Here is a 57,671-nt window from a genome sequence, read left to right on the forward strand (position 1 = left end):
GTCGAGGCGCGGGGCATTGTCAGGCGTCTGAGCGCCTGGTTCCGAATCATTCATAGCGCTTCCCTGCCGACATGCCACTGGTAGGCAAATCTGATCATTTTGCTAAATAATGGCAACAAGCCATCCGTGACGCGCGTCACATTTTTTAAATTTAATGTACCCGGATTGAAACTATTCAGCTACGCACTCTAAAAATGTGTCTAAAGGCCTGGCGGTAAAAAGTCCTTGGCCGGGTCGTAGTCCTGCTTTAGATAGATCGACAGTGCTCTAAGGTCATCAGGGCTCAGCGTACCTGCTGCCTGTTTAAGCTTGAGGTTGTCGAGAATGTAGTCATACCGGGCATCGTTATAATCGCGCACGGCAGCGTACAACTGACGCTGGGCATTGAGTACGTCGGCGATGTTGCGCGACCCCACATCAACACCGACCTGATTGGCTTCCACCGACTTCTGACCGGAAACAATGCTTTGGCGTCTGGCTGAAATCTGCTCGATGCCCGCATTGATACCGCGAAACGCATTACGCGTATTCAGCACCACTTCGCGACGGCGGTCTTCCTGTTCGTCCTGGCTCTGATACAGACGCTCGGTGGACTCCTTGATTTGGGAGTGGGTCATTCCGCCCGAGTAAAGAGGGATATTGAGTTCAATGCCGATGCTGCTTTGCGCGACCTTGTCGCGATAGCCGTTACTGCCGAAGTCAGTCGGGTTGCTGTAGCCAAAGCTGTCGTTATCACCTTTGCGGTAAGAAGCAACAGCGTCAACCGTGGGGGCATGCCCGGCTTTACGCTGATTAAGCGTTTGCTCGGCAGCACTGACGGCACGCTCGCTGGCTTGCAGCCCAAGATTCTGCCGCACGGCAACGTCGACCCAGGCTCGGGCGTCATTGGGTAAGGGAGCCTCAACCGGCATCTGATGCTTCATGCCTGCAATTGACGTGTAGCTGTGCTTGGTCAGGCGCTCCAGCACTTCATAAGCATCATCTACTTTTCGCCGCACCAGTTGCCGGTTGGCTCGGGCATTGTCATAGGCGGCCTGGGCGTCATACACGTCAGTAATGCTTGAAGCACCATCCTCCAGACGCCCTTGAGCCTGGTCGCGCTGGCGCAACAGCGCAGCTTCTTCCGCCTGAGCGGCTGCGAAAGCGTCCAGTTGCCGCAGTGTTTCGAAGTAGGCTTGGGCAGCGGTCAGCAGCAGGTTTTGCTCTTTGGCGGACAGCTCAAGCTCGGCCTGATCCACGCTTGATTGCGCAGCCTTCAATTGAAACCAGCGATCAATGCGAAATAACGGCTGACTGAGATTCGCACGAAACGTTGTGCCACTTCGCTCACGTTTTAAGGAAGGCTCGTCCCGCTCCAGACGAGTGACCTCAGACGTTGCCCCGGCGGTCAGATTCGGCAGCAGGCCTGCCCGAGCCTGAGGCATGGCTTCACGTTGTGCATTGTACGCATGACGTGCGGCAGACAATTGCGCATCGTTAAGTGATGCTGCCTGATAAACACTCAGTAAGTCAGCATGCTGCTCAGCTTGCTCTCGGGCGCAAACATTTTCGCCGTACGCAAAAGCGCAGGCCAGGATGACCAAAACGAGCGGGAAAGAGGGATTCATTTACGTTCCATGCGAAAAGAACTCCTGAGTGCCATTAAATTGGCTTGTCATGAGTTCGGCGTAACAAACAAAAGCTTTAGCGTGCTGAAAGGTTTTTTCGCTCGCTCTGGAGCCCCTGGCAAAAATCTCCCGAAATCACATCAGACTTTATTTTTCACCTTCACATTTGAGCGGTAAGCTACAGCCCTATGGATGACTCAGACTACCTGCGCCTGTTGACGATCCAGGCCGAACAAGCCAACGCCTTTCTGTCCAATGCGCGGAAGTGGGAGCGTGAGCGTTGGGTTTGCCAGCGGCTGTTGCAGGGGCTGAACATTGCGCATCGCAACGAGGACTTCACCCCTGCCAGTCAGGAGCCGCCCGATGTGCTGTTTCGTGACGGGCGCTTTGAGGTGTTTTTCGTGCTGGACGAGGGGCGGCGTCTCAACGATGAGTGGCGCGAGGAGTTGCAGCGACGACGAAGCGCGTTCTCGCTGAGCCAACTCGTGCGCCGGGAAGCCAAGCCCAAGCGCATTCCCGCTTCCGAACTGCTGCATCGCCTCGCCCCTACCCTGCGCAAGAAATCCACCAGTTATCGTGAACGCGGCATTGATCTGGGCGAGCTGGACATCATTGCGTTCGCCAGCCTCAAGCGCGAAGTGCTCGATCTGAACAGCCACTTTCCGCCGCCCACCGAATACCTGCGGCAGGGCTGGCGCTCGCTGTCGCTGGTGGGGCCGACGTTTGCTCGGGTATTGTTCGCGCATCCGGGCGCTCCGGATTTTCTGCGTACCAATTTGGGCCGCAGTGTCGTGTTTGATGTTGGAATCAGCTTATGAGCCCTTTTCAGGAGTTGCTGGCCGATGTGCCTCAACAAGGCCGTGTGCGCTGGATTGGCGTGCGTCCGGAATCGCGCGCCGAGATGATTGAGCTGGACGCGGTGGAAGCACGTCGCGAGGCCGGCCTGACCGGTGATCACTCACGCCCCGGCCCGCGCAATGCACGGCAGGTCACACTGATTCAGTGGGAGCACCTGGCCGTGGTCGGTTCGCTGCTGAACCGGCCTGCCGAACACCCCATCGTGCCGCAGGATTTGCGCCGTAATCTGGTGATCAGCGGTATCAACCTGTTCAGCCTCAAGAACCGTCGTTTCCGCATCGGCCAGGCCATCTTTGAAACCACCGGCTGGTGCCAACCGTGCGCGAAGCTTGAACAGCGCCTGGGCCACGGGACTTTTCAGGCGGTGCGTGGGCATGGCGGAATTACCGCGCGGGTGTTACAAAGCGGCATCATCCGCCTGGACGACTCATTGCAGGTCGAGCCGCTGGAGATCACCGATCCCTGGCCCCCTGCCCGACAGCACGCTTGAGACGACGCATAAAGTGATCAGCCCGCTGAACCACGTACCGCAAAGGTGTGTCGAAGAGTACCTTCAGGCCACCTGGCATTCAGTCGAGCACACCGTGTTGCTCCTGATCCCGAGGCAGCCGTGATGAACCCTGTTATCGAGCCATCCGACGCTATGAGCTGCCTTGCGCTCGCGAAGATCGAGCTCCCTCCGAATTCCTTAAACCTTCCGAGTAATCCTTATGACGCATCGTATTGTTATCGTTGGCGGCGGCGCTGGCGGTCTGGAGCTGGCGACCAGTCTGGGTAAAAACCTGGGCAAAAAAGGCACGGCCAGCGTCACGTTGGTGGACGCCAACCTGACGCACATCTGGAAACCGCTGTTGCACGAGGTGGCTGCCGGCTCGCTCAACTCCTATGAGGACGAGCTGAACTACGTGGCCCAGGCCAAGTGGAACCACTTTCAGTTTCAGCTCGGCCGCATGACCGGGCTGGACCGCGCCAGCCGTCAGATTCATCTGGCGGCCACGCTGGATGAAACCGGAGCGGAACTGGTTCCGGCACGCAGCCTGGGGTATGACTCGCTGGTGATCGCGGTGGGCAGCACCACCAATGACTTCGGCACCAAAGGCGCGGCGGAGCACTGCCTGTTTCTCGACAGTCGCAAGCAGGCCGAACGCTTCCATCAGCAACTGCTCAACCACTACCTGCGCGCCCACGCCGGTCAGGCCGACAGCACGCAGGAAATCACCGTCGCCATCGTTGGTGCCGGAGCGACCGGCGTTGAGTTGGCAGCAGAACTGCACAACGCAGCGCATGAACTGGCGGCCTACGGGCTGGGTCAGATCAAACCGGAAAACCTGCGGATCACGGTGATTGAAGCAGGCCCACGGGTGCTGCCCGCGCTGCCCGAACGCATCGGCGCGCCGGTACACAAAACGCTGGAAAAACTGGGCGTTACAGTGCTGACCAATGCAGCGGTCAGTGAAGTGACGGCAGACGGTCTGATCACGGCCACCGGGCAGGTTATCCCTGCGAGTCTGAAGGTCTGGGCAGCGGGTATTCGCGCTCCGGCCTTTCTGCATGAGCTGGATGGCCTGGAGAGTAATCGCATCAATCAGCTGCAAGTGCTGCCAACACTGCAAACCACCCGCGACGAAAATATTTTCGCCTTCGGTGACTGCGCGGCCTGCCCGCAAAAAGGCACTGACCGCAATGTTCCACCACGCGCCCAGGCGGCGCATCAGCAGGCGTCATTGCTGGCCAAATCGCTGCGCCTGCGAATCGAAGGCAAGAGCCTGCCGGAATACACCTACAAGGATTACGGCTCACTGATATCGCTGTCGAGCTTCTCGGCGGTCGGCAATCTGATGGGTAACCTGATGGGCAGCGTGATGCTCGAAGGCTGGCTCGCACGGATGTTTTACGTGTCGCTGTACCGCATGCACCAGATGGCGCTGTACGGTGCTTTCCGCACCCTGATGCTGATGCTGGGCAGCAAGATCGGCAAAGGGACCGAGCCGCGGATGAAGTTGCACTAGGTCCACATCTGCCTGAACGGCATGCCGATGCGTTGGCATGCCGTTCAAGGCTCCTGCGTCCTTTTGCGACGCAGAACCTCTTCAAATGCATGCCCAAAATGTCTTTCCGCACCAGCGCGTGCGACATGAGATAACACGCTCGTGAATAGACTCACGGCTGCTCGCCTCCGTTTTCATGCTACTGATTCTGCGTCAGATTGACGCAGAATGTTACGAGATGCGTATCGTTGAACGGTGCGATAGATCACGCTCTGCAGGGCAAGGCCTTGACCTGCGACGCCGCGAACCATAAGGGCCACGCACGATTTCCGTGCTGACTTGCCATGTCCGGAATACCCGCTATTTTTAAGTTGATACGCCGTCTAAACATACAGAGTGGGCAAAAGGCGCCTGTGTGCCTGTCAAGTTTACGCCGGTCACGCAGATAACCTGTGAGTCACTTACAGAAGCCAATCTGTTCAAGGATCGAACCCATGATGTCGATTCAACGCGGTATTACTCACGTTCAACGTCATCCACGTTTCCTCTGGTTTCCGTTGATTCCTGTCGTCCCTGCCGTCGCCTGGATACTCACTCAGTCGGGCACGACCTCTGACAATCTTATCGCCAGTGCTGTATTGATCGTTGCAGGTCTGGGTGCCGGTATCTGGGCAGCCCGCTCGCAAAGCCGTCAGGTGGAACATGCCGTCGCCCAGGCGCTGGATCACCACCACACGCATAACGCTCACGCCAGTGCGATGGCCACCAATACACAGATTAATGAAGTCCTGCTTGGGGCGATGCCGATCTGGGTCAAACAGGTTGAAAGCTCACGTGAGCAGACCGAAACCGCCATTGTTGCGCTGACCACCCGCTTCATGGGGATCTCCGAACGTTTGCAGGACACTGTGCAGGCCTCGCAGCACGCTGCTGGCGAGCTGGACGGGCAGAATGCCGACGGCGCACTGAAAGTGCTGTCCCAAAGCGACAGTGAACTGAGCCAAGTGATCGACTCGCTCAAAGCCACGCAAGCCAGCCGCGACCAGACGCTTTCTCAGGTTCGCAGCCTCACCGCCTACACGGGCGAATTACGCACCATGGCCGCCGACGTTGCAGCCATCGCCGCGCAGACCAATCTGCTGGCCCTTAACGCGGCCATTGAAGCCGCCCGGGCAGGCGAAGCAGGCCGAGGGTTTGCAGTCGTGGCCGATGCCGTGCGCAGCCTGTCGAGCAAGTCCAGCGAAACCGGCCAGCAGATGTCGGCCAAGGTCGACATCATCAACAACGCCATCACTCAACTGGTGCAGGCCGCCTCCAGCGGTGCCGATCAGGACAGCCACTCGGTGGCCGCTTCCGAACAAGGCATTCAGAACGTGCTGGAGCGCTTCCAGAGCATCACCGGACGCCTGGCCGAATCCGCCGACCTGTTGAAACAGGAAAGCTACGGCATTCGCGACGAGATGACTGAAGTGCTGGTCAGCCTGCAGTTTCAGGACCGGGTCAGCCAGATTCTGGCCCATGTGCGCGACAACATCGACGCGCTCTACGCGCACCTGTTACAGGCCAGCCAGTCTCCCGACGAGGCGGTCGCCATCGACGCCCGACAGTGGCTGGCGCGCATGGAGTCCACCTACGCGACCGACGAGCAACGCCGTTCGCATCACGGTGAATCGGCTGCGCAGCAGAATTCGCAGGAAATAACGTTCTTCTAGGAGTAGATCATGGCTAAGAGTGTATTGGTGGTCGACGATTCAAGCAGTGTCCGGCAGGTTGTCGGCATCGCTCTGAAAAGTGCCGGATACGATGTCATCGAAGCCAGCGACGGTAAGGATGCACTGGGCAAGCTGACGGGTCAGAAGATTCACCTGATCATCAGCGATGTAAACATGCCAAACATGGATGGAATCACCTTTGTCAAAGAGGTGAAGAAGCTGGCCAGTTATAAGTTCACCCCCATCATCATGCTGACCACAGAGTCTCAGGAATCGAAAAAAGCCGAAGGTCAGGCAGCCGGGGCAAAAGCCTGGGTCGTTAAACCGTTCCAGCCCGCACAGATGCTGGCCGCGGTGTCCAAACTGATCCTTCCCTGAGGCGTGTGGCCCTGGAGGTCAGCATGACGATATCTGCAGAGACCCACCCTGACGCTGCCCGCGTGCAAATCGACGGCGAGCTGACGATCTACACCGTGACCGAGCTTGCCGCCCGGTTGCTGCCACAGATCGGCAGCGCAGCGAGGATGGAAGTCGACTTGTCGAACGTCACCGAGATGGACGGCGCCGGCCTGCAATTGCTGGCGGTCATTCAGCGCGAGGCCGAAAAGACCGGCACCGCGCTGCACCTGACCGGCCAGAGCAAGGCGGTGACGGAAACCTTCGAATTATGTAACCCGGGTGTCGTGCTGTAGCGCGTCTATTGGCAGCAATGCTGAGTAGTTGGACATAGGAAGTCATTGTGAGCATTAACCTAGACCAGGCTCAGCAGACGTTTATCGTCGAAGCGCGTGAGCTGTTGCAGGCAATGGAGGAATCCCTCCTGCAACTTGAAAGCGAACCGGGTGATGTGGATGCGATTGGCGCAGTCTTTCGTGCAGCACACACCATCAAGGGCTCGGCCGGGCTGTTCGGGCTGACACCCATCGTGAGCTTTACCCATATCGTTGAAGACGTGCTGGATCGTTTGCGCGAAGGCAGCGTTTCCGTGGACGCCGAGTTGATCGCGGTATTGCTCAAGTCCGGCGACCACATGCTCGAGTTGATCGACGTGGTGGCCAGCCGGGGTGAGCAGCTTCAGCCACCGGCTCTGGAGCGCGAAGCCGCGTTGCGTCAGGCGCTGCAGGTCTATCAGGCACCGAGCACCGCTCAGGCTGGCGACAACACACAGGTGACCAGCGTCACGGCTGACCAGGAAGCCGACGTGCTGTGGCATATCTCGCTACGCTTTGGTGTGGATGTGTTTCGCAATGGCATGGACCCCCTGTCCTTTCTGCGCTACCTGAACACGCTGGGGCAGATGGTTCAGGTCACGACCGTGACCGACAGCATTCCGCCCGTGGAATCGTGGGACCCGGAATCCTGTCATCTGGGTTTCGAGATTGATTTCCGCTCGTCCGCCGGCCATGCCGCGATCAACGAAGTGTTCGACTTCGTGCGTGAAGACTGCACCGTGGACATCACGCGGGTCGATGAAACGGACGAGGACGTCGAGCCTGCCGGGACAGAGCTGGTTTCGCAGGCCGAACGCAGCACTGCGGTGGCCAGCGGCGAGCTGCTGGGCGACCAGCGAGCGGTGCCGCGAGAGCCTGGCGTCGCCACGGCGGTGGATCGCCCTTCGGCAAGCGGCGATCAGAAAAACAAGGACGGACGCTATGTGCGCGTCAACGCTGACAAGCTCGACGAACTGATCAATCTGGTCGGCGAACTGGTGATCGCCAGCGCCGGGGCCAGCCTGCTGGCAAAGTCGTGCGACAACGACCCGCTCCAGGAAGCCAGCTCGACCGTGTCGGGGCTGGTTGAACAAATTCTCGACGGCGCGCTGCACTTGCGCATGATCCCCATCGGCGACACCTTCAACCGCTTCCGCCGGGTGGTGCGCGATGTCAGCCAGGAGTTGGGCAAAGACATCGACCTGATCATCAATGGCGCGGAAACCGAACTGGACAAAACAGTCGTTGAGAAAATCGGCGACCCGCTCATGCACCTGCTGCGCAACTCGATGGACCACGGCATCGAAAGTGCCGAAGCGCGGCGTGCGGCTGGCAAACCGGCCAAAGGTCATTTGAGCCTCAATGCCTACCACGACTCGGGCAGCATCGTCATCGAGATTGCCGACGACGGTGCAGGGCTCAACCGCGAGCGGATTCTCGACAAGGCCCAGCAACGCGGGCTGGTGGCCGCTGGCGCGAGCCTGACCGATCAGGAAATCTACAACCTGATCTTCGAACCTGGTTTTTCAACCGCTGAAGCGGTCACCAACCTGTCAGGCCGTGGCGTCGGCATGGACGTGGTCAAGCGCAACATCACCCTGCTGCGCGGCACTGTCGACCTGGACAGCCAGCCCGGTCAGGGCACCATCGTGCGCATTCGTCTGCCGCTGACGCTGGCGATCATCAACGGTTTTCTGGTCGGTATCGATCAGTCGACCTACGTGATTCCGCTGGACATGGTTCAGGAATGCATCGAGCTGGATGAGCGCGACCGCCAGTCCAATAGGGATAACGGCTACCTGGACCTGCGCGGTGAAGTGCTGCCGCTGGTCTACCTGCGCGACCACTTCGATCACGAAGGCCCTGCCGCACGACGCCAGAACGTGGTGGTCGTGCGCTACGCCGAGCACAAGGCCGGGCTGGTGGTGGATGACTTGCTCGGTGAATTCCAGACGGTCATCAAACCGCTGGGCAAGCTGTTCGGCGCACTGCGCGGAATCAGCGGCTCTACGATTCTGGGCAGCGGCGCGGTGGCGCTGATTCTCGACGTACCGGCACTGCTCAACCAGATCATACAAATGGACGCTCGCTCGACTCAGTCCCCTCATTCGCTCTCGCCCGCTTCTCGCTGACGGATTTGCAATTCCAAGGAGTAACCCGATGAAATGGTTTTACGATCTGAAGATTTCCACCAAGCTGATTACCTCGTTTCTGGTGGTTCTGGCGTTGACCGCAGCGATGGGGGTCTTTGCGATTATCCAGCTCGGCCAGGTCAACCAGGCCGCGCAGGACATCAAGGAAAACTGGATGCCGTCCATGCGGGCGGCGGCGGGCATGCGCTTCTATGCGGCCAACTACAGGCTCAAGGAAAACCGCCATATCGGCACCGAAGTGGCGCAAGAAAAAGCGCAGGCCGAGCTTGAGGCTGTGGACGCTCGCAAGCAGTTCGAAACGCGAATGGCGACTTACGAAAAATTGATCGTCAGCGATGCAGATCGCCAACTGTTCAACGCCATCAACGCGTCGTGGGCGGCCTACCTGAAAATCGGCAATGACCTGTTCGACCTGTCCCGGCAAAACCTGGAGGTACAGGCGCGTACCTTGCTCAGAGGCGAGTCCAAAGTACGCTTCGACGAGGTGACCAACGAACTGCAAAAGATGATCGAGCTGAACGATGCAGGCGCGACGGCGGCGGGCGAGAAAGGCACCAGCCTGTACCAGACCGCCCGTATCTCGATCATCGTGGTACTGATTGCGGCCTTGTTGATCGGTCTGGGCCTGGCGCTGTTCATTGCACGGATCATTTCCCGCCCGCTCAAGGAAGCCGCCTCTGCCGCCGAGCAATTGGCCGAAGGCAATCTCAACGCTCACATCGGGCACGGTTCCAAAGACGAGACCGGCATGGTGCTCAACGCCATGCGCAACATGGTCGGCAAGCTGTCGCATATCATCGGCGAAGTGCGTAACGCCGCCGACAACCTGGCCAGCGCATCGGAAGAAGTCAGCGCCACGGCGCAGTCGATGAGCCAGGCCACCAGCGAACAGGCGGCCAGTGTCGAAGAAACCAGCGCATCGGTTGAACAGATGAGCGCCAGCATCAACCAGAACACCGAGAACGCCAAGGTCACCGACGGCATGGCCAGCAAGGCTGCCAAGGAAGCCACCGACGGCGGCGAATCGGTCCAGCAGACGGTGGTTGCGATGAAGAAGATCGCCCAGCGCATCAGCATCATCGATGACATCGCCTACCAGACCAACCTTCTCGCGCTCAACGCCGCTATCGAAGCTGCCCGCGCGGGTGAGCATGGTAAAGGCTTCGCCGTGGTGGCTGCCGAGGTACGCAAGCTGGCAGAACGAAGCCAGATTGCCGCTCAGGAAATCGGCGAGCTGTCTTCCAGCAGCGTGGAAATGGCCGAGAAGGCTGGCAAGTTGCTGGACGAGATGGTGCCGTCGATCAACAAGACCTCCGACCTGGTGCAGGAAATCAGCGCGGCGTCCGAAGAGCAGGCCGCTGGCGTGGCACAGATCAACACGGCCATGACACAGCTCAATCAGGTGACTCAGCAGAACGCCTCGAGCAGCGAAGAACTCGCTGCCACGGCAGAAGAAATGAGCAGCCAGGCCGAGCAACTGCAGCAATCCATGAGTTTCTTCACCCTCGACGCCTCGCCCAGAACGGCCGCGCAAAGTCACGGTGTCGACAGCCACAACAGCTCACCCCGTCAGCCGCCACGCCCACCGCAACAGGCGCCACGCAGGGCTTTCGTCCAGAGCACGGCCGGCTCGCCGGACGAATCGGAATTCACGCGTTTCTGATTAACGGCTTCGATACCGCTTCACTGGGAGAACGACATGGGCTCATTGGTCACGACTCGACAGGCCGCAACAGCGGTCGAGGAAGAGGCGCAGTACCTGACTTTCATGCTCGGTGGCGAGATGTTCGCCATCGGCATTCTGGGCATCAAGGAAATCATCGAGTACGGCAGCCTGACCGTCGTGCCGATGATGCCGTCTTTCGTGCGCGGCGTGATCAACCTGCGCGGCGCCGTGGTGCCCGTGGTTGATCTGTCGGCGCGTTTCGGGCGGCAGAACTCGGACATCACCCGGCGCTCGTGCGTCATCATCATCGAAGCCAGTACCGAAGATGGTCAGCCGCAGGATATCGGCTTGCTGGTCGATAACGTCTCGGCAGTACTGGAAATCCCCGCCTCACAGATCGAGCCGCCGCCCAATTTCGGCGCGCGGATTCGTGCCGATTTCATCAGTGGCATGGCCAAGGTCGATGGCAAGTTCGTGATCGTGCTGGAGGTCGAAAGGGTGCTGTCCATCGATGAGATGTCCAGCCTGGCCGCAGCAGGTCAGGCGCCCGCTCCCGACCTTGACGCCCATTGAGGCCTGAGCATGGCTGACACGGCGTCGCTCAATGATCACGAATTCAGCCAGTTTCAGTCCTGGCTGTATCGCGCTGCGGGCATCAAACTGACCCCGGCCAAGAAAGCACTGGTTGCAGGCCGCCTGTTCAAACGCCTCAAGCATTACGAACTGGACAGCTATGGCGAGTACTTCAAGCTGATCATGACCGACCAGCGCAATGGCGAACTGCAAATTGCGCTGGATTTGCTGACCACCAACGAAACCTACTTTTTCCGCGAACCCAAGCACTTTGATTTTCTGCGCCAGCATGTACTGCCCAAGGTGTTGCCGGGCAAGGCATTCAGGGTCTGGAGCGCGGCAAGCTCGTCGGGTGAAGAACCCTACAGCCTGGCAATGACGCTGGCGGAAGAACTGGGCACCACGCCTTGGGAGGTCATCGGCTCGGACATCAGCACCCGCGTACTGAGCAAGGCACGCAGCGGCCATTACCCGATGGAACGCACCGAAACGCTTCCGCAACCTTTGCTGTTCAAATATTGTCTGAAGGGTATAGGTCGCCAGGAGGGCACCTTCCTGATCGACAAATCGCTGCGCAGCCGGGTCAGCTTTGTGCAAGTCAATCTCAATGAAACCCTCCCTGACCTGGGCGAGTTCGATGTGATTTTCTTGCGTAACGTGATGATTTACTTCGATCAGGAAACCAAAAGCAAAGTGGTGGCGCGGCTGATACCGCGTCTCAAACCCGGTGGCTATTTCATCATCAGCCACTCGGAAAGCCTGAACGGTGTGAACGACATGTTGAAAATGGTCTCCCCCTCGATTTACCGCAAACCATGAACAAGCCCGTCGGCGTAGCCGAGAGAGTACTGGCGCCCGGCGACGTGGTCTTTGAGACCCGGCCGACCCGATTGCGCACGCTGCTGGGGTCCTGTGTGGCGATCACCTTCTGGCACCCGCACAGGCACATTGGCGGCATGTGCCATTTCATGCTGCCCGGCCGCATCCGTGCGCATCAGCCACTGGACGGCAAATACGGCGATGAGGCGATGGAAATACTGATACGCCACGCACTGGCCAACGGCACCTTTCCGGAGGAGTATCAGGTCAAGCTGTTCGGCGGCGGCGAGATGTTCCCTGCACAACGCCTCGACAACAACATGCATAACGTTGCCTATCGAAACATCCATGCAGCGCTTGCACTGGCCGGGCAGCATCATCTGCAACTGGTGGCTCAGGACCTGGGCAGCACCGGTCATCGCAACATCATCTTCGACCTGTGGGACGGAAACGTATGGGTCAGGCACCAACCAATGGATGTAATTGAAAAAGATGCCAAACAAAAAAATCAGCGTATTGCTGGTCGATGATTCGGCTGTCGTTCGCCAGGTACTCGTGGCAATCCTCAACGACACACCCGACATTCACGTCATGGGCGCGGCGTCAGATCCGATATTTGCCATGAGCAAACTGGCCCAGGAGTGGCCGGACGTTATCGTGCTGGACGTTGAAATGCCGCGCATGGACGGCATCACGTTCCTGAAAAAAATCATGAGCGAGCGGCCCACGCCGGTGGTGATCTGCTCTTCGCTGACTCAGAAAGGCGCGGAAACGTCGCTGCAAGCGCTGTCTGCCGGGGCCGTGGAAGTCATCACGAAACCCACGACCGGCCTGAAAAGCTTTCTGATCGAGTCCGCTGCGTCGCTGGTCGGGGCGATTCGCGCAGCCGCGAATTCCAATGTCAAAAATCTTGGAAAACGCGCCGCCGCACCGGTATTGAACCCCGCCAGCAAATTCACTGCCGACGCCATTCTGCCGGCTGCCAGCGGCCACGCAATGGCCCAGACCACTGAACGCATCGTTGCCATCGGCACATCGACGGGGGGCACTCAGGCACTGGAGGCGGTACTGACCGCCCTGCCCCGCGTCTGCCCCGGCATGGTGATCGTCCAGCACATGCCGGAGAAATTCACCGCCTCGTTCGCCGAGCGTCTCAACGGCCTGTGTCAGATCGAAGTACGCGAAGCCCGCCACAACGACCGTATCCTGCCCGGCCTGGCGCTGATCGCCCCCGGCGGCAAACACATGATGGTGACCCGCAGCGGCGCCTACTACCACGTTCAGGTCATCGACGGCCCGCTGGTCAACCGGCACCGTCCTTCCGTGGACGTGCTGTTTCGCTCGGTCGCCAAGTTCGCCGGCAAAAACGCCACCGGCATCATCATGACCGGCATGGGCGACGACGGCGCACGCGGCCTCAAGGAAATGCTGGATGCCGGCAGCTCGACAGTGGCGCAGGACGAGGCCAGTTGCGTGGTGTTCGGCATGCCCAAGGAAGCGATCAAACTGAATGCTGCGCAGAGGATCATTCCGTTGCAGGAGATTCATCAGGTGATCTTGCACAGGTGATGCGATACGCGATGCCGCGCCAGATGACTGCACTTTAATATCGCGAGAAGACACCCGTACACGCGTACTGCCTGGTTTCAGCACACCTTGTGTTGAAGATCAGGGGCTGGCGCGATTAAACACGCCTCGGCCTGCGCTCGGTTCAAGGTGTATTCATCACTCGGCTTTCGCGAACCGCCAGCAGATTCAGCCGCAACTCCGAAGGCCGCAGCGGCTTGGAGAGTACGGACACTTCCGCCCCCTGCATCGACTCAAGCACCACGTCTATCTCGCGCCCGGTCACGATGAGCGCCGGTACGTCCCAGCCTCGGGCGGCTCTTATACTTTCGATGCAATCAAGGCCGTTGGCTGTGGTGCCCAGATCGTAATCGGCAACAATGATGTCGCAATCGGTGGTCAGCCCTTCTGCAGAACGGGCGGTCTGGACTTCGCACCCCCATCTTTCCAGCAGCGCAGCAGTGGCCATCAGCACATTGTTGTCGTCTTCCACCAGACAGATCCTGACGCCTTTGAGCAGGCTATCGCCCAATACCTTTTTGCGGGCGGGCCTCACCGGTGCGCTTGCCTCTTCAAGCCCATGAATGGTCACTGTCGTGCCCCGGTCGACCCGGGAATCGATGCTGATCTGCACACTCAGAATCTGGCTGAGCCGTTTGACGATGGATAACCCAAGCCCTACACCTTCCACGTCCTTGTCGCGGACATGCCGAATCCGATAGAACTCGTCACAGACTCTGGGCAGATGTTCAGCCGCGATACCGCGCCCCTGATCATGCACGCTGATGGACAAGCGTCCGTTGTGGCGACGCACACCGATCAGCACCGGATGTTCGGGGGCATATTTGAGCGCGTTGGACAGAATGTTCTGCACCATCGTGGCAAGCAATGTGGCATCGACTCTGACCCAGCGCCGACAAGGCCGGACTCTCAACTCCACGCCGGCCCAACGAGCAGCCGCCGTGTTTTGCTGAGCGATGTCATTGAGCATTTCGCCCAGATTGATCACGTCTGACTTGGCCGATACCTTGCCGCTGTCCAGCGTGTAGATATCCAGAATCGAGCGGAACAACTGCGAAACGTTGTGCAGGGAACGGTCGATGTTGTCGACCAGTTGACGTTCATACTCGCCAAGCGGACTTGAGCGCAGGCACGCGGTGAACATGCCGATAGAGTGAATGGGCTGGCGTAGATCGTGGCTTGCCTGAGCCAGAAAACGCTCTTTTTCACGGTTGGCGACGGTCGCCTGTTCCGAGGCCTGACGAGTTCTCACCAATAAGATATGGGCGTAGACAGGCACCAGAATGGTGACAGCGACCAGCATCAGCACCATGAACGGCTGCGCCTGCCAGTAGGGCGTCAGTTGATAGATGATCATTATGGCAATCAGCGCCAGCGATGCAGCAATGGCGAGGTAACGCGAGCCGAAGCGCATGCCGTTGCCCAGGGTGACCCAGACCATCACACTGAAAATCGGCAGCGTCGCCTCTCCTCCCACCACCAGGCCTACAGAAATGCCGGTGTAGTCATGGACCATCCCGAAAACGCGGCGGGCTGGAAACACCCCCGGGTAGCTGATGATGTGCTGGCGCAGGATCAAAGAAACCACCAGGAAGCCTGCGTAGTAAAGAATGATCGGCTCATACTTCGCTACGTCGAGCCCTGGCAGAAAGCCGACCAGTGATACATAAGTGATCGCAAACGTCGCGACGATCAGCCGGAGCGTGGCCTGATCCAGTTCAGCGTTTTTCCGGTCTTTCATCAACCCACCTCGTTTTATTGGGGGTTCAAGCCACTCAACGAGCGGCCACAGGTGACGATCGTTACTATGTTTAAGCGCATGTCCCGACAGGATCGAGTGCAGCACATGCCTCTACCTCGCCACGTTGCGCAAGCAACTTAGTCAAACTTTCAACAACGCCATTATATGGCTAGCATCCTGTAATCCAGCCTTTCCATATCCCCGTCATAGAGCACAAATAAATACGCTAAATGTGTATCGCACACGATACATATTGTTTGTATCGAGTATGATTACCCGTCTTGACATTCGGAAGCAGAGGCATGGCGTGCAGAATCATAGTGGCTGACGACCACCCCCTATTTCGCGAAGGCATGTTACGTACCCTCGAACGTCTACTGCCGGAAGCCATCATTGAACAGGCCGGAAACTTCAATGAGGTGCTGACCCTCGCACGCTCGGGTGACGAAGTCGACACACTGATTCTGGACCTGCGCTTTCCCGGACTGGACTCCATGCAAACCATTGCCGAACTGCGCAATGAATTCCGCCGCACGTCCATCATCGTAGTGTCGATGATCGATGACCCCGAAACCATCGCTCAGGTCATGTCGAACGGGGCCGATGGCTTTATCGGCAAGAACATTGACCCACAGGATATAACCGACTCCATCGTCGCCATCCGGCAGGGCGAAGTCGTCGTCAAATACAAGTCCGAAGGCTCGATTTTCAACGAGTCAGCGGTTAACGCTCTCAGCCCTCTTACTGCCCGTCAGAAACAAGTCCTGAGCCTGGTGGCCGCCGGCAAAACCAACAAGGAGATCGCCAAGGACCTGGGCATCTCGCCCTTCACGGTGCGGATACACGTTTCCAGCCTCCTCAAGGTGCTGGGCGTGTCCACCCGATCAGCGGCGGCGGCGCAATTCTCCAGCCTGGCGATCAAGTAAGCGCCTGTAAGAAACTCGCCAACCGCCGGGTTCAAAGGTTGAAAACACCCTCGTCTGTGCAAATCGCTGTACCATTTCCGACGCACTGAAAACCTGACTTGCCTCCCGGCCCTACTGGACTGACCAGGAAAACGCGATGTCGATTCTCTCCAGTTCCAGAGACCTGGAAATGATTCAGGCGCTGCTGCGCATGGCCGTTATTGCCACGTCTTCGCTCTATGCATTGATCATGTATGCACTGGGCGACATGTCCAGCAGCCGCATGTGGGTAATTCTTGGCTATTGCCTGGCCTTTGCTATCGTCGGTGTGGGTTTGATCTGGCGTATTGCAGCGCGCCCCGGAGTTTCAACGCGGCGCAGAATGTTCGCGCTGGTGGTCGACAACCTGGCCGGGATCGTCACCATTACCGTGGGGGGCGAACCCATGCTGCCCGTCTATTCGGTGATGCTCAGCATGACGGTCGGCTATGGCATGCGCTACGGGCGCAATTACCTGTTGCTCGCCACCGGTTTTGCCTTGGCATCGTTATGCCTGATCATTCAGCTCACGCCCTTCCTGCAGGAGCATCCTGCCGTGGCGGTCATGATGATCCTGACAATGTTGGTGCTGCCATTATTCGTTTATTTCCTGCTTTCGCGACTGCACATTGCCCTGAATGAAACCCAGGCGGCCAATGAGGCCAAATCACGTTTTCTGGCCCAGGCCAGCCATGACCTGCGCCAGCCGATCCACTCCATCAGCCTGTTTACTGCGTGCTTGCGCGACGCGTCATTGGGTACGGACGAGCGCCGCCTGGTGGATAACATTGATCGGGCCCTCAGCGCTGTAGAACAGCTTTTCCGCTCGCTGCTGGACATTTACACCCTTAATCAGGGAGAGGTGAATCCACGCCTCGAAACGGTTGATGTCAGCGCACTGTTAAGCGGTCTGGCCAGCCAGAACAGTGAGGCCGCCACTTGGGCGGGGGTCGAGATACGCGTGCGACCGTGTCGGCAATACATACACAGCGACCCGGCGCTGCTGCGCACACTGCTACAAAACCTGATCTCGAACGCCTTCAAGTACGCCCCTGGCAAACCCTTGCTCATTGCCTGCCGACCACGCGGGAAGACACTGGATATCGGCGTCTACGACATGGGCCGTGGTATCCCGCAGGCGCATCTTCCACATCTGTGCAACGAGTTTTATCGCGTGCGCGAAGAGCGCGATCAGGACATCGAAGGTGTCGGGCTCGGGCTCAGTATCGTCAAGCGCATCGCCAGCCTGCTGAAACTGGACCTGCGCATTGACTCACGCCTGAATAAAGGCACGGCGGTGGTTATCAGCGGGCTGCCGATCGTTGCTGCACAACATGTTGCGCGCCTGCCGGAGATCGACTGGAACAAACGCTTATTAGGGGGGTTACGTGTCCTGCTGATCGAGGACAATGACAACGTGCTGCAGGCCACCGCCATGCTGTTGCGTAAATGGGGTTGCGAAGTCCAGACCGCTTCCGCCATCCCTCAAGCGAGCGTCGATTGCGATCTGGTCGTTACCGACTTCGACCTGGACCGGAGCGCTACAGGTGCAGATTGCATCAGCTACCTGAGCGAGCTGCACGGCCGCCGGATACCGGCCATCGTCATCACCGGCCACGAGATTCAACAGGTACAGCAATCCCTGAATGACCCACAGATCCCGGTCCTGTCCAAACCGGTGAGGCCCGCAGAACTGCGCTCACTGTTGCTGAGTTTCAAGATGGATCTGCTGCAAGCGGCGACTCCCGACAGGGCATCCCTTGCCGGGTCATGAGTGCGATGGGCAACTAAGGCTCTGTACGAAAAGTCGGCGAGCGAAGGTCAGGCAAGGCAAAATCACCGAGTGCAGCCACTTTATGTACAGAGCCCAGTTTGCGCACATATTCTGAGTCATCATGCGCGCCGTACCGCGCTAGTACACCTGTACTATAGTTGATCTTTATACCGGTGCCCTAAGCTAAGCGTTAAACGACTTCAGCAAACATGAAACGTTGCAAAGCCTCTGTTCATTCACGCTTTGCCGCACGTTTCTGTCTGCCTGTAAAAGATCTTAATAACAGGCTTACCTTCAGGGGCAATCGGCATGGGCAACTATTATTCACTGGCACGGCTAAAAGGTTTAGCGGCTGCGATAACGATCATGGCAACGATGACCGCCTGCTCGACCGGAGGCGGTGATCCTTTCGGCGCAATGGATTCGCTGACGGGCGATTCGAAGTACGCGCCCGAATTCATCAAAGCCAATATCATTGCCAATAAATCTACAAAGGCAAGTATCCGGGATAAGTTTGGCGCACCTTATTCCGTCCAGGATGACGTGGGAGACAATTCGTCGAGGTGGCATTACGACCGTCGGGAATCAAAGCTGAACTCGTTGAAGAAAATAGCGGCTAAATACAGCAACCGTTATGGCTCCGGCGAGATGGCATCAGGTCTGTACGCGGGCGAGTCACGCGTGGGTGATGCCCAGGAAGTACTGGAGGATGCAGGCTCTGTCACAGGCTCCAATGCACCGGGACAGAAGACCGTGATCACCAATATCTACATCCATTTCAAAGGCGATGTGGTGAGCTACTTCAGCACCAACTAATAAGGCAATGCGTCTCCAGACTGCCCATCACACACATCAGGCTTCGGCCCACACCCTACACACCTGAAAGCCGGTAAACGCATGCACGTTACCGGCTTTCAACCCGTTACTTTTTAAGCGTGAATTCAGCCTTGTCAAAAGACAGCCAGCAGGAATCATTGTCGGTCCACTTCGACTCGCTGGTCCCTAAAACGCCCTTCATGAGAATCTTGTCACCCTTCTTGAAGGCGCTTATCTTTTTCTTGTTAACCAACAGGTCATCGCGGGTCAACCCCTGGCCCGTGCATTTGGGATTGCCAGGGTCACTGAATATGACGGCGATCTGATTTTGGCCGACGGCTGTTCCGGTTTTGGTAATACGCTGCACAACGCCCGGAATAACCAATGTTCGGGCGTCCCATTTTTCTTTCGCGGTGACCTCGTTTGTTTGCCAATCAGCCCATATTTCCGTCAACGTTGTTTCCTTGGCATCGGTCAGCCCCCTGAAATCTCCGCTTAGCACATCACCGGTCTGATCAAGCACACCATTGGTCATCGACATGGCCTGATCAAGACCGGCACACCCCGACAAAGCCAGAATCAATGGAAACAAGGCTACACTTTTCATCCACACACTCCGCTGGCTGGTTACTTATGTGCTTTACCCTCTCTTTTTTAACTAACGGAGGGCAAAAAACTTCGCACAAAATCGTAGCCACTGCGTAAAGGGGCATCAATAGTACAGATGCACTACCGCGTGCTGTTGTTCCTGATGTGCTGGACTTAAAAAATAGCCACACACACCACTGACGATCAGAAACGATAGGTCGCGCCAACGCCGAGTAAATTCGCATGGCTCTGATAGGTCGCACTGTAACTGCCTAGCGCATTGGCGCGACTGACATCGACACGTTCTTCTTGAAGATAAGAATAAGCCACATCCAGGGTCAGTTGCGGCGTGACGTCATAGCCCGCCCCGACGCTGAATACCTTGCGATCGCCCGTTGGTGTGCGTGGCGAGCGATTGGTGTTGCTGGTCGGTGACTGATCGAACAAAACGCCTGCACGCAGTGCCCACTGTTGATCCAACCGATAGGCCGTGCCGATGGCATAGGCCCATGTATCGTGCCAGTTCAGGCCTTCCTGAATAGACCCGGTCAGCGCTGACGCCAGGGAGCCTCCCTGCGCAGCCGAAACAGGCTGATTACGAAGGTTCAGGTCCTGCATGCTGCTCCAGCCGGTTCGGGTAGCACTGGCATAAAGCGTCCAGGCGTCGTTCAGTTCCTGGGTAACAGAAAGATCGTAGGACTCCGGCGTGGCCACTTTCAGCGTGCAGTCATAGCGATTGCTGGCGAGCAACTGCGGCGGTGTTCCGGCACCGGTCGAGACTTGCGTATGGCAGCCCAGCTTGTAGTCGACCTTGGAATGGTACGTCAGCCCCACGCGCGTGGTGTCGGTCGCATTGAACAGCACGCCAATGTTGAAGCCTACGGCAGTGTCATCACCGCTGACTTTTACGCGCGTGTCGGCAATGGCGGGATTGAGCGTGATATCCGACTCCAGCGTCCCGGCAATTCGATTGAACGTGGGACCCACGCCAATCGACAACCTGTCGTTGAAGGCGTAGCTGAGCGTGGGCTGAATTGTCACCACCTTGAGGTCGCTCTTGCTGGCAAACAGGCGCCCTTGAAAACCATTTTCATAGTCGGTGGATAAACCAAAAGGGGCATACAGACCCAGGCCAAACGCCCAGTGCTCGTCGAGTTTCCGGGTAAAAAAACCGAATGGAATCGAGCTGAAGGGCACCATATCGCCGTCGTTGCTGCCCTGTGAACGACCGGCGGCATGGCTGATGTCGGTGGACGCGTCGATGAACGTGACACCGGCCGTGATTTGCCTGCCTTCAAGGCGCGCCATACCTGCCGGGTTGCCGTAGACCGTGCTGGCGTCCGCCGCCATTGAAGCGCGTCCGGCCTGCCCGACGCCCATGCCGCTGATGCTCTGCTCGGTGCGAGCAAAACCGCCAGCAAGAACGTGAGAGGATGCCAGCGCAGCCGCGAGGCCAAGTGTTCTCTTCAGCATAGTAGTTTTTATCTGCAGGGGTCATTGTTTATACGTGACGGGAACAGCTTCGCGGGCAACTTATTTGGGCCACTGTCATCTTTCACGGGCGATTTTTAGTGCGCGCACGAGACTAATTCGCGCAGAAGAAAATTGCCATAGTACACATGAGCTATTGAACTATCGCCTGCACAGTGTTTCGACCAACTGTAGTGATTGGCCACTAGTACAGGCGTGCTATTTTAATAATAACTTCGCCTCCCGATACTCCCGTTGTTGGCACCCTGCCGAACGGAACCGCTTTAGCCCTCAGGGCTGGCAGCCACCCTCGTGGCCTTTATGGAGTATCTGGAGTCGCTATGAACCCCTTATTTAGAATATCCCCCCTTGCGTTTGCGATTACTCTTGCACTGCTCCCGGAGGCCCATGCAGTTGACTATGTGCTCACTAACGGTCAGGAAACGTTTAACAGCGACCGCGTAGTCGATGGCGCGATCGACGTCAATTCAACTGACGGCAACACCTCCACCCTCACGATCAACAGCGGCGCAACGGTGACCAGCGAAGGCGGCCGTATCGTGGGGCAAGCCAGCCGTACCGGCGTCAACATGGCTCAGGCCAACGTTGTGGTTGAAGGGGCCGGTTCGCGCTGGGTGGTGCCTCGTACCTCATTCGTGCTCGGTAACACCATCGTTGTCGGTGGTGTCGGCCAGGGCGACCTGACCGTCCGTAACGGGGGGCAAGTGTCGGTGCGGGATCTGGATCTGGGCGATGTCAACGGCGCTCGTTCCAACGCCTTTTCGAACGCGACGCTGTCGGTGAGCGGCCAGAACTCTCTGGTCGACGCAGTCAACATCGAGGCCGGTGGAGTGTTCGTCTATAAGTCGAGCATCACGGCCAATGACGGCGGCAAAATCAACAGCCAGCAGGTCGACATTGACTCGGTCGTCAGGCTTTCCGGGGCAGGAACGCGCTGGGACAACAGCGGCTCTTTCCTGAACAGAAACGACCTGACCCTCGAGAACGGCGCAGTACTGACGAGTGACTCTCTGCGACTGGGTTCGGCCGTTATCAACCGCAGCAATCAGGTCAATGTTACCGGACAGGGCACCCGCCTCGACGTGCAAGCGTTGACGCTCGGCACCGGCGTTGTCCGTACTTACATGACGCTGGCCGACGGTGCCGAACTGAGCGCCACCAACGGTATGCTCATCAGCTTCGTGAACGACAGCAACACGGCGACGCGCGGCACGTTTACCATCGGCGGCTCGGTCGCGGTGGACCCTGACCGTACCGATGTTGACTCCATGACTGCCGGAGCAGCTCAGGCGGCAGGCCGACTGAACCCGCAAACCGCCGTCAGCTTTGGCACCGGCAACGGCTCCCTGGCGTTCAACCATACAGACCCCGATCTGCAGTTCGCCAACACGCTGAACGGAACGGGTCGAGTGTATGCGTTCAGCGGTAATACCACGCTGAGTGGCGACATCTCGGGGTTGGCCGGCAGCGTCGTTGTGCGCGGCGGGCGACTGGTGTTGTCGGGGAACGTCGACCAGGTCAATCAGCGCGGCAACACTGCCGCTACCCAAAGCGTTTCGCGGTTTAACGTAGGCAACGGCACCCTGGTGGTCAACGGCATTGCGGGTCGCAATCAGTTCGGGACCTACACCAACAGCGCCCAGGTACTGGACGGAGGCGTTCTGGCTGGCGTCGGTCAAGTGGGCAGCACTCAGGTCGCTGCCGGCGGCACCCTGTCGCCCGGCGAAAACGCCATCGGCGCGCTGGCCATACAAGGCGATCTCGACATGGCCGCCGGCTCACGCTACGCCGCAGACATCGCCGGCGACGGCAGGGCAGACAAAATCAACGTGAGCGGCACAGCGACCCTGCGCGGTACGCAGGTCAACGTGACCGCGCTGGACCCCGCGCAAAGCTATCAGAGCGGCAGAACCTACACCCTGCTCTCCGCCCAAGGCGGCGTGGTCGACGGCGCAACCCCAGGAACAGCCTATGCCCAGGCGCTGACCAACTCGGCGTTTCTGAATGTCGGACTGCAACGTACTGCCAATGACCTGAACCTGACCATCGAGCAAAAAAGTGTAGAGCCGACGCCGACGCCGGAACCAACTCCGACTCCAACTCCAACTCCAGAACCTACACCTACACCTACACCTACACCTACACCTGAACCGACTCCGACTCCGACTCCAGAGCCTACGCCTACGCCTACTCCAGAGCCGACTCCAGCACCCACACCGGGCATCTTTCAGACGGTCATGCTGACTCAGAATCAGTTCAATACCGCTGGCGCGCTGAGCGTGCTGGAGCAAAGCGGCGAGCCCCTGCGTCTTTACAACAACCTGCTGATTCTGGATGCCGAAAGCGCTCGCAACGCCGCCGATCAACTGTCCGGCGACTACCTCGGCAGTACTTCAACAGCCCTGATCGCCAATAGCCAGGTGGTGTCCGGAGTGTTAGGCACCCGTATGCGTAATCTTCTGGATACGGGAACGTTACGCATGCCAGCCATGGCACTCAATCTGATGCCAAGCGCACCGACCACTCAAAACGGCGCCTGGGTGCAGCCATTCGGCAACTGGACCAAGACAAGCGGCAATAACGGTGCCGGTGGTCTGCACCAAAGCACCGGCGGCCTGCTGTTCGGGGCTGATGGTAGCTTCACCCCGGATTGGCGCGGTGGCGTCTACGCCGGTTACAGCCGTTCGAAATTCGATGCCGATGATCGCGATGCCGACGGCCACAGCGACAACTACCATCTGGGGCTCTACACCGGTGCCCAGGTCGATGCCCTGCGCCTCAGCGCCGACGTCGGTTACACCTGGCACAAGCTGGAGAGTGAGCGGAATGTGGCGTTTGCCGGATTCAGTGACCATTTGACCGGCAAACGCGACGCTCAATCGCTGCAGGCAAGTGGCGAAGCGGCCTACCGCATACCGGTCGGCAGCATGGCTCTGGAGCCTTTCGCCGGTCTTTCTTACGTGCGCTACGACGCCAAAGACCTGCACGAAAAAGGCGGGCCAGCCGCGCTGGACGTGTCCAGCGATAAACAGGACACCTTCTTCTCGACACTGGGTCTGCGCGCGTCGTCGAGCATCAATGTGGCGAACGTTAACACTCAGGTTTACGGCTCAGTAGGATGGCGACGCGCCTATGGTGATCTGGATCCGCGAAACGAACAGAGCTTCGCTGGCGGTCCAGGTTTCGAAGTACAGGGCGTCGCTCAGACCCGCGACACGGCCTTGACTGAAGTGGGTGCGAAACTGCGATTGACCAGGCAGACGGATCTTGACCTGTCCTACCAGGGACAGTTCGGCACCGACACGCGCTTCCATTCGGTCAACGCAGGCGTGACGGTCCGCTTCTGACCGTCGTTTCAGCGCTCAGCGTTATACACAAGTCTGCTCTCGATTCTGGCCGTAGGCCGTGAGGGCAAACTTGCTCGCGAAGGGGCCAGTACCGCACCGGAAACGGTGCGTCTGGACCCTTTTTTTTCTTGAGCAAACTCATCACAGAGGGTTTGATCAAGGTCGCGACTGCAGCCAAGACCATCCGGATCAGCATGACTTGCTACCCGCCTCTCCCCCCACCTGCTTATGTTTTCCAAAGTGGGCCGTTTTATTCCGTATACGCTAAAGCTTCTCAGTGTGTAGAAGCTTGATGATCGCTCGCTGGATGATCTGTCCCTCACGGACTTCCGGGTCGAACTCACTCTCGAATGAACATAGATCGTACTTCTCGTTCAGCTGCCTGAAGAACCTCGAACGCGGCGTAGCGCCTGCGATGCTCGTCTGCGAGCGCTCCCTGTACCGGTGTAAACACACGGTTCAGGCTTGCCATGCGTTCCATGACATCGAGCAGAGGTAAACCCGCTTCAGCAGCAACGGCGCCCAGCATGGCCGCCCCTCGCAATACCGGCTCTTCGGTGTCACTGACCGCCACTGGTATACCGGTGGCATCGGCAAGCAGCTGCCGGACGAAATCGCTCTGGGCTGCACCACCACTGGCGACAATCAGCTCGATATGGATACCGTCACGCGACAGGGCTTCAAGCAGCTGCCGCAGACCGTAAGCGATGCCGCAGAGGCCGGCGACGTATAGGCCGGGGAGTCCCTCCAGTTCCCGATCCAGGGTCAGGCCAGCGAGTACCGCACGGGCATCGGGATCGGCGAACGGCGAACGGTTACCGAGGAATTCGGGCACCACGTGCAGACCGTCGGCCAGACTCAGCGCCGCGCTACCGAGAGGCGCCACCTGGGCTTCGAGCCAGGCAAGCAGCGTCAGGCCCTGTCGCTCAGCCGTCTCGCGTGCTTCCCCCACTGCCGGGTGCAGAGAGACCAGGTGATCGATGGCCGACCCCGCCGCCGACTGCCCGCCCTCGGTGAGCCAGAGCCCCGGCAGCATAGCCGAGTAATATGGCCCCCAGACGCCATCGACGTAGGTCGGCACCGGGCTGGATGCCATGGAGCAGGCCGAGGTGCCGAAGATATAGGCTAGACGCTGCGTGACCGCCGTCTGCCCATGGGGGGAAGCGCCGCCGAGGGAGCCGACCCCACCAGCATGGGCGTCGATCAGCGCCGCGCCCACCGCCGTGCCCGGCAACAAGCTGAAATCGGCTGCCGCGGTCGGGCAGAGACCCTGGCCCAAGGGCGTACCAGGTTCGACGATGCGCGTGCCAATGCGCACGAAACCTTCCGCTGCCAGTTCGCCAAGCCCTATGGTCTCAAAATAGGAGGCGTCCCAGCGTTGCTCGTGGGCCAGATAGGTCCACTTGCAGGTGACGGTGCAGGCCGATCGCGCCAGGTCGCCGGTGGCACGCCAGGTGAGATAGTCTGCCAGGTCGAAAAAATGCCCGGCGCGGTCGAAAGCCTGTGGCAGATGACGTTTGAGCCAGAGCAGCTTGGGCGTTTCCATCTCCGGCGATATACGCCCCCCTACGTAGCGCAGTACCGGATGGCCAGTCGCGGTGATCTCGATCGCCTCCGCCGTGGCGCGATGATCCATCCAGACCATGACGTTGCGCTGGTCGTCGCCTGAGTCGCCGACGCCGACCGGATCGCCCGCGGCCGTCACCACCACCAGCGAGCAGGTGGCATCGAAGCCGATGCCAGCGATGGCCTCAGCCGCGACGCCAGCCTCGTCCAGCACGCTACGGACGCTGCTGGCAATGGCCTGCCAGATCTGTTCAGCCGACTGCTCGACCCGCTGTCCGCCGCCGTGCCAAGTCTCCAGCGGAGTCTTGACCGCAGCCAGCAACCGCCCGCTGGCGTCGAACACGCCTGCCCGCGCGCTGCCAGTTCCCACATCGACCCCTATGAAATATTGGCCCATGGCATTAAAGGTCCACGCTGAAGGGCATGATGATCAGATCGCGGACCACCACGTTGCGCGGCCGGGTCAGCATGAACAGCACCGCTTCGGCGACCTCGTTGGCCTCCATCAGGGCACCCGACGCCTTGGCCTCGTCGAGCTTGGATTGCGGCCAGTCGCTGATCAACGCGGTGACCACCGGCCCGGGCGCCACCGCACCGACGCGAACGCCATGTTTAATCAATTGCCGGCGCAGGGTATGAGTGAAGGCCTGGATGGCATGCTTGGACGCCGTGTAGATCGGCTCCCATACCACCGGGATCAGGCCGGCGATGGAGCTAGTCAGAATGATGTCGCCGCTGCCCCGTTCGATCATGTGCGGCAGCACAGCCTGCACCGACCGGAAGGTGGCGTTGATGTTCAGATTAAGCATGCGATCCCACTGATCAGGATCGCCATTCGCAACTTCGCCGCCGATGTAGGCGCCAGCGTTGGCGTGGAAGATGTCGAGCCGACCGAAGCGGTCGAGGATCTGCGGCAGCATGGTCTTGACGCTGTCCGGATCAAGCAAGTCCACCACCACGGGGAAGGCGTTCGGACCCAGCTCGACGCAGGCCTTCTCCAGGCCTTCGCGAGAGCGGTCTATCAACGCCACCTGGGCACCGGCGGCTAGCATTTCCTTGGCGCACGCCAGGCCGATACCGGAGGCACCGCCAGTAATGGCGGCGACTTTCAGGGAGAGTTTCTGGTTCATGTATTCACCTCTGCATTCGAAAGTGGGACGGCAGAGTCACGCCCGCCCGTGGAAAACCCGTGAACGACGCGCCAGGGCGTCGATGATGACTGCGAGCGCCAGAACGGCGCCAGTGATCATGTAGCGCAGCGCCGAGGACAGGTCGAGCATGGTCAGGCCGCTGGCGATGGACTGGATAACGATCACCCCGAGCAGAGCGGAGTAGGCACTGCCACGACCGCCGAAGAGGCTGGTGCCGCCAATCACCGCCGCGGCGATGGCATTGAGGTTGACGTCACCGGTTCCCGCCTGCTGACTGGCCGAGGCCAGCCGCGCCGCGGCGAGGATGCCGCCCAGCGCGGCCAGGCTGGCGCACAGCACGAAGGCCGAGGTGTAGATACGCCGCACATTGATACCCGCGCGGCGCGCAGCCTCGCGATTGCCGCCCACCGCCATCAGGCTGCGACCCCAGCGGGTCCGGGTGAAGGCGTAATTCATCGCCATCACCAGCGCGACGAAGAAGGCGAAGATCCACGGCACCCCGCGATCCTGGTTGAGGTAGTAGGCGATAGCACCCAGCAGGACCGTCAGGGCCAGAGATTGCAGCGCCAGCCCGATCAGCGAGGGCGCCGACAGCTGCGCCTGGCGCCGCCGCGCCCGCTCCCGGTAGCCATTGAAGAACCGCACCGTGCCGGTCAGACCCGCCAGTAGATAGGCCAGAAGCGGCGGCAGGGTGTCGAGTTGGCCGAAGCTCACCAGGAAGGAGTCGTAGGGCAGGTTGATGGAACCGGCGTTGCCGAGCACCTGGAGCTGCAATCCCAGCACCGTCAGCAGTCCCGCCAGAGACGCGACGAAGCTGGGCATGCCCAGGCGGGTGAACAGCAGCGAATAGAGGCTGCCGATCAGGCCGCCCGCGACCAGGGCAGCAAGGATCGCCAAGCCCACCGGCCACCCCTGATTGACCCAGAGAACGCCCACCATCGCTGAGGCGAAGCCGCTGATGGACCCCACGGACAGATCGATCTCCCCCACCATCAGCACGCACACAACGCCAAGAGAAATGATGCCCACGGTAGCGGCGTCGAACAGCAGGTTGGCCAGGTTGGCGCTGGAGAGAAACACCGGATTCAAAATACCGAACACCGTCCAGATGACCACCAGGCCGATCACCACGGGCAGCGGTCCGAGGTCTCCGGCGCGGATCCGCTCGGCCGTGGCCTTGAGACTGGCGGCCAGGCCCACGGTCTGGTTGACGCGGCTGTCGCTCCGGTCGAGCAACACCGCCGTTTCGTTGGTCTGGCTCATGACGGCTGCTCCTGAGTGGTTTCGAGGGTGGCAGCCTGGCGACGCCGAGCGCGACGCGAGACCGAATTGTCGTCAGCCCCGGTGATGGCGCCGATCAGCTCCTGGCTGCTCACGTCAGGGGCGAAAATACCGTTGTTGCGCCCCAGGCGCAGCACGACGATATGATCGGCCACGGCGCGCACGTCTTCCATGTTGTGGCTGATGACCACCACCGCCAACCCCCGGTCGCGCACCCGCTCGATGAGGTTGAGTACCTCGGCGGTCTGGGCCACGCCCAGAGCAGCGGTGGGCTCGTCGAGCAGAATGACCGTGGGTTCGAGCAGCAGTGATCGTGCGATGGCCACCGTCTGGCGCTGCCCGCCGGAGAGCGCGGCGATGGGTAGCCGCACGCTGGGAATGCGCGCCGAGAGTTCGCCCAGTAGTTTCCAGGTACGGACCTCCATAGTGGTCTCGTCCAGGGCCCAGGGGTGCAGTTCGCGTCCGAGGAACATGTTGGCCACGACGTCGAGGTTCTCGCACAGCGCCAGGTCCTGGAACACTGTGGCGATACCCAGCGCCTGGGCCTGGGCGGGACTGGCAAGGCTCACCGCCTGCCCGCCCACCTTGAGCGAACCGGAGGTGGGCTCGTGAACGCCGGAGATGATCTTGACCAGGGTGGACTTGCCGGCGCCATTGTCACCCACCAGGGCCACCACTTCGCCGGGATAGAGGTCCAGGTCGATATCGGAGAGCACCGAGATCGCACCGAAGCTCTTGCAGATACCACGCAAGCTCAATACAGGCTCGCGCGGGGCCGTCTGGCCGGGATGATCAGCCATGTTTGACTCCCTGATATTGTTGTGAATGTCCAGCAGGACGTAAGAAGTCAGCGCGAGCTGAGCAAGGCGGCTGTCTGTCAACTACCGCACTCGCCACCTCCCCCGCCCGCGCAATGGCATCAGGGCTTGATGCCCAGTTTCTGACAACCCGCGACATAACGATCCGTACACAGCTGGGCAGCGGTCTGGATCGGTTGGCCGGCCACGCGTTGATCGATAATCTCCGCCTTCAAATTCTCGGCCGTGACCAGAGTCGGCACGAACAACCGCGACGGCGCGTCATATAGCGTGGTCTCAGGCTTGGGCGTCTTGCCGGCGATAAACTCGCCCGCAACATCAGCCGCCGCGCTGGCAACGATCTCGCTGGGCTTGGAGATGGTGTTGTACTGGTCGCCGGCAATGATCAGCTGTAGGCCGGCCACCGTGGCATCGTTGCCGGTGATCGGCGGCAACGGGCTCACCCCGGCTGCCTTGAAAGCAGCCACGGCACCGCCAGCAGTTCCGTCGTTGGCAGCCACCACGCCCAGGATGCGCTTGCCGAAGCGGGTGATCTGGCCGCTGGCCCATTGCTGCGCCTTGGCTGGTGCCCACTCGGGCGTGTCGTAATCGGCGAGGATCTGATAGCCGCCTTCGGCGAGGCCGGCCATGATGCCCTTCTTGATCAGTCCGGCGGCGGCATCGGTGGGCGAGCCGCCGATCACAAGCAGGCCACCGCTCTGCGGATCGACCTTCTGCGCTTGCAGGTGCTGTACCAGCGAGGTGGCAATCGCCTTGCCAATCGCCTCGTTGTCAAAGGACACGTAGTAATCGACCGGCACCGAGGTCACCGGTCGATCATAGGCGATGACCTTGACGCCACGGGCCTGCGCCTGACGGACCAGGGAGCCGGCCGCTTTGGAGTCCACCGGATCGAGAACGATGACCTTGGCCCCCTGCGACAGCGCGGCGTTGAACTGCTGTTGCTGACGGGAGGCGTCGCCGCTGGCGTTCTGGTAAATCACTCGGCAGTCGGCACAGACCGTCTTCATCTGTCGCTGGAAGCCTGGCAGGTCGTGTTCTTCGTAGCGGGTAGAACTCTGGTCGGGCATGAGGAAGGCAACCGGCGATGCCGCGGACGGGGCCGCTTGCAGACCGGAGGCGGCCAGGCCGGTGCCGAGGGCAACGGCCAGCACGGTGCGGGTGAACCGGGAGAGCTTGAAGATTCGTGCCATTTTCTTGTTATCCTTGGATAGGGCTTTGAACCGAACTGTTTGTAGACTGCGGCCCCGCCCGTTGGGTGGAGTCTGCTGCGGTGGGAGCCTCAGGATCGCTATACTCCCCTACCTGGCGACACACACCCGACCGACGCCGATCACGAGATCAGACGAACGATGGATAGGGCCAGCGGCACAGCATTGCAGACTGGATTGCAATCCCCTCGACGATGCTGCACAGATTGCACAATCGATGGTGCAATAAGATTTACTCCTCGACCTCTACGACTGTCAAGTGAATTTGCGACCAATGGAAAAGCTCTGTGATGCCCACTAGCAGCAAGAAGAAAGCGACCATCTACGACCTGTCTCAGCTATCGGGCGCTTCCGCGTCCACCGTCAGTGCGGTGCTCAACGGCTCCTGGCGAAAACGACGGATCAAGGAGGCGACGGCGCAGCTCATCCAGTCTCTCGCTGACGAACACGGCTACAGCACCAACCTGCAGGCCCGTGGCCTGCGGCAGTCTCGTTCCGGCCTGGTCGGGCTGATGCTGCCGCTCTACGACAACCGTTTCTTTTCCGCACTGGCGCAAGGCTTCGAAGCACGCGTCCGGGCGCGCGGCCTCTGCCCGTTGGTCGTAAGTGGCTGCCGCGATCCGCAACTGGAGCTTAGTACCGTGGAGTCGCTGCTGGCCTACTCCATCGACGAGCTATTCATCGTCGGCGCTACCGATCCGGACAGCATCCACAGCGCCTGCGCGCGTGCCGGCGTACGGCATCTCAATCTCGACCTGCCGGGTACCCTCGCCCCATCGATCACCAGTGACAACTACGCCGGCGCCTTCGAGCTGACGCAGGCAATCCTCAGCGAGCTGGCGCCCAGCAGCGACCTGTCATCGACGGATCTCTGCCTGTTCGGCGGCTACTCCGACTATGCCAGCCGGGAACGGATCGGCGGATTTCTGGCCGCCAAGCGGGCGCATTTCGGCGAAGCTACCAGCGACGACGTCTTCAGCGCCCCCGGCTATTCGCCGGCCATGACCCGCCAGGCCCTGACCACTCATGTCCAATGCCACGGGCGGTTGCCGCGAGGGGTCTTCATCAACTCCACCATCAACCTGGAGGGCCTGCTCGGCGTGCTGCCGCAGCAGTCAACGGACCCTGTCGCCGACTTGGTGGTGGGCTGCTTCGACTACGACCCCTTCGCCTCTTTCCTGCCCTTCCCGGTCTACATGATGCGCCAGAACGTCGACCGCATCCTTGAGCTGGCCTTTGAACTCATCGACCAACCCGAGCCAGAGGTTCGGCTGTACAAGGTCGCACCAATACTTGTACCACCGCGCACGGCGCTGCCCAGCTTGCTGGATGCATACGGCCAAGGCTACTGAGCTGGACGAGTCAGTAGCCGCTACACCGCCGCGGATTCGGGCATGACGCAGATGCCTTTCTGACTCAGAAAACATCCTGCCGCCACAGCAATGCCGAAGTCCCCGCTTTCCAGTACAGATTTATCCTCTCGGTAAACGCCTAATGATCTCAAGCTGATCGTTTCAGTCATGGCTGCCCTGCGCTCTGGAATCCACTGATTGCATACACGCCTCTGGACCACCGCCGCCAGCACGTTACGCGATTGATATCGGCCTCTGAAGCAAGCGTGCGACGACGATGCCATCACGGTCGGTTTGCTGTGATGACCGAACAAAAAAAACGTCCATTGCACATACCGATCCCCCCTGTCCCCTGACTTTTTCACGGCCGGACCATTGGCTGTTGACGAGCCTGGGAGACGTGAATGCAGGCGCCAACATGATTTCCGCTGACTTGCCGATGTTCGACAACGAACGTCCGGACTTCGAACTGACCTCCCCTCAACAAGGCATCTGGTTTGACCAGATCGCGAACCCTGAACTGCCCTATTACAACATCGGCATGGTCCTTGAGATCAAGGGGGAACTGGATGTTGCACTTTTCGAGAAAGCGTTCCAGCTGGTCATGGATCGGCATGAGTCATTGCGCCTGGTTCTCAGCGTGCAGGACGGACAGGTACGCCAACGTGTGATGGCTGACGTCAAAGCGCCGTTGAGCGTTGTCGAGTTCTCTGGCGAACAGGCTTCAGAGCCGCAGGTGAAGGCGTACCTGCAAGATGCTTTTCGTCAGCCGTTCAACCTGGTGGGCGAAGTACTTTGGGAAGCCAGGCTCGTGCGCTGCGGGCCGGAACGGTATTACTGCCTGCATCGCTACCACCACCTGATATGCGACGGCGTGACGGTCCATTTGCTTCATCACGCTGTCGCAGATGCCTACAACGGCTTGCTGCGTGATGATCACAACCCGCCTCAAGGGAACGCCTACCTGTCGTTTCTCGCAGAGGATCAGGCCTATGCAGGGTCGCCGCGCTTCGAACGTGACAAGGCGTTCTGGAAAGAGCTGTATGCCGAGCTGCCGCCCCCTTTATTGCAGCCACGCGTTGCGGTCGCCGACAACCGTATAGCGCCGAGCGCGCTGAGCCAGATGATGATTCCCCGGGGGCTGTTCAATGAGCTTGCGCGGTTTGCACGCAGCAAGGGTCTGTCACTCCCGCATATGTTCATGAGCATTATCAGCACTTACTTCTGCCGTACCACCGGCGTTGATTCCATCGTGATCGGCATGCCGGTCCATAACAGGACAACGGTTTACCAGAAGAACACCGCGGGAATGTTTTCCTCCCTGAACCCCGTCCGTCTCGATGTGAACCCCGAAGCCTCGTTTCTGGAACTGATGCAGAGCACTGCCGCCAGCTTGCGCCGCGGCTACCGTCATCAACGCTTTCCGATAGCAGAACTCAACCGGATGTTGAAACTGAGTCAGGCGGGCCGTCGGCAACTGTTTGACCTGTCCCTGTCGTTTGAAAGCCTCGACGGAAACGCGGTATTCGGCAATAGCCCGACGGAAGCCATCCCCCAATACAACGGGTATGAGCGCCTGCCGCTGGCGATTTTCGTTTGCGATTATCACCCGGACAAAGACGTTTACCTGGACTTCAACTTCAATACGGCGTTCTTCACGCTGAAAGACGTGCAGCAGATTCAAACGCGCATTCTTTCAATGCTCAACCATGTCATCGAAGGGCAAGACACACCGGTTTCGCACTTTCCGGTCATGCCGAGGGCTGAACAGCAACAACTGCTGAAGACCTTCAATGCCACGGAATACCTGTACCCGCAAGACGAACTCATTCACACCCGATTCGAACAACAGGCAGCACGCCAACCAGACGCCTGCGCGGTCAGCGACCACCGCGGCAAGGTGCTGACTTACGCCGAACTGAACCGTGAAGCCAACCAGTTGGCGCATCATTTGATCGAACGGGGCATTGGCCCGGATGACCGGGTGGCAATCTGCGTCGAGCCTGGGCCACAGATGATTATCGGCCTGCTGGGGATTCTCAAGGCGGGGGCGGGTTATGTACCGCTGGACCCTGCTTACCCCGCTGAACGTCTGTCCTACCTGCTGCAAAACAGCTCACCGGCTGCGGTGCTGGTGCAAGCCGCAACAGCCGATGTGCTGTCGCTCGGCTCGCTGCCGGTCATCCCTCTGGACGATGCCGCTTTGCAAGCACAATCCATCCAGAATCCGCACGTGCCGGGGCTGAACGCTTCGCATCTGGCCTACGTGATCTACACCTCAGGTTCCACCGGTTTGCCGAAAGGCGTGCAGGTCGAACATCGCAACGTGGCACGTCTGTTCTCGGCCACCGACGCGTGGTTCGGCTTCAACGCAGATGACGTCTGGGCGCTGTTCCACTCGTTTGCTTTCGACTTCTCGGTCTGGGAAATCTGGGGCGCACTGGTTCACGGCGGGCAACTGCTGATCGTCCCGCAAGGGGTCAGCCGCTCACCGCAGGAATGCTATGCACTGCTTTGCGACGCAGGGGTCACGGTCCTCAACCAGACGCCTTCGGCGTTCCGGCAGTTAATCGCAGCACAGGCCGACAGCCAGCAAGCGCACACCCTGCGTCAGGTGATCTTCGGCGGCGAAGCGCTGGACACCGGAATCCTCAAGCCTTGGTACGCCAGGTCAGCCAACGCCGAAACGCAACTGGTGAACATGTACGGCATCACCGAAACCACGGTGCATGTGACGTATTACCCGTTGCAGGCCGCCGATGCCGAACGCTCAGGCGTCAACCCGATTGGCCGGCGAATTCCGGATTTGCAGCTTTATGTGCTCGACGCCCTGCGCCAGCCCGTGCCTCTGGGCGTGGTCGGTGAGCTGTATGTCGGTGGCGCCGGCGTTGCGCGTGGCTACCTGAACCGCCCCGATCTGAATGAAGAGCGTTTTCTCGCCAACCCGTTCAGCGAACAGCCCGATGCCCGGCTGTACCGCACTGGCGATCTGGTGCGCTGGGCAGCCGACGGCAGCCTCGAGTACCTGGGTCGCAACGACGATCAGGTCAAGATCCGTGGTTTCCGTATCGAACTGGGTGAAATCGAAGCCCGTCTGGCCGGGCACGAGGCGGTAAGGGAAGCGGTGATCATGGCCCGTGAAGACGTGCCGGGCGACAAGCGTCTGGTGGCCTACTTCACCGCAGATGCTGACGTGGGCCGCGACGTGCTGCGCGAACATTTGCAAGCGCAACTGCCGGATTACATGGTGCCCGCTGCCTACGTACGCCTCGATTCTCTGCCCCTGACCTCAAACGGCAAGCTGGATCGCAATGCCCTGCCCGCGCCTGATCAGTCATCGTTGGTCAGCCGTGAATACGAAGCGCCCATTGGCGAGATCGAGACGTCCATCGCCGGTCTCTGGCAAGCACTGCTGGGCATTGATCAGGTGGGCCGCCATGACCACTTTTTCGAGCTGGGCGGGCATTCAGTGCTGGCCGTCAAGCTGATAGAGCACATGCGCCAGATCGGCCTGAGCGCCGATGTACGCGTGCTGTTCAGCCAGCCGACGCTGGCCGCCCTGGCCGCTGCCGTGGGCGGCGGCACTGACATCGTGGTGCCGGCCAATCTGATCCCGGAGGGCTGCGAACGCATCACCCCGGACATGCTGCCACTGGCGACTCTCACTCAGGGCGAAATCGATCGCATCGTGGCCACGGTGCCCGGCGGTGTGGCCAATGTGCAAGACATCTATGCCCTTGCGCCATTGCAGGAAGGCATTCTTTACCACCATATTTCCGCGGAGCGCGGCGATCCTTATGTGCTGAAATCAGTGTTCGCCTTTCAGGACCAAGCCCGTCTGGACGCCTTCAGTCAGGCGTTGCAACAGCTGATCCAGCGCCACGACATCCTCCGCACCGCCCTGCTTTGGGAAGGACTGGACGAATCGGTGCAAGTGGTCTGGCGCCAGGCCGCATTGATCAGTGAAACCCTTGACCTGAATCCGGATCAAGGCGATATCGCCACGCAACTGCAACACCGCCATGACCCGCAGCATTTTCGCCTGAACCTGAGGCAGGCACCGTTGATGCGGCTGGTCAGTGCCTACGACGCCGCCCATCAGCGCATCGTCTCGCTGCTGCTGTGCCATCACCTGGTGCTCGACCACACCGCGCTGGAGGTGATGCGTGACGAAATACAGGCCCTGATGGCGGGTGAAGGGCATGGCTTGCCGGCTTCGGTGCCGTACCGCAACTACGTGGCCCAGGCCCGGCTGGGCGTCAGCGTCGAAGCCCACGAAACCTTCTTCCGCGACCTGCTCGGCGACATCGACGAGCCGACCCTGCCGTTCAACCTGCACGATGTGCAGCGCGACGGCGGTGAAATCGAAGAAGTGCATCAGCGTATTGATCGCACGTTGAGCCAGCGCCTGCGCCAGCAGGCCCGGCTGTCCGGAGTGAGTGCAGCCAGCCTGATGCACCTCGCCTGGGCACAAGTCGTCGGACGTTTTTCAGGACGCGATGTCGTGGTCTTCGGCACTGTCCTGATAGGTCGCATGAGCGGCTCGGCGGGCACGGACCGGGCGCTGGGCATGTTCATCAACACGCTGCCGATGCGCATCGACGTGGGTCAGCAGGGCGCTCAGGCCGGCGTTAAAACCACTCACGCCCAGTTGTCGGCACTGCTTGAACACGAGCATGCCTCGTTGGCACTGGCGCAGCGTTGCAGCGGTGTGCTGGGCGATCTGCCGCTGTTCAGCGCCCTGCTCAACTATCGACACACTGACGGCGAAGCCTTGAGCCAAGAAGCCGGCGCAGTGTGGGCCGGCATTCAAGTGCTGAACGCCGAGGAACGCAGCAACTACCTGTTGACGTTGAACGTGGACGATCTGGGAGAGGACTTCATACTCAACGCCCAGACCGTTGCTGACATCGGTGCGCAGCGTGTCTGCCATTACATGCAGGCCGCGCTGGAAAGCCTGGTCGATGCCCTTGAGCATGCACCTCAAGCGCCCTTGCACAGCCTCTCGGTCCTGCCGGAGCAGGAACACCATCAACTGCTGGTCGACTTCAACGCCACGCCATTCGATTACCCGCTGGAGCAGACCCTCCACGGGCTGTTCGAAGCTCAGGTCGAGCGCACGCCGCAAGCACTCGCTGTGATGCATGGCGATGTCTGCCTGAGCTATCGCGAGCTGAACAACCGGGCCAACCAACTGGCGCATCACTTGATCGATATCGGAGTCAGACCGGATGGCCGGGTGGCGATCTGCGCCGAGCGTAGCGAGTCGATGGTCATTGGTTTACTCGCGATCCTGAAAGCAGGCGGCAGCTACGTACCGCTGGACCCGACTTATCCAGCGGACCGGATGGCCTACATGCTGCACGATAGTGCTCCCACGGCGGTCCTGACTCAACGCGCGACACGAGACCTGCTGGCCGATGTGTCAGTGCCGGTGATTGATCTGGACGCTTGGTCATTGCCATTGCAGGATCAGCCGGTTGCCAATCCACACGTGCCGGGCCTGACCTCGGCTCATTTGGCCTACGTGCTGTACACCTCAGGTTCCACCGGTACGCCCAAGGGCGTGATGAATGAACACCGTGGCGTGGTCAATCGTCTGCTTTGGGCGCGAGACCACTACACGGTGAACGAAACCGACCGCGTCCTGCAAAAGACGCCCTTCGGCTTCGACGTGTCGGTCTGGGAGTTCTTCCTGCCCTTGCTGGCCGGTGCCCAGTTACACATGGCACGGCCAGGCGGGCATCAGGATCCGGCCTATATCGCTCAAGTCATTCGCGAACACCGCATTACCCTGATGCACTTTGTGCCTTCGATGCTCGATGTCTTCCTGGAACATGGCGACAGCCAAGGCTTCAGTGACCTGCGGCGCGTCCTGTGCAGCGGCGAAGCATTGCCCGGCCATCTGGTTCGCCGCTTCAAGAACCAACTCCCGGACATCGCGCGGCACAACCTGTACGGCCCGACCGAAGCGGCCATCGACGTCACCGCATGGGACTGTTCGGGGCTCGACACGCCCGACAGTACGCCGATCGGCAAACCGGTTGCCAATACCCGTATCTACTTGCTCGATGCCCATCAGCAGCCCGTTCCTCTGGGGGTCGCGGGAGAGATTTACATTGGCGGGGTTCAGGTAGCACGCGGTTATCTGAACCTCGCACAACTGACCGCCGAGCGGTTCCTGAACGACCCGTTCAGCGATGAGCCCAATGCCCGTCTCTACAGAACCGGCGATCTGGGCCGCTGGCTGGCCGACGGCACTGTCGAGTACCTGGGCCGTAATGATTTCCAGGTGAAGATCCGCGGCTTGCGCATCGAGCTGGGCGAGATCGAAGCGCAGTTGCTGGCCTGCGAGGAGGTCAGAGAGGCGGTGGTGATCGCTCGTCAGGAAACCGAAGGGGATGCCTGCCTGATCGGCTACGTGGTCGGGACCCACGGAAACGCGCTTTCGACGCAGGCATTACAGACGCATCTGCGCCAGCACGTCCCCGACTACATGGTGCCAAGGTACCTTGTGCAGCTGGAGCATCTCCCGCTCAACGCAAACGGCAAGCTGGACCGCAAGGCCTTGCCCGAGCCTGCACCGACGCTGGGGAACAGCGACGCAACAGCGCCGCGCACGGCACTGGAACAGGCTCTGGCGCAGCTCTGGAAAGACAACCTGAAACGGGATGTGGTGGGCGTCCATGATAACTACTTCATGCTGGGCGGCGATTCGCTGAAGGTCATCCATCTACAGATCAAGGCACGTGAGCACGGCATGGCGCTCACCTTGACGCAGATTTACCAGAACCCGACCATCGCTCATCTGGCCGAGCTTCTGGACGCGCAGCAGGCGCCCTCATCACTATGGCAGCCCGTGTTGCATGTGAAGCCTTTTGCCCAGGTATCAGAAGACATCCGCCTGGCCAGCGAGGGCGTGTTCGATGATGTGTTCGCGGCGTCGCAGCTTCAGGTCGGCATGATCTATCACTCGATGATGCACCCGGACTCGGCGATCTATCACGACATCTTTCGCTACCGGCTGCGCCTTCGCTGGGATGCTGCGTCATGGAACCAGGCGTGCAGCGCGCTGATCCGGCGTCATCCGGCCTTGCGCATGTCCTTTGACATAAGCCATTCCGCCACGCCACTGGCTCGTGTGCATTCCACAGTGGTGTCGCCGGTGCAGATCACTGACGTCACCTCCCTGAGCCAGGCCGAGCGGACACAGGCGGTATCCACTTATGTGGAAGCGCGCAAGCGTCACCAGCAGGACTGGCATCAGGCGCCGCTGTATCAGTTCGGCGTCTTCGTCGCAGAGGACGACATCGACCTGGTGTTCAGCTTTCACCACGCCATTCTCGACGGCTGGAGCGTCGCCACCCTGATGCGTGACCTGATCACGCTCTACACCTCGGAGCCGGAAACGGACTCGTTGCCCGCCCTGACCACCACGCCAGCCGATTTCATCGCCCTGGAGAAAGAAGCTGTGCAGACGGACGAGCATCGTCTGTTCTGGAACGAATACCTGCGCGAGGCGCCTGCGGCGTCGATGACCAGTTGGGTCCATGCGGTCGCCCCTGACCCTGTAGCGCACCGCTCGGCCTACCGTGAACTGCCGGCGGCTGACCTGACCCGGCTCGAAGCATTCTGTCGCGCGCAGGACCTGCCGTTGCGCTCGGTCTTGCTGACCGCTCACGGCGTTGCACAAGCCATCATGTCCAACCAGAAAGAAGTGCTGTGCGGCGTCATCAGCCACGGTCGACCCGAGTTTGAGGATGCAGCCTCGGTGCTGGGCCTGTTTCTCAACACCCTGCCCCTGCGTTTCAACTCGCTGGGCAAGAGCTGGATAGAGCTGGTTCGCCAATCGATTGCCGAGGAACAACAGGTGTTCACGCATCGGCGCTATCCGTTTGCGCTGATCCACCGCGAAACCGACGTCGCCTTGAACGTGGTGTTCAATTACGTCGATTTTTATGTGCTCAAGGACATGCTGGCCCAAGGCGACGAAACCCTCATTGACTGGGAAACGACCGAAGCCAGCAACTATGACTTGCTGACCACCATCGGTCGTCATCCGGGCAACGGCTCGCTGATCGTGAAGATGGATTACCGCACTGCCCGCGTCGCCGAAAGCCAGGTCCAGGCGTATACCGAATACCTGGTGCGCACCCTGGCCTTGATGATGGAGGCGCCAGAGGCCAGCCCCTGCGTACCGGCATGGTCCCCTGTTATCGAGCAGACCACGCCCGCCCCGACTGCGGCACGGGCGTCTGACAATCTGGCGAGCCTGTTGCTGGACAGCTTTACCCGCCATGACTCGCAAACCGCCGTGAGTTTCGGCGAGACCCGGCTGTCGTACCGCGAATTGAGAGACGCCAGTGCGCGAATGACAGGCTGGCTACACCGACACAACATAGGCCAGGGAGACCGGGTTGCGATCATGATGCCTCGCTCGCCTGACCTGATCGTCGCCTTGCTCGGTGTCATACAGTCTGGCGCCGCGTATGTGCCGATAGACCTGAGCTTCCCGGATGATCGCATCCGGCTGATTCTCGATGATTCGCAACCCGGTCTGATCCTGTTTTCCGACGCGTCTGAACAGCGGGTGACATCACTGGCGGAGCCTGCACACAAGCGCCACTGGAACAGCGTGGTCGCAGAGTTCGACCACGCGCCGGAACACGAGCGGGTTGCCTCACTCGCCGAGGGTATCGAGGCCGACGACAATGCTTACGTTCTGTACACGTCGGGTTCCACTGGCCGCCCCAAAGGTGTCGCCATGCCGCACCGCGCCCTGGCCAATCTGATCCTTTGGCAGAACCGCGAGCAGGCGCAAGGCATCGACCCGGCCGTCGCGTTGAAGACACTGCAATACTCATCCATTTCGTTCGACGTGTCGTTCCAGGAAATTCTTTCGACCCTGTGCTGCGGCGCTGAACTGGTGATGATCGAAGAAGCGCTGCGCTATGACTTCATCAAACTGTTGAAGCTGATCTGCGCGCAGCAGATCAACCGCCTGTTCCTGCCCTACGTCGCCTTTCAGGGGCTGGCAGAAGTGGCCATGCAATTGGGGATTCGACCCGTATCGCTGCGCCGGATCAACGTGGCCGGTGAGCAATTGAAGATCACGGGTGAGATCCGCGACCTCATTGATGGCCTCGAAGATTGTCAGGTGGAAAACCATTACGGTCCGACCGAGTCGCATGTGGTCACGCGCCTGAAACTTGAAGGCGCGACCGCAACCTGGCCGAGCATGCCGTCGATCGGCACGCCTGTGGACGGGGTACGCCTGCACGTTCTGGACGCCGACGGGCATGCCTGCCAGGTCGGGGTGATAGGCGAGCTGTTTATCGAAGGCCCGTGCCTGGCAAACGGTTACTGGAATCGAACCGATCTGACTGACGAACGCTTCGTCTATCGGCAATTGGAAGGCCAGACCCGCAGGCTGTATGAAACCGGGGACATCGGGTTTTACCTGCCGTGGGGCGACCTGGTCTATCAAGGTCGTGGGGATGCCCAGGTCAAGATTCGCGGCTATCGCGTCGAACTGGGCGAGATCGAGGTGGCCATGCTTGGCTCCCCCCGATTCGGCGCCGACATTCGGCAAGTCGCCGTTATCGACAAGCCTGCACACGACGGCAGCCGTTATCTGGTGGGCTTTGTCCAGTTCATGCCGGGGCGCCTGCCGGATCTGGATCAACTCAAGGCAGAAATGCGTCTGACGCTGCCCGATTACATGGTGCCCAATACGCTGATCAGCATTGAGCAATTGCCAGTGGGTCCCACCGGCAAGATCGACCGTCAGCAACTGCAAAAGGTAGAGATTCAAACCACCCTGCTGCGGCCCTTCACCGCGCCTCGAAATGCCATTGAAGACCTGTTGCAGGCTTATTGGCAGGAAGCCTTGGGCCTGGAAGACATCAGCGTCCATGACAACTTCTTCGAGGTGGGCGGCAACTCGCTCAAAGCGGTGCAACTGGTCGCGAAGCTGACGCTGCATCAAGGTCTGGAGCCCTCACTGTCCGACTTCATCCAGGCTCCGACCATCGCCGAATTCGCCCAGGTGCTGCAAGGGACCGACACCGGACACTCGGCCACTGGCGCGCTGGTGGACTTCAAGAACGCCCCAGGCAAACCGCCGGTGTTTCTGGTCCACCCCATAGGCGGCCACGTGCTGTGCTACGCCGCGCTGGCGCGCGTCCTCAAGGATCGGGTGAATCTGCATGCACTTCAGGCGCCGGGGACCTGGGACGACCGTGAACCGATCCCGTCGGTACACGGCCAGGCGGTGTATTACGCAGATGCCATCGAGCAGGTCGTCCCGCACGGCCCAATGAACATCGGGGGCTGGTCATATGGTGGCGTGGTGGCGTATGAGCTGGGGAGCGAGTTGCAGCGTCGCGGGCGGCTTGTGCATAACGTGTTCCTGCTCGACACCATCGTGCGTATCAGCCAGGGCCAGGTGCAGGTCGAACGCTCCGAGTTCCTCAACTGGTTCATGTGGGAATTGCTCAGCGGCGACGGTCAGAAGGAATACGACTATCAGGCTCTGGATTTTTCCTCCCAGAGCGATTCGCAAGCGTTCGCGGCGATCCGGCAACACGGTATCGATCAGGGCATGTTCGACGAAACCATTACTGTGGCGACGCTCGACCAGTTGTTCAGGGTGTTCCATGCCAACTGGCAAGGAATGCTGGAGTACCGCTTTCCGCCGCGGGACTTGCCCGTGACGCTGTTCGCGGCGGATGTCGCGCTGCCCGATGTGCTGCAAGGTCCCCACGAACTGGTAGGCACTGCCTTCAACGATCCGTACCGCGGATGGCGCGCGCTATCGCCTCAGGTACGGCGCATTGGCGTGGAAGGCGACCACCTGACGATGATGCGCGAACCGCATATCCAGCGGGTTGGCCAATTCATCGGGTTACACATGGACGCGGCCCTGACAGGGCACGCAGGCAACGGAGCCGGATTGCCAGCTCCGTCAGACTTGGACGGCTTGATACAGGTGAAAACAGCATGACAGAACCCAGGAAAGCCATCGTGGCAGGCGCCGGTGTCGGCGGCCTGACAGCGGGCATCGCCCTGCAACGCGCAGGATGGCAGGTCAAGGTCTTCGAAGCGGCGCAAACGCTGCGCACCGGCGGCACCGGCTTGTCCATCATGGCCAATGCAATGGCAGCGCTGAACTCGATCGGTGCCCATGTTCCGGTCGAACAGGCGGGTCAGGAGATTCGTCAGTTCTTTTTCAAGAAACCTTGTGGCGCGCCCATCACCCGCATTCCTATTCGTGAAATAGGCGAGCAACTGGGCTACCCCAGTATCAGCATCCAGCGGCCTTTACTGCTGCGTGCGCTGGCGCAACAGCTTGCACCCGACACGCTGATCACGGGTGTACGTTGCACGGGTTATAGCAACCACGCCAACGGCGTGACGGTGCGCTTCGAAGACGGCAGCACGCAGGAGGCCGACCTGCTGATTGGCGCCGACGGCCTCAATTCGGTTATCCGCCGACAGATGCTGGGCGAAACGCCCATACGTTCCTCAGGCTATGTCGCCTGGCTGGCGGTCACACCGTTCAGTCACCCGGTCATGACCGAAGGCTACGTCGCGCATTACTGGGGCCGCGGCAAGCGCTTCGGGCTGTGCAGTGTGGGTGACGGCCATGCTTACTGGTGGGCAACCTGTAACCATGAAGACGCCGCGCGCGACGCCCTGAGCATCAACAAACAGGAAGTACTCGACGCCTACGCCGGCTGGGCACCGGAAGTCAGTGCCGCCATCGAGGCGACGCCCGAAGAGGTCATATTGAAAATGCATGCCAGGGATCGCCCACCCGTAGAGCAGTTCTGCGACGGGCACGTAGCGCTGTTGGGCGACGCGGCTCATCCGATGTTGCCAAGCCTGGGCCAAGGGGCCGCGCAGGCCATCGAAGACGCCGTAGTACTGGCTGATCGCCTGACACGAACGTCTGACCTGCGCACCGCACTGGCGGAATACGAGGCATACCGACATCCCCGCGCCAACGGAATCGTCAACGCCGCGCGCTTCATGAGCGGCATCGAACAGGCCGAGTCCGGCATCGCCTGCTGGCTGCGCGACTGGTACATGCGCCTGACGCCCGAAAGCAGCCTGCGCAAAAAGAATATCGATATTCTGTCGTTTAAACCCTGCGCTTGAGTGGGGTTCTTGACGGCCACTCCTGATCCGCTGGATCAGGGAGTGGCCGATTGTAGTGGGCGAGATAATCGTTTAGCAGGTAATACGGATTCCGGGGAGGCCATTAATAATTGGCCCGCCGACACCACGATATCAGCACTCAATTCAATCCGGGTACACGGTATCGCCGTGTGTATTGAATCGAATTTCTGGTGCGCCCAACATGATGTAATCGCGCGTCTCACTTGGGTAAGCGGCCGCAGGAAGTTGAACGCCAGCCCAGTCGGGATGGGCCAAAGCGATCAGCGCTTTTAACCGGTTCTCAGTAATGAAGGCTGGAAACATGGTACTGCTCTTTGTGCCACTGTTCGCAGCCCCAACGGGATTTGTCCACTTCCAGGATATCTGGTGCCTCTTATTGCGGTTCCCCACTTTATTTATTTCCGTGATGTTCCCTGGCAACGCACCATTGCGGTAACCATGCAGCCCCGTAGGCGGCGCGGTGCCCGGTGTTCCGCCCGCCATAGGGACGCCATCAAAAAGATGATGCGCCTTGGCGGCATCAAAACCAGCGGCGAGCACACTGATTGTTCGAGTGGCATGGAAAGCCCGCTTTTGAGCTTCTGGGGTGGCTAATTGAGTCGAGACGTGCGTGCCTGTCGGCCGCTCAAGATGACGCAGTGAATTCTGGATAGAAACCCGCTGTGCGGAAAGACTGCCGCTTGCCAGCGCCCTGCCTCCCATTACATCTGCCTCACGCTCCAAACCCGCATCATCATTGACCCTGTGCCCTTTCATACGGACCGTTGGTTTGACTCGGCCTTGTGCTTGCTGGACCACATGCCAAGACTCATGCGGCAAATACCTTTCTTGCCCAGGCCCTACATGAATATCATGGCCTTGGGTATAAGCGTGCGCCTGCAACTGTGCCGGTTTACCCGAGTTATAATGCACCCTTACACGATCCATACTCACGCCCGACAGCGACTCTATCCCTGACTTTAACTGATCAGGCAGGCCGGTAGTGTTGGGTCTTTCTTGGCGCTGCACGACCGGCAACTCAGAAGACGTCATGCTGTTTTCTTGTAATTGAACTGCCCCGCCCGATCGTCCGTTCATTTCATGAGGCTGCACCCACATTCGCGCACTGTCCGCCTGTTGCTGCAATACGAGAGGGCTGTTATTCATCCTCTTGGCCAGCTTGCGCTGGGTGGCCGTTGACGGCCGGTTGTCCACAAGTACTCGCCCCTGCGTGGCAGCCTTGGCAGTTCTCGTCTGGCTGTTATCAGCGCGATGTCTTGATTGAAGGGGTGCGTCCATACGATGGCCTTCTTCGATGAGCAGCGTGATTAATATCGCTTCATGATCATAGTCCATTTATCCATTACGCAAGCAAGCCGGCTTCTTTTGCTATCGAACGCAGCACGACCGCCAAGCCTTATTCATGAAGCCCCCGTGAGGTGGGATTATTTGATGACTGCCTGTCGACCTTAACGTCAGATCACTATCACCACGGCGCACGTTCTTGATCAAAAAAGAATTTGCCCGTGATGCCTGATGAATCAAGGCAGGCTAGCCATACGATACCCGACGCTGCCTGAGCAACTGTTCGGTAACCCGAATGCCCATTGAAATCGGTGGCGGTATAGCCGGGATCAACCGCGTTGACACTGATACCAAAAGCAGCGAACTCTTTAGAAAATGCAATGGTCACCGCATTCAAAGCGGATTTTGAACTGTTGTAGCCCATCGCATCGACCCGTGAGTAAGGATGCGCTGGATCAGATGTCCAGCTCAGTGACCCCAACCCGCTACTGACCATAACCACACAGGCTTTTTGTGCCGCTTTTAAAAGAGGAAGAAAAGCTTGAGTCACCCGTATCGGACCGAACACGTTGGTCTCGTAAACACTCTGGATGTCGCTGATCTCTTGCTCACTGGGCGCGATGGGTTGAGCGCCAGATATACCCGCATTATTGATAAGAACATCCAGCTTTCCGTCTTCCTTGAAAACCAGCTCAGCCGCCGCCCTGACGCTCTCTGTGTCGCGAACATCCAGAATGACCAGGCGGGCATCTATGCCATCGGCCACCAAGCGAGATACCGAAAGCGTACCCAGGCTTTCGTCACGGCTCCCAAGCCACACTCGATAACCCAGCAGGCCCATTTCACGAGCGGTTTCGAACCCTATGCTCTTGTTCGCGCCGGTGATAAGAACATTTTTTTTACTCACTCCAGAACTCCTTCGGCTATCCATCGATGGCAGATCAGCAACACGCTCGATTGGGAGCGAATAGGCTGTACACACTCTTTGTAGCGCGCGCCTGGGTAATTGATAACCCGCTCGAATCCGAATAGCCTGATCGCTATGGCGAACAATATTGATCAATGCTCTATGGATGGCCTATCGATCTTTCTTGCGGTCTTCCGCGAAAATGGATTTCGCGCGGCTGCCAAGCGACTTGGCTTGTCGCCGTCAACCGTGAGCGAACGGATTTCGGCGCTGGAGTCAGCCTTGGGCGTTCCCCTGCTCATCCGCACCACCCGAAGCGTTGTAGCAACTGCGGCGGGGCGTGAGCTGGCAGAGCGAATGTCTCCGCTTCTCGGGGAAATGAGAGCCGTGTTCGAGGATGTCGCCAGTTCCCTTCAAGACCTAAGAGGCGTGTTGAAGTTAAACGTGACAGGCGCAGTCATGGTCGACATTCTGCCGCCACTGATTGATCGCTTTCTCGTACGTTACCCACAAGTGCGGATAGAGATAATGGTCGAAGACCGCCTTGTGGACGTTACTGCCGCAGGGTGCGATGCCGGGATACGTTATGGAGAGCACCTTGCACAAGACACCATTGCCGTGCCTATCGGGCCAAGGTCGCAGCAACTGGCTTTGGCTGCCGCGCCGTCCTATCTAGCGTTGCGCGGCACACCCTCACATCCAAGCGAATTGATGAATCACGATTGCATCCGTCTACGGTATTCCAGTGGAGCGATGGTCAACTGGGACTTTGTGAAGAACGGGGAAACCGTAAGCATTGATCCCCCAGGTAGATTAATCATAGGGGTCGATGGCGTTGCAGCGGCTATTGACCTGGCACGAAGTGGCAGAGGAATTATTGCAACCTTCGAAAACTGGCTACATCCGCATTTTCAGAGTGGTGATCTCCAGCCGGTTCTAGGCGGATGGTGGGACACGTTTGAGGGGCCGTGGCTCTATTTTTCCAGCAGATTCATGTCCGCTCCGTTGCGGGCATTCATCGATTTCATTGGGCAAGAACGTGAATAAACGGTGAGCATTTTTCGTTGTTTAGATCAGGCGACCGTCCACTGATGCGGCAGCAGTTGATTCATCTCACCGCTGCATCTGCCCAAGACGGTGCGCAATCTTCAGAGCAGAACGGCGCTTGTGCGAGTTCCACATCAGCACCTCCTTGCGCCGTTCAACTCTTGCCGGTGCGAGTCAATACAGTTTCAAACTTTTTGAGGGCGTCTTCCTCGCAGCCCGTCAACACACCGCAGTGCGTTTAGCGCACCAGATCCTGAAACCGGTAATAAGCGCCCACCAACGGCAGAAACCACGGGTTCCCAAAATGCCCGGGAATGGCCGGCCAACTAAAATCCTTCCATGGGTTCAAGTCGGCGCGGCCGTCGAGCACTTCGGCCATGATCGCGCCCATGTAGGTCGACATGTGCGTGCCGTGACCGCTGTAGCCCATCGAGTAGAACAGCCCGTCATGCTCACCGGCACGCGGCAGGCGGTCTCGAGTCATATCGACCATGCCGCCCCAACAGTAATCAATGCGTGTATTGCTCAATTCCGGAAAGACTTCGATCAGCGATTTCTGCAGAATGATCCCGCTTTTCATGTCGGAGGCAGGATTAGACGTGGCGAATCGCGCACGACCGCCGAACAGCAAACGATTGTCGGGAGTCACCCGAAAGTAATTGACGAAGTTTTTCGTATCGGTAGTCATGCGCCGACGTGGCATCAGACGGTCAAGCACCTCGACTGAAAGAGGTTCCGTGACGATGATGAACGCACCTACCGGCACGATACGTCGGCGAAACCAGGCCAATGGGCCGACCGAGGATGTGCCAGTCGCAAGCAGTACCTGCTTGGCACGCACCTCACCGCGCCGCGTCTTGACCTGGTGTGCAGTACCGGTCTGACGCGAGAGGCCAAGCACCGGGGCATTTTCATAGATACGCACACCGCGCCGCGCAGCCGCCTCTGCCAAGCCCTGGCCATAGCGGCCTACGTGCATACCGGCGCTTTTACCGAAAACCAGGCCACCAAAATAACGGTCTGAACCGATCTCGCTGCTCAACTGCTCACGCGTCAACATGTAAGTGTCGGGGTCGCACTCCTGCTCCATGAGCGCCTGCGACCGGGCCAGCTTATCAAAGTGCTCAGGCTTCGCCGCCAGTTTGAGCTTGCCGACGCGTTTGAAATCGCAGTCGATGCCCTCCTCCGCGATCAGCGATTCGACCTTACTGACCCCGGCATCAAAGGCGCGGTACAAGCTATTGGCGCGCTCACGCCCGATGGCGGTCGACAGTGCGTAGTAATCCTGAGCAAAACCGTTGTTGCACATCCCGCCATTGCGACCGGAAGCGGCATTGCCAACCAGACCGGCTTCAAATACGGCCACACTCGCGCCCTTTTTGGCCAGCGCAATGGCGGCGGACAAACCGGTAAAGCCAGCGCCGACGATTGCCACATCCACCTCGCCACTGGGCGCATCACGTTCACCGGCTGAAAATTCAGGCGCGGTATCCAGCCAGTAGGGCATCAGTTTCATAAAGGGTTATCCATTATCTCAGGGCTAATCATCGGGTCGCGCGTGGCACAATTTCACAGTCAATACGTATCAGCCGATCGACTGGTTGGACAGGGCAAACAGCCTCGCATCCGTTTCAGCACAGCTACCTTGCAGTGGCATCGCGCGCACCATGGGTATCGCATGACCGACACAAGGCAGGCCTTGCTCGGTCAACCAATCCGATAAGCCTGTGTCTTCAGTGACGTCAATACGCACGAACCGACCGCGATGGGCATCAGCCAGTGCCGTGATCAGCGCTCTGGCATCCGCTACCGCGCAGGCCCCCTTTGCGATCACCGGGCCGATGACCACCCCTCGTCCGAATTCGCGTACACAGCCGTAAGCTGACACGCCCGCGCCGTTATCAATAACCAGGGTATTGGCGTGATCGAACAAGGCACTCAGCAATGCACCTCGATCCCGGCCCGTGGCCGCCAGATCAAGTTGTCGCAGCGTTTGCTCGTCCTCGGCCTGCATGACGCGCACATGCATCGAATCCGGAACAAAGTGAGCGGCGTGCTCAAGCATCGCCTGGTGTTGGTTGACCCTACCCTGCGCAACAAAGCCAAGCCGTGTGTACAGTGCCAGGCCTTCCTGGGTGGAGTTGAGGATCAGTGTTCGCTCGCCGGCCTGCTGCATCAACTGGTCCATCAGGGCGCGCCCCAGACCTTGCCCCTGCAACGAGGGTGAAACAATGATCATGCCTACAGATGCGTGGTTCTCGCCCTGCGGCCACCACAATGCCGTGGCCACCAGATGCCCTTCTACTTCCACCGCAAGGCCAGCGCCGAGATCGAAGGCGAAGCACCAGTCCGCCTCGCGATACGGCCAGCCCAAAGCGGCTGAAAGGCCCACCGCTTGCGGTAAATGGTCTGCACGCAGCGGCACCACACGCGGAGTCGAGCCCGCAGAATGCGCTGCACCTATCGTTCCTTTTGGAATGCTCAACCGGGAGTGCCTCGGACAGTTATTTTATCGACGATGTCGCGATTGTGGTCGCTGCAGCACACTTTCATTACAACACCAGGAAATCAGCAGATGGTGTTAAAAGGACCGTGTGGCCAATAGAAAAAACTGTATTGCCTGCGAGCTTCAGCAGACCTTGTGGGTTGCGCCAAGCCGTGACCTGACACGACTGACGCGCTTTGACGGGAAACAGATACTCAGCCTGGCAGAACGAGACGAGTACAGTCAGATCATCCGCAGCGACCAGCACCGATTCGCAAGGCTGGGCGCACTGCGTCAACTGCTCGATCGCTTGAAAGTGCGAATAGTGGCGGACCTGATGGCCGAGCTGGACGTTGACGACAGGTGATCCTCTTTTGCGAGTATCAGGAAGCCGTGGCCACGTTGCGTGAGCACTGCCTCACGATGAGCATAAGGGTCGCAGGATCGGGCCTATCGCAACGGGCAGTTGCGCATGGTTGTCGTCAAAATTCCTTTAGCTGAGGACACCATCGATCAGCATGTGTGGCAGATACTCATGGACAAGCACGCTCTGGCCAACGATCTGATTGATCCTGAGGCGGAGGATTTGAGCAAGAAAGTACTTGCCGAGACTCCCTGACGAAATATGGCATAGTGCCACTCCGTGAGTTATGTTGGACCAGCGAATGTCTCCAAGCTGATCGAACTTCAGGGCAGTAAAAGGCCACGCATGCATCGATTGCCGACATCAACGAACTGCAGTTCTACTGAGCTGACAACCCAAACGGAACCAACGACGAGGGTCGGTATCTTGCGGACAGTATGACGATTACAACGAACTCGAAACTGAGGTGCTTCACATTGATTTGGCGGCAAGCCCAAACAATCCTTTAATGTGGCACTTTTGCCTATACCGCGTCGCGACCAAGGAAGGACTTACTTGAATCCTTATTTCACCTCAGAAAATGATCAAATTGAACTGCCACCTGTCCCAAGAGCGGGGTATGCCCGGATTGATGATGTAGAAATGAGCCGAAGCAGAGAGTACGCTCGAATTAGCTTCGATATGGTGGACGCAGACTGGCTGGAAAGCTGCCTCACACCTGACCAGCGCTACACTGATGAGACCCAGATCGACTTTGAGAACATGCCACTCTTCCACTTGGAAGTCGTCTTGAAGCTTTTCTCTTACCGATGGCAACGCTTATGGGGCACGGGCCATCAAGCCCGTGGCCTGGCGTCTGAAGATCCTCAATTTGATGATTGGTGGAACCGGTGCCCCCAATACTGGATAGACACCGCCTTTGAGCAATCGACGTGGTTCTTAGTAGAGCAGACAAAAAAATCGAAGGGGTATCGTGCGGATGTTTACCGCAACATGTCAGATGAGACGAAATCCATAAATGTCGATATCCGCCGATTCTCTTCAAAAAAGCTTGATCAGATCTTCACCTTGCCAGGCACAGTAGTGAATAAGCTTGATCCGGCTGAACAAGCGCTTCTGGGCAATGTCGCTTGTGATCGAGTAATCGTCTTTGACGTGGGTCAGGGTAACGCGAACGGAATGGTGAAAGACGGCAGTGATGCGCCAGAACTTTACTTTGATGTTGGAGCCGGTGTTAAGCGGAACAAGCCGACCCGCCCAGCCACGATCCATCTTCCTGCCCATAACGCTAAGGCCGTGATCCTTTCTCACTGGGATGGCGATCATTGGGCTGGCGCGAACATACCGGCCAACAGCGCATTGCTTTCAAAGACATGGATTGCACCCAACCAAATTGTAGGCCCAAGCCATGTAGCCTTTGCAAAAAGAATAGGAGCCAACAAGGGTAGACTTTTGTTGCTTGCCGGGATGCCGCAGCAGGTCCATACAACGCCTATACAAGGGGGACGAATTCTGCGGCTAACTCAGGGTACAGGCAATAACCGCAATGACGGCGGACTGGTCGCCAGCATCGAAACCACGCAACCAGCACACCAGCGCCGAAGTATCCTTCTGACCGGAGACTGCGATTATTGTCACTTTGGCCACCTCACTCCCGCGCCAGTCATAGGGCTTGTTGCGCCTCACCACGGCGCGACGTTAAACAGCGTGCATAGCGATTTACCTTCGCGCGCCAACGATCAATCATTACTTGCCTACTCTTTCGGCCCCAATAATGCTCATGGCAAGTTCCATGTCCGGCACCCGACTTCGGGAGGAGTCGCACTGCACAATGCCTGGCACCACGGAAGGTGGCGACCCAATCGCCCAGGATTCGGTAACCCAGGCCCTGATGTGGTAGCGACATCTGACCACACGCCCGGTGGTGCGAGAGGAGATGTTTATCTTGATTGGTAACTAGGTTTTTCCTGAAAAGTCGCTTTGGCTGGACTGGTGCCCTCTGGTTGCCAAGAGAGCCCTCATGACAGGCCGTTATGAAGTTTCATTTGAGCGTTGGGCGATCATTGAAACATTGTTACCCGCGAGCGCCTATAGCTTTCCTACAGCCTTCGGCGAGTCCTTAGACCGAGGACAGAAAGCGCTCACGACAGGCGCTCAGTCTGTCCGCGATGACATGGGTGGTCAGCAACAGGAGCGAAAGAAGGTACGACGTGCCTACACCCTGCCTCAAAACTCGACGTTGATGGGGTCGGTGGCCATGTCCGCGTTGATCGGCCGGGTTCCTGTTGATGGGACGGTTAATGACCCCTACCCGTTCAAGGTGCTGATCGGTCCGGACAACCTGACTGCCAATGGCATCGACCTTCCTGACGTAGCCGGTGCGGTGGCCAGCGGTACAGCGTCCGGCGACTGGACCCTCTCCTGCGTGCGGGGGCAGATCAAAAGTCTGACCTTCGTGTTTACCGACGGCACTGTCCGCACGTTGCCGGCACCGGTTCAGGGTGGCAATCAACAGAACAACAACCAGAACAACTCTGGAGACCAACAACCCATCCAGGGTGGTCTTGGCTGGATCAGTGATCCATATGGCATTCCCTGTATTGCGGGCGAGCGACGCAGCAATGCGCAGCAGTACATCGGTTCACAAGCCCTCATCACCGCAGCAGGAGCTGGAGCAGCATCGTTGATCAAGACCGAGGGAAGCACCTCCTCATACGTCTCGAACGCTTCTGGGACGCTTGGTAGCACCGGTTTGTCTGGTAACGAAGCGATGGGGAAGATCCTGACCCAAGGTGTCACGGATGTTTCGAGCTGGGTTAACAAACTCTACGGACAAGCGTTCGCGGCCATTTATGTACTGCCTGGTGCGCAAGTCTCACTGCACATCGATCAAGAGCTGGAAATTGACTACGAACTCAAAGGCCGCAAGGTCAAGTACGCCTCAGGAGCGAACCATGCCAATGCCAACCTGGATTGATCACTTGGGGTCAGCGCGCAGCGCGCTGTTGTATTGCGTTCTCACCGCGGGCTTGCTGGCTGGATGCTCGACAAACAAAGAGCAAATGCTGCCGCATGGTCAAAACACCATGATGGACGTCTGGAACCAAGGCACGACCGGTTCGGCGGGGAGCGCTAGTGGCCGGCAGTTGCTCGATGCGCGCTCGGAGTTGCGCCGTCCAATCGATGTACGCGCTACCCAGCCATTGCAGGACAGCGCGGCCTACACCCGTAGCATCTGACGACGAGGTGGCTCCGCTCAACAGCTACTTGCGTTGGCTTCCCGGGAACTTCGACGTCAATCAAAAGCGAGCCATGGACTGGTACGTGCAGATGATGCTCGCCCAGCATATTGCAAACCTGTGCCCGGTGTGGGGTCGTTCCAGTGGTACTGGGCATCCTGGCATTACGCTATTCAACCGTGGTGGGGCTCCACTGACATTTGATCCATTCAACAAGCTGGATCGTCAGATGAATGCCCACATGTTTCTGTTCGGCCCCACAGGGGCAGGTAAGTCCGCCACGTTGAATAACCTGCTCAACCAGCTCATTGCGGTTTACGCTCCCCGCCTGTTCATCGTCGAGGCGGGTAACAGTTTCGGCCTACTCGGGGATTTCGCGAAAAAGCTTGGGTTGACAGTCAACAGGATCAAGCTGGCCCCGAACTCGGGCGTTAGCCTGGCTCCGTTCGCCGACGCTATTCGCCTGGTAAACACCCCGAGCCAGGTCAAGACCTTGGACGCTGATGACCTAGAAAGCTCTGACGAGCACATGAATGCCAAGTCCGATCAAGACAATGATGAACGGGATGTTCTCGGCGAGATGGAAATCGTTGCTCGTTTGATGATCACCGGCGGTGAGGAAAAAGAGGAAGCTCGGCTGACCCGGGCGGACCGCAGCGTAATCCGACACTGCATCCTTGCAGCGGCCAGAATTTGCTCAGACGCTGACCGCACCGTCCTGACTGAAGATGTCCGCAATGCATTGCGCGCGGCCGGGGAAGACACCTCTATCCCAGAGGGCAGACGTAACCGCATGCTTGAAATGGCCGAAGCAATGGACATGTTCTGCATGGGTGCCGACGGAGCGATGTTCAACCGTACTGGTACGCCTTGGCCTGAAGCAGATCTGACAATTGTCGACCTGGCCACCTACGCACGTGAGGGTTACAACGCCCAGCTCTCGATCGCTTACATCTCGCTGATCAACACCGTTAACAACATTGCGGAACGTGATCAGTATAAGGGCCGACCGCTGGTGAACGTGACAGACGAAGGCCACATCATCACCAAGAACCCCCTGCTCTCTCCATACATCATCAAGATCACCAAAATGTGGCGAAAGCTTGGGGCCTGGTTCTGGCTGGCTACGCAGAATATTGACGACTTGCCCCCAGCCGCTGCACCGATGCTGAACATGATCGAGTGGTGGATCTGTCTGAACATGCCGCCAGACGAAGTGGAAAAGATCTCTCGTTTCCGCGAGCTCACGCCTGCCCAGAAGAGCTTGATGCTGTCAGCCCGCAAAGAGAGCGGTAAATACACCGAAGGCGTGGTGCTTTCAAAATCAATGGAAGTCCTGTTTCGCGCCGTTCCGCCGAGCCTGTACCTGGCGTTGGCCATGACCGAGCCGGAGGAGAAAAAGCAACGTTACGACCTGATGCAATCCATGGGTGTCGACGAGTTGGGAGCTGCTCTGGAAGTAGCTGCAGATCTCGACCGCAAACGAGGTATTGAACCCCTGAAAATTACATTCCCAACACCCCATGCATTGGAGAACCTGGCATGAGAGCCATGGATGCCTTGACTCAAAATCTGATCGACAGCCTGACTCAAATACTTAAAGACCCGCAGGAAGATTCCCTGCTGGCATTAAAGATCTGCGCGCCGGTACTGATCGAGCACTTACAAGTCGTGAAACATGTGGCGGTTGATCGTCGAGAGATCCAATCCCAACTGCACAAAGCGCTGGACCAGTGGCTTGAGCATCACCCACAGCCTGAAAGCGCCCAGAAAGCTCTTCTGACGCTGCTGGATCAGGAGCTGCTGGCCAAACAGCTCCTCGACAAAGAGGCCTCCGCATGAAGCGACCGACGCGAGCGCCCCGCCAGGTCCTCTACTGCATCGGAGCGGTAGCCTTGGCAATCTCGGCTTTTCTGCTGACAGAAATGAGACAGAACACGCTTGGCGTCACAGGTGGCCCCGTGGCGCCGGCAGCCGATCAGAAGAGACATAGTGGCGGATGGGTTTACGGGAGCCGTGGCGCCCGTTTCACCATCGTCGAATATGCAGATCTGGAATGCCCCTACTGCAAGGATTACTTCCCACACCTCAAAGCCTGGGTTGATCAGCATCCAGATGTGAATCTTCAGTGGCGCCATCTGCCCCTGCCGATGCATGAGCCTGCAGCCAGCTATGAAGCTCGGTGGGCCGAGTGCGCGGGGATCGAGAGAGGCAATGACGCCTTTTGGCTTGCAGTCGAGCTCATTTATCAGCGTACCCGGTCAAACGGTGCTGGAGCTGCTGGCAATCCCCAGATCCCGGGGCTTGAAGATCGACAGCACTTCATTGATAACTGCGCTGTGAGCAACCCGTCAGTGCAACAGGCAGTCATTAGCCAGGCTCACCAGGCAAGCCAGGACGGCATCACTGCCACACCTACGCTAGTCATCAAGGACAAACAATCTGGCCGCTCGATCAAGCTGCAGGGAGCACCTGACGGTGACGTGCTTCTTTCTGCGATGGACTGGCTGATCAGCACGAGGGAAAAATGAATGAATCCAGCCTTTTCGCCAATTCCTCACCGAGGTTGCCAAGGGTGGCATGTACGGCCCTGAACCATAGGAAATTCACGACTGCTCTGTACTCACGGGGCCTAGGCCAAATGCGGGGGAAGCTCGCCACCCACGCATTTTAGGCAGTCTTTTGTGAGATATCAGAGCCCGTTAACGGCGTTTTGGAGCTTCCTTTGAGATTCACTTTGGTCGCCGGTTGAAAACAAAGTGTACGACAGCCAAGGGGTGCGTTTGCCCTCGCCTTTGTCCGTCACCAGTTCAAATTGGGCTGCGCACACAAAGTCGCCGTTTTTATCCTCGCCACCCGACCCTGCGACCAGCCTAAGAATCCTCTCTTCACGCTTAGCCGCTGCGAGATCCGCATGACCCCTTATCATCTGAAAACACTTATCTCGGGGGGTAATCTCTGTCGCAGTTTCGGGCATGCTTGGAGGTGTATCTGCTTGAGCTGTACCGATAACAACAAGGGCTGCCACTGCAAAAAAACTTTTCATCTTACGTCCTAATTTTAAACGGTAGTCAACACCCAGGGGATCCATTGCGTACCCTGCCAGCTGCATCAGGATCGAACGATAGAACAGGGAGCGCAGGCTTTCTAACGCTCCGTTGCTACCCGTCGACACGTCCTGAGAAGCCTGACTCAGCGTTAAACTCGTAACCGATTGCCTGGAATAACTCGGCGGCTTTATTAGCGCTTACCGACTCTCGCTGTTCATCGTCTAGATCCGTGTAGAAATTTGCGCACCCGCCCTGAACATGAATGCTGTGGTAGGCGTATGCCTTGTCTCCCTTTCCTATCCACTGCATTACCTTGCCTGCAATGTTCTCTGCGGGAATGCTTTCAATGCCGTAAGGATTGCCGCGCTTCATGTAGTCCTCGAAGTCCATACGGATCGGCAGCCTCAGCCCTTCTAGGCGATGTTCCAGATCAAGAATCACGTAGAAACTGACAAACTCAACGCGCACCCCTCGCAGATCGGTTTCAAGAATTTTGTTTAAAATGATATTACGGCCATCTTCCGTGTTGTAGAGGCTGGTGCCCATCGCAGGATAGCCCTCACGGTTAGTCTGAATAACTACAATTTCGGCCCGAGCAATGCCGTGACTGGGGTCTATCCTGATACCGTACCGGGCTACACACGGCTGTCGATCGTTACCAGGAAAGAATATCTCTTTGATCATTTGTTTCATTCCTACCTATGGCATGCGCGAAAAACGCGCTTTTAATGACGACCCGCCTCTAGCCCAGAGGCATGAGACGCAGTGCAGAAAGGCCTAAGCTCTAGCCACTTACCGCAGACCATCCAACTTTAAACGGCCTGCGTCGGATTCTACCTGATGCGCATCGTGAGCTCCTGCTGCCGCTGCCCCACTCGATGACGGGTCTTGGGCATTTTCCGCGACTCGAGTAGTGATTGCCGAGGCGTAGCCCAAGGCGCGTTAGCTACATCTCCTACAGATTCACGTTTTCAGCGGCGATCCACGACCGAACTCTCCACACCGCACAATGCCGCGAAGTAACCGCTGCAAAATAGGCAATCCTGCCTATCAAGCCTGAGCCACTTCACGACGCCATTCAAAGACTTCAACAGCCAGGCCTGCGACCATTAAAGCCAATGACAATGCGAGAGCAACAAGCCCAGCCTTGCTGAACGCCAGGTCCGAATCGCTCTGGCCAGCTTCAAACAGGCATATAGCGACGACAACTGCCAACAACTGTGCAACTACGAGTTTCATACGACGTTCCTTGTGTCTTTTCTATGCAAATGTGGTGTTTTTCTACTGACCCAGCCCCGCACGAAGCGAGGCTTGGGGTTACACGATTTCATATTCCGCGTCAGGGTCAACCGCGACCCA

General features: G+C 58.9%; 40 protein-coding genes and 5 pseudogenes (1 of these 45 running past the window's edge). 28 read left to right on the forward strand and 17 right to left on the reverse strand.

The window, feature by feature from the left end; genetic code table 11:
- Positions 1 to 200: 200 nt before the first annotated feature.
- Complete coding sequence (locus BW686_RS21520) at positions 201 to 1,607, reverse strand: TolC family outer membrane protein (RefSeq protein ID WP_084919503.1); 1,407 nt, start codon at positions 1,605 to 1,607, stop codon at positions 201 to 203.
- On the opposite strand from BW686_RS21520, the gene BW686_RS26930 reads away from it, so the two are divergent.
- From BW686_RS26930 to BW686_RS21580, 13 genes are all read left to right on the forward strand, one after another.
- Complete coding sequence (locus tag BW686_RS26930; RefSeq protein ID WP_179149346.1) at positions 1,515 to 1,784, forward strand: hypothetical protein; 270 nt, start codon at positions 1,515 to 1,517, stop codon at positions 1,782 to 1,784. The two genes, BW686_RS21520 and BW686_RS26930, sit on opposite strands and share 93 nt — an antisense overlap.
- An 11-nt stretch (positions 1,785 to 1,795) precedes the next feature.
- Positions 1,796 to 2,425: a DUF1780 domain-containing protein gene (locus tag BW686_RS21525; RefSeq protein ID WP_084919504.1), complete on the forward strand. Its 630-nt coding sequence runs from the start codon at positions 1,796 to 1,798 to the stop codon at positions 2,423 to 2,425.
- Positions 2,422 to 2,955, forward strand: a complete 534-nt coding sequence (locus tag BW686_RS21530; protein ID WP_084919505.1) for an MOSC domain-containing protein — start codon at positions 2,422 to 2,424, stop codon at positions 2,953 to 2,955. Before BW686_RS21525 ends, BW686_RS21530 begins: the two co-directional genes overlap by 4 nt.
- Before the next feature lie 220 nt (positions 2,956 to 3,175).
- On the forward strand, positions 3,176 to 4,474 hold the full coding sequence (locus tag BW686_RS21535; protein ID WP_084919506.1) for an NAD(P)/FAD-dependent oxidoreductase: 1,299 nt from the start codon (positions 3,176 to 3,178) through the stop codon (positions 4,472 to 4,474).
- Positions 4,475 to 5,331: 857 nt separating this feature from the next.
- A complete protein-coding gene (locus tag BW686_RS21540) occupies positions 5,332 to 6,165 on the forward strand; it encodes a methyl-accepting chemotaxis protein (protein ID WP_373271050.1) in 834 nt (277 codons plus the stop codon).
- Between the two features lie 9 nt (positions 6,166 to 6,174).
- Complete coding sequence (locus BW686_RS21545; protein WP_084919508.1) at positions 6,175 to 6,543, forward strand: response regulator; 369 nt, start codon at positions 6,175 to 6,177, stop codon at positions 6,541 to 6,543.
- Positions 6,544 to 6,566: 23 nt separating this feature from the next.
- On the forward strand, positions 6,567 to 6,857 hold the full coding sequence (locus BW686_RS21550) for an STAS domain-containing protein (protein WP_084919509.1): 291 nt from the start codon (positions 6,567 to 6,569) through the stop codon (positions 6,855 to 6,857).
- A gap of 47 nt (positions 6,858 to 6,904) precedes the next feature.
- Complete coding sequence (locus BW686_RS21555) at positions 6,905 to 9,007, forward strand: chemotaxis protein CheA (RefSeq protein WP_084919510.1); 2,103 nt, start codon at positions 6,905 to 6,907, stop codon at positions 9,005 to 9,007.
- A 28-nt stretch (positions 9,008 to 9,035) separates the two neighbouring features.
- The gene (locus tag BW686_RS21560; protein WP_084919511.1) at positions 9,036 to 10,691 is read left to right on the forward strand and encodes a methyl-accepting chemotaxis protein; all 1,656 of its coding nucleotides are present in this window, start codon (positions 9,036 to 9,038) and stop codon (positions 10,689 to 10,691) included.
- 36 nt (positions 10,692 to 10,727) lie between these two features.
- The gene (locus tag BW686_RS21565) at positions 10,728 to 11,267 is read left to right on the forward strand and encodes a chemotaxis protein CheW (RefSeq protein ID WP_084919512.1); all 540 of its coding nucleotides are present in this window, start codon (positions 10,728 to 10,730) and stop codon (positions 11,265 to 11,267) included.
- A 9-nt stretch (positions 11,268 to 11,276) separates the two neighbouring features.
- Positions 11,277 to 12,086: a CheR family methyltransferase gene (locus BW686_RS21570; protein WP_084919513.1), complete on the forward strand. Its 810-nt coding sequence runs from the start codon at positions 11,277 to 11,279 to the stop codon at positions 12,084 to 12,086.
- A complete protein-coding gene (cheD, locus tag BW686_RS21575) occupies positions 12,083 to 12,616 on the forward strand; it encodes a chemoreceptor glutamine deamidase CheD (protein ID WP_084919514.1) in 534 nt (177 codons plus the stop codon). The genes BW686_RS21570 and cheD overlap by 4 nt, the downstream gene beginning before the upstream one ends.
- The gene (locus BW686_RS21580) at positions 12,579 to 13,655 is read left to right on the forward strand and encodes a protein-glutamate methylesterase/protein-glutamine glutaminase (RefSeq protein ID WP_084919515.1); all 1,077 of its coding nucleotides are present in this window, start codon (positions 12,579 to 12,581) and stop codon (positions 13,653 to 13,655) included. Before cheD ends, BW686_RS21580 begins: the two co-directional genes overlap by 38 nt.
- 142 nt (positions 13,656 to 13,797) lie before the next feature.
- Here BW686_RS21580 and BW686_RS21585 read toward each other — a convergent pair whose 3' ends face one another.
- Positions 13,798 to 15,414 (reverse strand): ATP-binding response regulator, encoded by a 1,617-nt coding sequence (locus BW686_RS21585; RefSeq protein ID WP_084919516.1) that lies wholly within the window; start codon positions 15,412 to 15,414, stop codon positions 13,798 to 13,800.
- Between the two features lie 302 nt (positions 15,415 to 15,716).
- Between BW686_RS21585 and BW686_RS21590 the strand changes: the two genes are divergently transcribed.
- The 3 genes from BW686_RS21590 (at position 15,717) to BW686_RS21600 (ending at position 18,948) form a co-directional block, all read left to right on the forward strand.
- Positions 15,717 to 16,340: a response regulator gene (locus tag BW686_RS21590; protein ID WP_084919517.1), complete on the forward strand. Its 624-nt coding sequence runs from the start codon at positions 15,717 to 15,719 to the stop codon at positions 16,338 to 16,340.
- 169 nt (positions 16,341 to 16,509) lie between these two features.
- Positions 16,510 to 18,132 carry an ATP-binding response regulator gene (locus BW686_RS21595; protein ID WP_179149351.1) on the forward strand — a complete coding sequence of 541 codons (1,623 nt, stop codon included), beginning with the start codon at positions 16,510 to 16,512 and terminating at the stop codon, positions 18,130 to 18,132.
- A 309-nt stretch (positions 18,133 to 18,441) separates the two neighbouring features.
- Complete coding sequence (locus tag BW686_RS21600) at positions 18,442 to 18,948, forward strand: hypothetical protein (protein ID WP_084919519.1); 507 nt, start codon at positions 18,442 to 18,444, stop codon at positions 18,946 to 18,948.
- A gap of 106 nt (positions 18,949 to 19,054) precedes the next feature.
- On the opposite strand, the gene BW686_RS21605 is transcribed toward BW686_RS21600, so the two are convergent.
- Both BW686_RS21605 and BW686_RS21610 read right to left on the reverse strand, forming a co-directional pair.
- Positions 19,055 to 19,555 carry a hypothetical protein gene (locus tag BW686_RS21605; protein ID WP_084919520.1) on the reverse strand — a complete coding sequence of 167 codons (501 nt, stop codon included), beginning with the start codon at positions 19,553 to 19,555 and terminating at the stop codon, positions 19,055 to 19,057.
- Between the two features lie 185 nt (positions 19,556 to 19,740).
- Positions 19,741 to 21,009 carry an OmpP1/FadL family transporter gene (locus BW686_RS21610; protein WP_084919521.1) on the reverse strand — a complete coding sequence of 423 codons (1,269 nt, stop codon included), beginning with the start codon at positions 21,007 to 21,009 and terminating at the stop codon, positions 19,741 to 19,743.
- Between the two features lie 419 nt (positions 21,010 to 21,428).
- Between BW686_RS21610 and BW686_RS21615 the strand changes: the two genes are divergently transcribed.
- Positions 21,429 to 24,374 carry an autotransporter family protein gene (locus BW686_RS21615; RefSeq protein WP_179149347.1) on the forward strand — a complete coding sequence of 982 codons (2,946 nt, stop codon included), beginning with the start codon at positions 21,429 to 21,431 and terminating at the stop codon, positions 24,372 to 24,374.
- Positions 24,375 to 24,714: 340 nt separating this feature from the next.
- Here the strand turns inward: BW686_RS21615 and BW686_RS21620 are convergent, their stop codons facing one another.
- From BW686_RS21620 to BW686_RS21640, 5 genes are all read right to left on the reverse strand, one after another.
- Complete coding sequence (locus tag BW686_RS21620; protein WP_084919523.1) at positions 24,715 to 26,337, reverse strand: FGGY-family carbohydrate kinase; 1,623 nt, start codon at positions 26,335 to 26,337, stop codon at positions 24,715 to 24,717.
- 4 nt (positions 26,338 to 26,341) lie between these two features.
- Positions 26,342 to 27,070, reverse strand: coding sequence for an SDR family oxidoreductase (locus tag BW686_RS21625; RefSeq protein ID WP_084919524.1), 729 nt, complete (start codon positions 27,068 to 27,070; stop codon positions 26,342 to 26,344).
- 36 nt (positions 27,071 to 27,106) lie between these two features.
- The gene (locus BW686_RS21630; protein ID WP_084919525.1) at positions 27,107 to 28,354 is read right to left on the reverse strand and encodes a sugar ABC transporter permease; all 1,248 of its coding nucleotides are present in this window, start codon (positions 28,352 to 28,354) and stop codon (positions 27,107 to 27,109) included.
- Complete coding sequence (locus tag BW686_RS21635; protein ID WP_084919526.1) at positions 28,351 to 29,172, reverse strand: ATP-binding cassette domain-containing protein; 822 nt, start codon at positions 29,170 to 29,172, stop codon at positions 28,351 to 28,353. The genes BW686_RS21630 and BW686_RS21635 overlap by 4 nt, the downstream gene beginning before the upstream one ends.
- A gap of 119 nt (positions 29,173 to 29,291) precedes the next feature.
- Positions 29,292 to 30,383: an ABC transporter substrate-binding protein gene (locus tag BW686_RS21640; RefSeq protein WP_084919527.1), complete on the reverse strand. Its 1,092-nt coding sequence runs from the start codon at positions 30,381 to 30,383 to the stop codon at positions 29,292 to 29,294.
- 308 nt (positions 30,384 to 30,691) lie between these two features.
- On the opposite strand from BW686_RS21640, the gene BW686_RS21645 reads away from it, so the two are divergent.
- The 3 genes and pseudogenes from BW686_RS21645 (at position 30,692) to BW686_RS21655 (ending at position 43,915) form a co-directional block, all read left to right on the forward strand.
- Positions 30,692 to 31,753: a LacI family DNA-binding transcriptional regulator gene (locus tag BW686_RS21645; RefSeq protein ID WP_084919528.1), complete on the forward strand. Its 1,062-nt coding sequence runs from the start codon at positions 30,692 to 30,694 to the stop codon at positions 31,751 to 31,753.
- A gap of 418 nt (positions 31,754 to 32,171) precedes the next feature.
- Positions 32,172 to 42,596 (forward strand): annotated as a pseudogene (locus BW686_RS21650) (amino acid adenylation domain-containing protein); the annotation flags it as partial.
- 158 nt (positions 42,597 to 42,754) lie between these two features.
- Positions 42,755 to 43,915, forward strand: a complete 1,161-nt coding sequence (locus tag BW686_RS21655) for an FAD-dependent monooxygenase (protein ID WP_084919530.1) — start codon at positions 42,755 to 42,757, stop codon at positions 43,913 to 43,915.
- A 144-nt stretch (positions 43,916 to 44,059) separates the two neighbouring features.
- Here the strand turns inward: BW686_RS21655 and BW686_RS21660 are convergent, their stop codons facing one another.
- Positions 44,060 to 45,271, reverse strand: a complete 1,212-nt coding sequence (locus BW686_RS21660; RefSeq protein WP_218775758.1) for an eCIS core domain-containing protein — start codon at positions 45,269 to 45,271, stop codon at positions 44,060 to 44,062.
- Positions 45,272 to 45,401: 130 nt separating this feature from the next.
- Positions 45,402 to 46,127: an SDR family oxidoreductase gene (locus BW686_RS21665; RefSeq protein ID WP_084919531.1), complete on the reverse strand. Its 726-nt coding sequence runs from the start codon at positions 46,125 to 46,127 to the stop codon at positions 45,402 to 45,404.
- Positions 46,128 to 46,262: 135 nt separating this feature from the next.
- Between BW686_RS21665 and BW686_RS21670 the strand changes: the two genes are divergently transcribed.
- Complete coding sequence (locus BW686_RS21670) at positions 46,263 to 47,174, forward strand: LysR family transcriptional regulator (protein ID WP_179149349.1); 912 nt, start codon at positions 46,263 to 46,265, stop codon at positions 47,172 to 47,174.
- Between the two features lie 238 nt (positions 47,175 to 47,412).
- On the opposite strand, the gene BW686_RS21675 is transcribed toward BW686_RS21670, so the two are convergent.
- Positions 47,413 to 48,690, reverse strand: a complete 1,278-nt coding sequence (locus BW686_RS21675) for an NAD(P)/FAD-dependent oxidoreductase (protein WP_084919533.1) — start codon at positions 48,688 to 48,690, stop codon at positions 47,413 to 47,415.
- A gap of 69 nt (positions 48,691 to 48,759) precedes the next feature.
- Entirely contained in the window at positions 48,760 to 49,659 is a 900-nt protein-coding gene (locus BW686_RS21680; RefSeq protein WP_256899104.1) for a GNAT family N-acetyltransferase, read from the reverse strand.
- Between the two features lie 187 nt (positions 49,660 to 49,846).
- Between BW686_RS21680 and BW686_RS21685 the strand changes: the two are divergent.
- The 7 genes and pseudogenes from BW686_RS21685 to BW686_RS21715 all read left to right on the forward strand — a co-directional run.
- Positions 49,847 to 50,278 (forward strand): annotated as a pseudogene (locus BW686_RS21685) (hypothetical protein); the annotation flags it as partial.
- A gap of 300 nt (positions 50,279 to 50,578) precedes the next feature.
- On the forward strand, positions 50,579 to 51,979 hold the full coding sequence (locus BW686_RS26615) for a hypothetical protein (protein WP_143514211.1): 1,401 nt from the start codon (positions 50,579 to 50,581) through the stop codon (positions 51,977 to 51,979).
- Between the two features lie 124 nt (positions 51,980 to 52,103).
- Positions 52,104 to 53,000 (forward strand): annotated as a pseudogene (locus BW686_RS21695) (TIGR03752 family integrating conjugative element protein); the annotation flags it as partial.
- Positions 52,978 to 53,256: pseudogene (locus BW686_RS21700) on the forward strand (TIGR03751 family conjugal transfer lipoprotein); the annotation flags it as partial. The pseudogenes BW686_RS21695 and BW686_RS21700, both read left to right, overlap by 23 nt.
- Positions 53,249 to 54,808: pseudogene (locus tag BW686_RS21705) on the forward strand (conjugative transfer ATPase); the annotation flags it as partial. The pseudogenes BW686_RS21700 and BW686_RS21705, both read left to right, overlap by 8 nt.
- On the forward strand, positions 54,805 to 55,104 hold the full coding sequence (locus BW686_RS21710; RefSeq protein ID WP_084919535.1) for a hypothetical protein: 300 nt from the start codon (positions 54,805 to 54,807) through the stop codon (positions 55,102 to 55,104). The pseudogene BW686_RS21705 and the gene BW686_RS21710, both read left to right, overlap by 4 nt.
- Complete coding sequence (locus BW686_RS21715; RefSeq protein ID WP_084919536.1) at positions 55,101 to 55,793, forward strand: DsbA family protein; 693 nt, start codon at positions 55,101 to 55,103, stop codon at positions 55,791 to 55,793. Before BW686_RS21710 ends, BW686_RS21715 begins: the two co-directional genes overlap by 4 nt.
- Before the next feature lie 161 nt (positions 55,794 to 55,954).
- On the opposite strand, the gene BW686_RS21720 is transcribed toward BW686_RS21715, so the two are convergent.
- The 4 genes from BW686_RS21720 to BW686_RS27245 form a co-directional block, all read right to left on the reverse strand.
- Positions 55,955 to 56,437 (reverse strand): hypothetical protein, encoded by a 483-nt coding sequence (locus BW686_RS21720; RefSeq protein ID WP_084919537.1) that lies wholly within the window; start codon positions 56,435 to 56,437, stop codon positions 55,955 to 55,957.
- On the reverse strand, positions 56,424 to 56,996 hold the full coding sequence (locus BW686_RS21725; protein WP_084919538.1) for a hypothetical protein: 573 nt from the start codon (positions 56,994 to 56,996) through the stop codon (positions 56,424 to 56,426). The genes BW686_RS21720 and BW686_RS21725 overlap by 14 nt, the downstream gene beginning before the upstream one ends.
- 366 nt (positions 56,997 to 57,362) lie before the next feature.
- Positions 57,363 to 57,551, reverse strand: a complete 189-nt coding sequence (locus BW686_RS21730) for a hypothetical protein (RefSeq protein WP_084919539.1) — start codon at positions 57,549 to 57,551, stop codon at positions 57,363 to 57,365.
- Positions 57,548 to 57,671: the 3' portion of a hypothetical protein gene (locus BW686_RS27245; protein WP_256899106.1), read on the reverse strand. The gene runs 254 nt beyond the window's last position; only the last 124 of its 378 coding nucleotides appear in the window; its start codon lies beyond the right edge, outside the window; the stop codon is at positions 57,548 to 57,550. Before BW686_RS27245 ends, BW686_RS21730 begins: the two co-directional genes overlap by 4 nt.

This window comes from Pseudomonas syringae (assembly GCF_002157375.1).
GTDB classification, from domain to species: Bacteria; Pseudomonadota; Gammaproteobacteria; order Pseudomonadales; family Pseudomonadaceae; genus Aquipseudomonas; species Aquipseudomonas syringae_T.

Coding starts and splice junctions, on each gene's coding strand:
- BW686_RS21565 (WP_084919512.1), top strand. CDS start 10,728: ATGGGCTCATTGGTCACGACTCGACAGGCCGCAACAGCGGTCGAGGAA.
- BW686_RS21595 (WP_179149351.1), top strand. CDS start 16,510: ATGATTCAGGCGCTGCTGCGCATGGCCGTTATTGCCACGTCTTCGCTC.
- BW686_RS21640 (WP_084919527.1), bottom strand. CDS start 30,383: ATGGCACGAATCTTCAAGCTCTCCCGGTTCACCCGCACCGTGCTGGCC.
- BW686_RS21560 (WP_084919511.1), top strand. CDS start 9,036: ATGAAATGGTTTTACGATCTGAAGATTTCCACCAAGCTGATTACCTCG.
- BW686_RS21710 (WP_084919535.1), top strand. CDS start 54,805: ATGAGAGCCATGGATGCCTTGACTCAAAATCTGATCGACAGCCTGACT.
- BW686_RS26930 (WP_179149346.1), top strand. CDS start 1,515: ATGCTGCTCAGCTTGCTCTCGGGCGCAAACATTTTCGCCGTACGCAAA.
- BW686_RS21715 (WP_084919536.1), top strand. CDS start 55,101: ATGAAGCGACCGACGCGAGCGCCCCGCCAGGTCCTCTACTGCATCGGA.
- BW686_RS21610 (WP_084919521.1), bottom strand. CDS start 21,009: ATGCTGAAGAGAACACTTGGCCTCGCGGCTGCGCTGGCATCCTCTCAC.
- BW686_RS21675 (WP_084919533.1), bottom strand. CDS start 48,690: ATGAAACTGATGCCCTACTGGCTGGATACCGCGCCTGAATTTTCAGCC.
- BW686_RS21590 (WP_084919517.1), top strand. CDS start 15,717: ATGGCGTGCAGAATCATAGTGGCTGACGACCACCCCCTATTTCGCGAA.
- BW686_RS21620 (WP_084919523.1), bottom strand. CDS start 26,337: ATGGGCCAATATTTCATAGGGGTCGATGTGGGAACTGGCAGCGCGCGG.
- BW686_RS21670 (WP_179149349.1), top strand. CDS start 46,263: ATGGCGAACAATATTGATCAATGCTCTATGGATGGCCTATCGATCTTT.
- BW686_RS21540 (WP_373271050.1), top strand. CDS start 5,332: ATGGGGATCTCCGAACGTTTGCAGGACACTGTGCAGGCCTCGCAGCAC.
- BW686_RS21655 (WP_084919530.1), top strand. CDS start 42,755: ATGACAGAACCCAGGAAAGCCATCGTGGCAGGCGCCGGTGTCGGCGGC.
- BW686_RS21600 (WP_084919519.1), top strand. CDS start 18,442: ATGGGCAACTATTATTCACTGGCACGGCTAAAAGGTTTAGCGGCTGCG.
- BW686_RS21580 (WP_084919515.1), top strand. CDS start 12,579: ATGCCAAACAAAAAAATCAGCGTATTGCTGGTCGATGATTCGGCTGTC.
- BW686_RS21630 (WP_084919525.1), bottom strand. CDS start 28,354: ATGAGCCAGACCAACGAAACGGCGGTGTTGCTCGACCGGAGCGACAGC.
- BW686_RS21645 (WP_084919528.1), top strand. CDS start 30,692: ATGCCCACTAGCAGCAAGAAGAAAGCGACCATCTACGACCTGTCTCAG.
- BW686_RS21520 (WP_084919503.1), bottom strand. CDS start 1,607: ATGAATCCCTCTTTCCCGCTCGTTTTGGTCATCCTGGCCTGCGCTTTT.
- BW686_RS21535 (WP_084919506.1), top strand. CDS start 3,176: ATGACGCATCGTATTGTTATCGTTGGCGGCGGCGCTGGCGGTCTGGAG.
- BW686_RS21550 (WP_084919509.1), top strand. CDS start 6,567: ATGACGATATCTGCAGAGACCCACCCTGACGCTGCCCGCGTGCAAATC.
- BW686_RS21585 (WP_084919516.1), bottom strand. CDS start 15,414: ATGAAAGACCGGAAAAACGCTGAACTGGATCAGGCCACGCTCCGGCTG.
- BW686_RS21660 (WP_218775758.1), bottom strand. CDS start 45,271: ATGGACTATGATCATGAAGCGATATTAATCACGCTGCTCATCGAAGAA.
- BW686_RS21730 (WP_084919539.1), bottom strand. CDS start 57,551: ATGAAACTCGTAGTTGCACAGTTGTTGGCAGTTGTCGTCGCTATATGC.
- BW686_RS21545 (WP_084919508.1), top strand. CDS start 6,175: ATGGCTAAGAGTGTATTGGTGGTCGACGATTCAAGCAGTGTCCGGCAG.
- BW686_RS21530 (WP_084919505.1), top strand. CDS start 2,422: ATGAGCCCTTTTCAGGAGTTGCTGGCCGATGTGCCTCAACAAGGCCGT.
- BW686_RS21635 (WP_084919526.1), bottom strand. CDS start 29,172: ATGGCTGATCATCCCGGCCAGACGGCCCCGCGCGAGCCTGTATTGAGC.
- BW686_RS21525 (WP_084919504.1), top strand. CDS start 1,796: ATGGATGACTCAGACTACCTGCGCCTGTTGACGATCCAGGCCGAACAA.
- BW686_RS21725 (WP_084919538.1), bottom strand. CDS start 56,996: ATGATCAAAGAGATATTCTTTCCTGGTAACGATCGACAGCCGTGTGTA.
- BW686_RS21570 (WP_084919513.1), top strand. CDS start 11,277: ATGGCTGACACGGCGTCGCTCAATGATCACGAATTCAGCCAGTTTCAG.
- cheD (WP_084919514.1), top strand. CDS start 12,083: ATGAACAAGCCCGTCGGCGTAGCCGAGAGAGTACTGGCGCCCGGCGAC.
- BW686_RS21625 (WP_084919524.1), bottom strand. CDS start 27,070: ATGAACCAGAAACTCTCCCTGAAAGTCGCCGCCATTACTGGCGGTGCC.
- BW686_RS21605 (WP_084919520.1), bottom strand. CDS start 19,555: ATGAAAAGTGTAGCCTTGTTTCCATTGATTCTGGCTTTGTCGGGGTGT.